We start from the raw sequence: 56,035 nt of genomic DNA, 5'->3' as shown, positions 1-56,035 counted from the left end.
CGCCTACTTCGAGACCATGTCGGGGGTCACCACCACGGGATCCACCGTGCTGTCGGGGCTCGACGGCATGGCCCACAGCATCCTGCTGTGGCGATCCATCCTGCAGTGGCTGGGCGGAGTCGGCTTCATCGTGATGGCGGTGGCGGTGCTGCCCTACCTCAACGTCGGAGGCATGAAGCTGTTCCAGACCGAGAGCTCGGATTGGTCCGACAAGAGCGCCCCCCGCGCCAAAACGGTGGCCAACAACATAGTGCTGGTCTATCTGGTGCTCTCCATGCTCTGCTTCCTCGCCTACTGGGTGAGTGGCATGAACCTGTTCGAGGCGGTCAACCACGCCATGACGACCCTCAGCACCGGCGGCTACTCCACCTCCGATCAATCCATGTCCCACTTCTCCCACGCGGCGCACTGGATAGGCACCCTCTTCATGTTCCTCGGTGGCCTGCCCTTCCTGCTCTATGTGCAGGCTCTCTCCCGCCGTGACAACAGCCTGTTCAAGGATGCCCAGGTGCAGGGCTTCTTCTGGCTGATCGTCTGGGTGACCCTGGTCGTCACCTTCTATCTCTGGGTGAGAGACATCTACGGCTTCATGGATGCCTTGCGCATCAGCAGCTTCAATATCGTCTCCGTGCTCACCACCACGGGTTTCGGACTCGGCGACTTCGGCACCTGGGGCCCGCTCACCACCATTATCTTCATCATCCTGCTGGCACTCGGCGCCTGCTCCGGCTCCACCTCGGGCGGGCTCAAGATCTTTCGGGTCCAGGTGGCCTTCGCCCTGTTCAAGAAACAGATGCGCCAGCTGATGCACCCCTCCGCCGTGTTTCCCCAGAAGTACAACGGCCGTCCGGTCAACGACGCCATCATCCGCTCCCTGATCTCCTTCGTGCTGGTCTACTTCGCCATCATCCTGCTGATCGCCGCCCTGCTCGCCGCCATCGGGCTGGACCCCCTGACCGCCATCTCGGGCTCCATCACCGCCGTGGCCAACGTGGGCCCGGGCATGGGGCCTGTCATCGGTCCCAGCACCAACTTCGCCAGTCTGCCGGATGCGGCCAAGTGGATACTGTCGTTCGGCATGCTGCTGGGACGCCTCGAGATCCTGACGGTGGCGGTGCTCTTCTTCCCCTCCTTCTGGAAGCAATAAGCAGCCGTCCAGGCTGTTGCATGAAACGAAAAGGGCAGCCAATGGCTGCCCTTTTCGTTGTCCCGGCGAATGACGACTCCCCTCAGTCCGCCGACTCCTCCCGCTCCAGCGCCCTGTCCACCAGCGCGTCCGGCAAGGGCTTGGTCACCTCGACCCCCAGCTCGCGAAAGCGCTCGGCCTGGGCGATCAGGTTGCCACGACCGTTGACCAGCCGGCCCATCGCCTTGTCGTAGCTCTCCTGCGCCTTGTGCAAGCTGCCCCCCATCTGCTGCATCTCCTCCACGAACAGCCGCAACTTCTCGTAGAGGCGACCGGCCCGCTCCGCTATCTGGCGCGAGTTCTGGTTCTGCCGCTCGTAGCGCCACAGGTTCTCTATGGTGCGCAGCGCCACCATCAGGTTGGTAGGGCTCACCAGCAGGATGTTGTGTTCCAGCCCGTAGCGCACCAGGGAAGGGTCCGCTTCAAGGGCAGCGAGGAAGGCAGGCTCCACCGCCACGAACATCAGCACATAGTCCAGGGTGCGCACCCCGGGCAACTGCTGGTAATCCTTGCGGCCCAGCTCGCGGATATGGTTGCGCACCGAGGCGACGTGCTCCTTGAGCGCCACCGCCTTCTCCAGATCGTCAGCGGCGTTGTACCAGCGCTCATAGGCGGTCAGCGACACCTTGGCGTCGATGATGATGTCCTTCTCCTGGGGCAGGTGGACGATGACGTCGGGCTGGTAGCGCTTGCCCTTGTCCACCTCGATGTTGACCTGGGTGTGGTACTCATGCCCCTCGCGCAGGCCGCACTCGGAGAGGATCCGCGCCAGCACCACCTCCCCCCAGTTGCCCTGCTGCTTGCTGTCGCCCTTGAGGGCCCGGGTCAGCGCCGCCGCCTCTTCGGTCATGCGGGCGTTGAGCTCGGCAAGGCGCTCCAGCTCGAACTTGAGGTTGTGGCGCTGGGCCGTCTCCTGGGCGTGGGTCTCTCCCACCTGGCGGCGAAAGCCCTCCAACTGCTCCTTGAGTGGAGTCAGCAGGAGATCCATGCTGTTCTGATTCAGTTCGCGGAAGTTGCCGGCATTTTGTTCAAAGATACGATTGGCGAGGTTCTCGAACTGCTGACTGAGGCGCTGCTCAGCCTCTTGCTGCAACTGCAGCTTCTCGGCGCTGGCGATGCGTTCGCTGCGCAGAGTCGCCTCGGCCTCCTTGAGGCGGGCGGTGAGCTTGAGCAGCAGGGTCTGCTGCTGATCCAGCTTCTGCTGAGCCAGCATCTTCTCGTCCTGCAGCGCGTCCCAGCGATCCTGCAACCCCTGATGACGCTCCTCCAGCAGCAGCGCCTCTTCACGGCCGCAGCGTCGCCCCCACCACCAGCCGAACAGCAGCGCCAGCCCGCCAGCCAGCATGGCAGGCCACCAGGTCAGCAGCGGGGTCATCGGCGCCCCCGCTGGCGCAAGAAGAGTTCGAGATAGCGGTTGAGCAGCAACCAGATCAGCACATAGAGCAGATAGGCCGCCAGCACCACCCACTTGTGGCTGTTGACCCCGGTATCCAGTTCACTGAACTCGATACCCTTGAGATGGCAGTAGGCCCACATCAGCAGAGGGAAGACATAGAGCAGAGAAGCACGCCACAGAAATAGCCACATGAGTTCATTCAATCCCGCAAAAAGACCTGCCTAGCTTACACAAGGGCAACCCGGCTTGCGATCCTGCCCGCCGCTATTCTCTGGCTTGCCGGCCTAAAACTGGATAAAATTAACCCCTAATAGGTATAGAGGTGGGCATGACGCATTTTTTCTGTCGCTGGCTGGCACACGCATGGGGGAGCCCCCGCAGACCCGAGGTGGTCTGCCATGAGGCACGCCCGCCCTGGGCCATCGACGAGTCCCAGTTCCTCACCCTCTGCACCCGTTGTGGCGACTGCTTCAAGGCGTGTCCCAACGGCCTCATCAAGCCCGCCGATCGCCCCGAATATGACGGCAGCCCCATCGCCGGTACCCCAGTGCTGGATCTCGCCTGTGGCCAGTGCAGCTATTGCGGCAGCTGCGCCAGAGCCTGCCCCACGGGCGCACTGGATCTCTGCCTCGGCCGCCAGGTGCAGACCCGGGTCAGGATAGAGGCGAGCTGCCAGGCCCGTCAGGGCTACTACTGCCTGCTGTGCGAAGATGCCTGCCCCCAGCAGGCGATCAAGGTCGGCAGCGAGGGAGTGACCGTCAACATGGCCGCCTGCGATGGCTGCGGCGCTTGCGGCCTCGCCTGCCTGCACGGAGCCATCACCCTTGTGCCCCAGCTCTGACCGCTGGCAATGACAGAGGGGCCCGCAGGCCCCTCTGTCATTCACCGTGGCATCATGCCATGGTCAGGATATTATCCTGCTCTATGCCGAGAAGGTGGCACAGACGAGTGGGATCCCGCACCGCATCCGCCAAAGTGTACTCCCCCAGCACCTCCAGGAAGGCGTGCATGGCGCGGCGTAGAATGCCCTGGATGCGGCAGCCCCCGGAGAGACGGCAGTTTTCGCGCTTGCAGTCCACCGGGCAGAGCACGTGCTCCATGTCCATCACCACATCGCGCAGGTTGATGGAGACGGCGGCACGGCCGAGGCGGATGCCCCCATGCTTGCCACGCACCGTCTCGATGTAACCCTTGATGCCGAGCTGATGCACTATCTTGACCACGTGATTGCGGGAGATGGCGAAGGTGTCGGCCACTTCCGTGATGGTCGACAGGCGATCACCGGGCTGGATGGCCAGGAAGGTCAGGGTACGCAGGGCGTAATCGGTAAATCGTGTCAGTTGCATGGTCGCACTTGCCTCTTACTACAAGCCAGAAATCAGGACGACAGCCGGTGGCCAAAGAGGGGGTCTGCACATGCGTGCGCACGGGATGGGCTTCTTCGACCGAGTCGTGAAGTCACAAGGGTAAGAGCAGCCCGGGCGGGTGTCGACGAAGATGTACATAAATCGACACTTTCTTTGATTGATCGCAAACTTGCCGCCTCGGCGAGGGGTTTTGGCGGTTTCCGTCGACAAATCCCCACCTCCTCTGTCATCGCCGGAGCCGTTGTCCGGCGAGTTCAGTGGGGCTGCTTCAGCCAGTTGCGCAGCGCCTGGGAGGGGATGGAGCTCTCGGAGGCCACCGCGAAGGCGCCCCAGTCCACGGCGCACTGCAGCGCATCGGCCATGGCCATGCCCCGCGCAAGACCGTGGATGAGACCGCCCGCGAAGGCATCCCCTGCCCCCGTGGTATCCACCACGGAGACCGGTCGCGCCGCCACCCTGACCTGCTCCTCCCCGTGAATGGCCACGGCGCCCGCCTTGCCCTCGGTCAGCACCAGCCATTCAAGCTGCTCCCCCGCGAGCTGGCGGGCATGCTGCCAGGGGTCGCTCACCTCGCCGAGATCGGAGCGGGAGGCCACCAGCACGTGGCAGGGGCGGCGGGCCTGCCCCCCCTTGGGATACTGGGCCACCACGAAACTCTTGGCGAGCATCTGGCGCATGTAGCCCACGATGGCGGTGCCCGGATAGTTCACATAGAGGCAGTCCACCCCTTCGGTCGGCAGATCCCCCGGCAGATCCGGACGACGTGGGCGCCTGAGGATGGTGCGCTCACCGGTGGCGTCCACCAGCACCAGCAGCTCGCCGGTCTCGCCGCCAAAGCGTTCCACATGGCTGCAATCCAGGCCATATGAGGCCGCCTGCTCCAGCAGCCAGTCACCGGTGTCGTCCAGCCCGACCCGGGAGGCGATGATCACCTCGTGTCCCGCCCACACCAATCCGATGCCGGTATTGGCGGCGCCGCCGCCGAGCCTGCGCCCCTGATCCACGTATTGCAGCCGCGCCCCCGCCACCAGGGGCTCGGCCAGGGAGAGCACATGATCACAGTTGAGATTGGCGAGCAGCAGGATGCGGGACATGGAAACCTCGGCGGGAGGAGGCCGACACCCCGGGGTGCCGGCACAGAAACGGAAGCGGGATCAGTAGACGGGCAGCTCCACCCCTGACAACAGCTCGTCGATGCGAGCCTGGGTCGGCTGCTGCATCACGTTCTGGATCATCTCCTTGGTGAGATGGGGGGAGAAGGAGCTGATGAAGTCATACATGTAGTTCTGCAAGAGGATGCTCTTGCTGAAGCAGATCTGGGCCGGGCAGGGCTCGAACAGGTGCTCCAGATTGATGGCCACGAGGCCAGGGGCATCGCTATCGTTGGCTACCAGGGAGGAGATGATGCCGATGCCAAAGCCCAGCTCCACGTAGCGCTTGATGACGCCTGCATCCATCACCGTCATGTAGTAGTTGGGAGTGAGGCCGGCCGCCTGGAACACCCTGTCCTGCACCTGACGCCCGGTGGCGCCGCTCTCGTAGCTCAGGATGGGATACTGGCAGAGCTGCTCCAGGGTCGGCTTCTTCACCTTGGCCAGGGGGTGCTCCTGGGGCACCACCAGGGAGAGGGTCCAGAGGTAGGCGGGCAGCGCGATCAGCTCCTTGTCGAAGCCTATCTCGTGGGCCACGATGGAAAAATCCGAGTATCCCTTGCTGATCTGCTCCTTGGTGGCGGACATCACAGGATGCAGGTGGAACGAGATCTTGGGGTACTTTTTGGTGAAGTAGGTGACGCTTTTCGGCAGCAGGTAGCGGGCGATGGTGTGGGTGGTGTGGATGTTGAGGGTGCCCACGGTCGGATCCAGGTACTCCCGGGAGATGGCCTTGATCTTGCTCTCGATATTGAGCATGGCCTCGGCACACTTGATGATCTCCTCCCCCACCGGGGTGATCCGGTGCAGGTGCTTGCCGCGGCGCTCGAAGATGCGCACCCCCAGCTCGCTCTCCAGCAAGCCGATCTGCTTGCTCACCCCAGGCTGGCTGGTATAGAGCGCATCGGAGGCAACGGAGACGTTGAGATTGTGGTCCCGCACCGCGATCAGATACTTCAACTGCTGTAGTTTCAAGGTTGCCCCCTCACAGACTGACGCGGCGCTCGTCGATGGACTAGGCCGCCAAAAATGGCGGCCAGTGTATCATCCGGACTGGGCATATCGCCGCTTGATCCTTCATTTTGCTACAAAATCTAGCATCAGCGCGGTGGATATGACAAACGGGGTTCAGCGCGCGTCGGCCCCGATCGGCAGGATGCCGAGGAACTGCAGCAACCACTGCATCATGGTGGCGGAATCCACCTCCCCTTCCAGGGAAGAGAGACTGCTCTGGTAATGTGCATCGGGCAGCCTGTCCCGTCGCCGCTCGATCAGGGCCCGGTTGTACGCCACCGAGAATTCCGGGTGCCCCTGGATGGCGACGATGTGATCCCCCTGCAGGAACATGAAGTTGGGGCAGAAGTCGTTGCCCGCGAGCAGGGTCGCCCCCGGCGGAAGCTGCTCCACCTGATCCTGGTGGCTTGCCAGGATGCGGATGGTGTCCAGACCCGGCGCCATCCAGGGTTTTGTCGTCTGCATGGCATGGACCGACACCCCCAGCCCCCACCCCTTGGTGGACTTCATTACCTCCCCTCCCAGCGCCTGGGCGATCACCTGATGGCCGAAGCAGACCCCGGCCAGCTTGACGTTGGCATCGTGGGCCCGGCGGATCCAGTCGCGCAGCGCCAGGATCCAGGGGATGTCACTGTAGGCATCGTGACGCGAGCCGGTGATGAGCCAGGCATCGCATTCGGTCAGATCCGGGGGCAGATCGCCGTCGAGGGCGGACCAGACCCGAAATTCCAGCTCGGGGGCCAACGCCCGGAAACCCTTGATAAACATCTCGGAGTAAACGGGACCAAAATCCCCCACCAAATCGGGGTCCAGCCGGTCACAATCGAGAATACCCAGTCGCATCTGTTACTCCTTGACAGAAGCGCCCCCGCAGACCGGCGGCCTGCGGGGGCAAGAGATTAAAGCCATGGCAGCGAGCCGGCGGCTCACTTCATGGTCGGCATGGAGAACTCGGCGCCGGCGCGCAGGCTCTGGGGCCAGCGGGCGGTCACCGTCTTCATCCGGGTGTAGAAGCGCACCCCATCCGGCCCGTGCATGTTGAGCGGCCCGAAGATGGACCGTTTCCAGCCACCGAAGCTGTGAAACGCCATGGGCACCGGAATGGGAACGTTCACCCCTACCATACCGACCTGAACCCGCGTGGTGAAGTCCCTTGCGGTATCTCCGTCACCGGTGAAGATGGCGGTGCCGTTGCCGTACTCGTGTTCGTTGATGAGGCGCAGGGCCGTCTCGTAGTCCGGGGCCCGCACGATGGCGAGCACGGGGCCGAAGATCTCCTCCCGGTAGATGCGCATCTCGGGGCCGACCCGATCGAACAGGCTGCCCCCGATGAAGTAGCCCTCGTCATGGCTCAGGCCCCGGCCATCCACCACCAGCTCGGCCCCCTCGGCCACCCCCTGATCCACGTAGCCGCGCACCTTGGCCAGGTGTTCCCGGCTGATGAGAGGCCCCATCTCGTTCTCCGGACTCTGGCCCAGTCCCGGGCCCACCCGCAGGGCCGCCACCAGGGGCGAGAGCTTCGCCACCAGGGCATCGGCGGTCTCGTCACCCACCACCACGGCCACCGAGATCGCCATGCAACGCTCGCCCGCCGCACCATAGGCGGCCCCCATCAGGGCGGAAACCGCCTGATCCAGATTGGCATCCGGCATGACCACCATGTGGTTCTTGGCGCCGCCCAGGGCCTGCACCCGCTTGCCGTGGGCCGAGGCGGTGGCATAGATGTACTGGGCGATGGGGGTGGAGCCGACAAACGACACGGCACCGACCCTCGGGTCGGTCAGCAGCACGTCCACCACCTCCTTGTCGCCGTTGACCACGTTGAGCACCCCGTCCGGCAGGCCCGCCTGCTTGAGCAGTTCGGCCATGCGCAGAGAGAGGGACGGATCCTTCTCCGAGGGCTTGAGGATAAAGGTGTTGCCGCAGGCCAGGGCCACCGGGAACATCCAGAGCGGCACCATGGCAGGGAAGTTGAACGGGGTGATGCCGGCGCAGACCCCCACCGGCTGCATCATGGAGTGACTGTCCACCCCGCGGCCCACGTTGAGGGAGTGCTCCCCCTTGAGCAAATGGGGAATGCCGCAGGCAAACTCCACCACCTCCAGCCCCCGGGTCAGCTCCCCCTGGGCGTCGGAGAAGACCTTGCCGTGCTCGCGGCTGATGAGCTGGGCCAGCTCGTCCCTGTGCTGCTCCATCAGCTCCTTGAAGCGAAACAGCACCCGGGCCCGCACCAGCGGCGGGGTCTGGGACCACTCCCCAAAGGCGCGCTCGGCGCAGGCAATCGCCTCGGCACACTCATCGGCCGTGCTGAGAACGACGGAGCCTTGCTGCTGGCCGGTGGCCGGATTGAAGATGGCACCGAAACGCTCGCTGCGACTCTCGGTCGTCTCGCCGTCAATGAAGTTGTCGATCCTGTAACTCATAAATCCTCCGTGATGGGTCATCCGTCCTCCCCTCGCCGCGCCGAGGCAGCACAGGGGGATGACGCCCGGGACGAGCGCCATCCTGTGTGATGTGGGGGTCAGTCCTGGGCCTGCAGGGCGTCCTGCAGCAGGGTGAAGAGATCGTCTATCTGGCTGCGCTCGATGATGAGGGGAGGCGACAGGGCGATGATGTCGCCGGTCACCCGGATAAGCGCCCCCTTCTCGAAACAGCGCACGAACACCTCGTAGGCCCGCTTGCCCGGTGCATCGGGCATGGATTCGAGTTCGATGCCCGCCACCAGGCCGTAGTTGCGCACGTCCTTCACGTGCTTGCAGCCCTTGAGGGAATGGGCCGCCTCCTCCCAGTAGCCTGCCAGATCGGCGGCGCGGCTGAGCAGGTTCTCGTTACGGTAGATCTCGAGGGTCGCCAGACCCGCCGCCGCCGCCACCGGGTGGCCGGAGTAGGTGTAGCCGTGGAACAGCTCGATGGCCCCCTTGCCCGCCGCCATCATGTCGTCATAGATATGGTTTTGCACCAGCACGGCCCCCATGGGGATGGCGCCGTTGGTGAGCCCCTTGGCGCAGGTGATCATGTCGGGGATGACGTCGAACTCCTGGGCGGCGAAGGGGGAGCCGAGGCGGCCGAAACCGGTGATCACCTCGTCAAAAATCAGCAGGATGCCGTGTTTGGTACAGATCTCCCGCAGCCGCTTGAGATAGCCCTTGGGGGGCATGATGACCCCGGTGCTGCCGGCGATGGGCTCGACGATGACCGCCGCGATGTTGCTGGCGTCGTGCAGGAAGACAATCTTCTCCAGTTCATCGGCCAGGGTGAGGTCTTCTGCTGGCAATCCCTTGGTGAACGCATTTTTCCCTATATTGAGGGTGTGGGGCAGATGATCCACCCCGGTCAGCAGGGAGCCGAACCACTTGCGGTTGCCGGGAATGCCCCCCACCGAGATGCCGCCAAAACCCACCCCGTGGTAGCCGCGCTCGCGGCCGATGAGCCGGGTACGGGTCCCCTGACCGCGAGCCCGCTGCCAGGCCAGCGCAATCTTGAGCGCGGTGTCCACGGACTCCGATCCGGAGTTGGTATAGAAGACGTGACCGAATCCCCTGGGGGCGATCTCCACCAGCCGGTTGGCCAGCTCGAACGGCAGGGGGTGGCCCATCTGGAAGGTGGGGGCAAAATCGAGGTGGGAGATCTGCTGGGAGACCGCCTCGGCGATCTCGCGCCGACCATGGCCTGCGTTGCAACACCAGAGTCCGGCAGTGCCATCCAGTATCTTGCGGCCATCCTCTGAGTGATAATACATCCCCTCTGCCGACTTCAGGATGCGCGGCGCCGCCTTGAATTGCTGGTTGGCGGTGAACGGCATCCAGAATGCGGACATGTCGGGGGTATTGATGTCGCTAACAGGTTTCATGGTCACCTCATCCTTAAGGCGTTTAGTAACACCCGGCTCATGCCTATTAAATTAAACACCTGAATCCATAAAAAAGGGCTTTTATCGCCCGGCTTGGTGTCACCCCTCAGGGGTGGTATAAGATATTTAACACAATTTTAATAATAGTAAACAGTCAAGGAGTGTCTATCGATGGATATCGGTCACCGCCTCAAGGCGGTTCGCACCAAGGCGGCCCTCTCCCAGCGCGAGCTGGCAAAACGCTCCGGTGTGACCAACGGCTTTATCTCCCAGATCGAGAAAAATCAGGTGAGCCCCTCGGTGGCCTCCCTGCGCAAGGTGCTGGAAGGCATCCCCATGTCATTGGCCAGCTTCTTCACCGACGAGACGGAGATGGATTCCGAGGTGATCTTCCGTGCGGACGACATGCCGGATCTCGGCACCCACCCCATCAGCTACCGTCTGGTGGGTCACAGCCGCGCCAACCGCGCCATCGGCATGATGCAGGAGATACTGCCCCCGGGCGCCGACACCGGTGACGACATGCTGAGTCACGAAGGGGAAGAGTGCGGCATCGTCATCCGGGGTCAGGTGGAAGTCACCGTGGGCGAGCAGGTTCACCTGCTGGCACCAGGAGATGGCTACTACTTCGACAGCCGCACTCCCCACCGTTTTCGCAACGTGGGGGATCAGGAGTGCGTGCTGATCTCGGCCAACACGCCCGCCAGCTTCTGACGGGCCTTCTCCCGGAACAGCCCGCCGGGATCCCCCCCTGCCCGGCCCGGGGATCAGGCCAGCGACACGGGCTCCCGCCCCGCCGCGCGACCCCAGACACCACAGGCCAGAGCGCCCGGTTTGCCTCGCCGTTGGCCCGGGTTGTTCGGGGTCAGTGTTTAATGAATTGTTACAAGATGGATTTACAAGCGGCAGGATGTTTAGCATATTGATACGCGGAGACTGACTTTCTGCCGGTTCAAGGAGTGAACATGAGTGACCTGACCCTGGCCCAGTGGCAACACAAGGCCGCCCATCTGACCCTGCCCTCGCAAGCCTTTATCGACGGCACCTACCGGGATGCCGTCAACGGCGCCACCTTCGATTGCATCAATCCGGCCAACGGCCAACTGCTGACCAGGGTCGCCTCCTGCGACGCCGCCGATGCCGAGCTGGCGGTCAAGGCGGCCCGTGCCGCCTTCGACGACAAGCGCTGGTCCGGCCTCTCTCCCAAGCAGCGCAAGCTCATCATGCAGCGCTTCGCCGAGCTGATGCGTCTGAACCTGGTGGAGCTGGCACTGCTGGAGTCGCTGGATATGGGCAAGCCCATCGGCGACGCCATGGGGTATGACGCCCCCGCCGCCGCGAACTGCATCGCCTGGAACGCCGAGGCGATAGACAAGATCTACGATCAGGTCGCCCCGGTGGAAGAGTCCGCCCTGGCCCTGGTGACCCGCGAGCCCCTCGGTGTCGTGGCTGCCATCGTGCCCTGGAACTTCCCCCTGGTGATGGCCTGCTGGAAGCTGGGCCCGGCGCTCGCCACCGGCAACTCGGTGATCCTCAAACCCTCCGAGAAATCCCCCCTCACCGCCCTGCGCATCGCGGGTCTGGCGAAGGAGGCGGGCATCCCCGACGGCGTCTTCAACGTGCTGCCAGGCTTCGGCCATACCGTGGGCGAGGCGCTGGCCATGCACATGGACGTCGACTGCATCACCTTCACCGGCTCCACCAAGATCGGCAAGCATCTGGTGCAGTGCTCCGGCAAGTCCAACCTCAAGCGCGCCTTCATGGAGTGCGGCGGCAAGAGCCCCAACATCGTGCTGGCGGATGCACCGGATCTGGACGCCGCCGCCAGAAGCGCCGTCGGCGCCATCTTCTACAACCAGGGGGAAGTGTGCACCGCCGCCTCCCGCCTGCTGGTGCAAAACAGCATCAAGCCCCAGTTCATGGAGCGGCTGCTGGCCCATGCCCGCGAGTGGATCTCGGCCAACCCGCTCGACCCCACCACCCGCATCGGCGCCATGGTGGACCACATCCAGATGGAGCAGGTGCTCAACTACATCGCCATCGGCCAGCAGGAGGGCGCCAAGCTGCTGCTGGGAGGCAAGCGTACCCAGCCCGAGGAGGGCGGCTACTACATCGAACCCACCATCTTTGACGACGTGACCCCGACGATGCGCATCTTCCGCGAGGAGATATTCGGCCCCGTGCTGGCGGTGACCGGCTTCGACACCCTGGAAGAGGCCATTGCGCTGGGCAACGACACCGACTACGGCCTGGCGGCCGCCATCTGGACGGCGGATCTCAACCAGGCGGTGAAAGGGTCGCGCGCCCTGCGCGCCGGCACCGTCTTCGTCAACAACTGGGATGGCGGCGACATGACCATGCCGTTTGGCGGTTTCAAGCAGTCCGGCAACGGGCGCGACAAGTCCCTGCACGCCCTGGAGAAGTACACCGAGCTGAAAAGCACCTGGATCCAGCTCGAATAACGTCATAAATGACGCTTATCAACAAAACAGGGGGAGAAATCCCCCTTTCTCATTTTTACTCTTTTATCCCCTCGCTCAATCGATATAATCGTCAAATAGCAAGCCATTAAATTTAAAGATAAAAATGCTGTTTTTTCTGGGAAGTGTACTGTTTCTGGTGGTGGGATTGCCGCTGTTGTTCTTCGTGCTGGGTCAGGGGGAAGCCTATGTCACCTGGGGCCCCTGGATCTCCGCCATCGCCCTCATGCTGTGGCTGCTGATGGACGTGGAGAAGATCCGCCGCGGGGGCGGTCGCTGAAGTCGCTCCTGCTGTTAAAATCCCGTCAGACCCATTTATTGTCTTCTTTCCCTGCAAAAGGATCGCTACACTGACTTTTTGCGATGTTTCCCGACATCCGCACTCCAGTGAAGGTTATCCGCATGCAACAACAGATCCAGCGCCAGGGCGTCCTCTATGCCCTCGGCGCCTACACCCTTTGGGGCCTGGCACCCATCTACTTCAAGTCCCTCTCCGCCGTGCCGGCCGCCGAGATCCTGACCCACCGCATGATCTGGTCCTGCGCCCTGCTGATGGTGCTGGTGCTGCTCGGACGCCAGTGGCACAAGGTGCAGGCGGTGCTGCGCCAGCCCAAGGTGCTGCTCACCCTGGCCTTCACCTCCGTCACCGTCGGCGGCAACTGGCTGCTGTTCATCTGGGCCATCAACAACGGCCACATGCTGGATGCGAGCCTGGGCTACTACATCAACCCCCTGTTCAACGTGCTGCTCGGCATGGTGTTTCTGAGCGAGAAGCTGCGCCGCCTGCAGTGGTGGGCGGTGGGGCTCGCCTTTGTCGGTGTCGCCGTCCAGCTCATCGCCTTCGGCTCCCTGCCCTGGATAGCCCTGGTGCTGGCCTCGAGCTTCGCCATCTACGGCCTCATTCGCAAGAAGCTGGCCCTGGACGCCCTCACCGGCCTGCTCATCGAGACCCTGATCATGCTGCCGCCGGCCGCCTTCTATCTGTGGGGCATCGCCGACAGCCCCACCAGCCACCTCACCCAGAATGACTGGCACCTGAACCTGCTGCTCATCGCCGCGGGCGCCGTCACCACGGCCCCCCTGCTCTGCTTCACCGCGGCGGCCACCCGGCTCAAGCTCTCCACCCTGGGCTTCTTCCAGTACATAGGCCCCAGCCTGATGTTCATCCTGGCGGTGACCCTGTATGGCGAGGCGCTGGCGCTGGACAAGATGATCACCTTTGGCTGCATCTGGAGCGCCCTGGTGCTGTTCAGCCTGGATGGCCTGCGCAGCGGCAAGCGGCGCCAGGAGGCCGGCTGAGGCGCCGGCGCAATAATCTACAAGCCAAGGGGCCGCTTTCGGGGTATCAATAGGGGATGAACGCACCCCAATCCCGCATCCACTACTGGCAATCCCGGCTGCTGCCGGGGGTTGAACTCTCCCACTCCCACCACAGGGAGTTCAGCTATGGCCGCCACGTGCATCTGGACTACCACATCGGTCTGGTGCAGCGGGGCGGCCAGAAGTTCATCCACAAGGGGAACAGCCACAACCTGGTGCGCGGCGAACTCTCCACCGTCAACCCGGACGAAATGCACGACGGCCTCAGCCTGCTGCCGGAAGGGTACGAGGTGCGGGTCTTCTCCATCGCCCCCGAGCAGCTGGCCCGCTGGCTGCCGGAACACCCCGAGCCCTTTTTCCACCAGGGATTGCAGAGCCGCCCCGACCTCTATCAGGGCTTTGCCCGCCTGCACATGCACCTGGACGGCCCTGCCCCCGATGGCCTGCTGGCGGAGAGCCAGTTGCTGGCCCTGCTGGGTGAACTGTTCCGGCTCGCCCCCGAGCGCCACGCCCTGGCGGATCCCCAGCTCAGGTTCCTGCGCGACCATCTGCTGGCCCGGCTGGACGAGCGCCACACCCTGGAGGATCTGGCCGCCCTGTTCGGGCTGGATCGCTTCGCCTTCCTGCGTCAGTTCAAGAAGAAGACCGGTATGACCCCCTATGCCTGGCTCAAGCGGCTGCGCCTCGAACAGGGCAAGCGCCTGCTCGGCAGCGGTCTGCCGGTGAGCGAAGTGGCACTGGCGGTGGGCTTCTTCGATCAGAGCCACTTCCACCACGGTTTTCGTCAGGCCTTCGGGCTCACCCCGGCGGAGTATCGCCAGCAGATGCTGCCCGCCTGAATCGTCGCTGCTGCAATCTTTTACAATCTCCCGTCCCCCGTCCTGCCCCATGCTGTCACCTCCATACCGCTGTCGGAGGTCTTTTATGTTCACCAGCCTGTTTCTGACCCTGGGTCTCGTCCACCTCGTCGCTCTGGCGAGCCCGGGCCCGGATTTCGCACTCATCCTGCGCACCAGCCTGCACAGGCCCACCGCCCTCGGGGCGGCCCTTGGCATCGCCCTCGCCATCCTGCTCCACGCCACCCTCAGTCTCACCGGCATCAGCCTGCTGATCGCAAGCCAGCCCTGGCTCTTTCTCGCCGTGAAACTGGTGGGTGCCCTCTATCTGGGCTGGCTGGGCTGGGGGGCGCTGAAGGCGGCCTGGCAGGGAAGCGGGGATCTGGCGCTGCGCGCCGGAGGCGAGCGGCCGGGCTGGCGCAAGGGGGTGAAGAGCGGGCTGGCCACCAATCTGCTCAACCCCAAGGCGATGCTGTTCTTCATGGGGCTGCTGGCCGCCATGGTGACGCCCCAGGTGGATGGCCTGACCCGGGGCTTGCTGATCCTGGAGCTGTTCCTGCTCTCCCTCGTCTGGTTCAGCGCCCTGGCCTGGAGCCTCTCCACCCCCCGCGCCCAGCACCTGCTCGGCCGCATCCAGCGCCCGCTCAACCTGATGACGGGCCTGCTGTTTGGCGCGGTCAGCCTCTCCATCCTGGTGGATCTGCAGGGGCACTGGCCAGCGACCTGACCGGCACGTCCTTTAAGGCGGCAAGCAGGGAGGGGCCTTGACGGACGGCGTGACTACTCCCCGCGCCGCATCCCCTTGCGCAGGTAGACGTAACCCTCCCCCGGGCTGCCCCAGCGCTGATGGGCGCCGTTGTCATAGGCCCTGTCCAGCAGCCGGACACTGTCCGGGCCGATCCAGAGGTACTGCACCAGGGTGGTGGCACCGCCAAAATCGGTGGCGCAATGCCCGACCCGGGTCTGCCCCTTGTACTCCCCGCCCGGCTGGCGGGTCAGCCAGATTTCGCACCCTTCGCGCAGGGAGAGTTGCTGCGGGGTGAGGGAGTCAAGCAGCTCGGGCCGACGCCAGGCGCCGGCAAAATCCGTGGCCCTCGGCATGGTCAGTTCGGCCATCAGGATGCGGCCATCGGGCAGGGAGGAGAAGCGGTAGATGCGCTGGCGAAACGGTCGCTGCGCCCGCTCGGTCAGAAACTGCTCCGCATAGACCCAGCGAAAGGGGCCTTCCCCGGGCCAGATCTCCACCAGCCGCAGCTCGGCGCTGGTGAAGCGGGCATCGAAGGTGGCCTGCTCCTGGCTGGAAAACTCCCCCGAGAACCAGGAGAGCAGGGGCTCCAGCCTCCCCTGCGTGGCATGGGGGCCGGGGGCCGTCACGAAGGGGACGGGCGCCGCCCAGATCAGGCTGGCGTAAAACAGCCCCAGCAGGGCCGCCATCAGCTGTGTCATCGAATCCTTCCGAGTCGCTTGCATGGCGGCGATTATATGAGCGAACGGTGACAATAACCTCTATCTTGATCAACTCCTTGAAGAGAAAACGAAAAATCCTCTCTGCAGGCGAAAGGAGGCGACGCCCCCCGCAGGCCACGGGGATGACGGCTATCCTTGCTGCGACCCGGCCCTGTTGCCGCCAAGAGGAGTCCCCCATGAACACAGTCACCCTGCACCGCGTACTCAAGGCCCCGCCGATGCGGGTATACAGAGCCTTTATCGAGCCGGACGCCCTGGCCAAATGGCTGCCGCCCCATGGCTTCACCTGCAAGGTGGCGGCGCTGGATGCCCGTGTCGGCGGCCAGTTCAGGATGTCGTTCACCCACTTTGCCAGCGGCCACACCCACGCCTTCGGCGGCGAGTATCTCGCGCTGGAGCCGGGCAAGCGCATCCGCTACACCGACCGCTTCGACGACCCCAACCTGCCGGGGGAGATGCAGGTCACCATCACCCTCACCCAGGTGCTGTGCGGCACCGATCTCGCCATCGAACAGGCGGGTATCCCGGCGCTCATTCCGGTGGAGATGTGCTACCTCGGCTGGCAGGAGTCCCTGAAGCAGCTCGCCACCCTGGTGGAGCCCGAGATCCCCGCCGAGTGACCTGACACGGGGGCTCCCCCGGTGGCCCCCGCATAGATACCCCTTGTGAGAGAGGGGCCTGATCAGGTATCTCTGTGGGCAGGGCGGGCTGCGTTCTTGCAGCGACCATCCACCGCCAGGAGCCCCCATGAAACGAGTCTTGATGATGACCATGGCCGCCGCCCTGCTGGGCGGGTGCGCCGTGAAGAACCAGGTCACCCACAGCCTGCAGGCGATCCCGCTCACGGCCTTCCAGCAAAGCGAGAGCAACCCCAATCAGCGCATCTACAAGGAACCCGGCGTGGATCTTCGCCAGTACCACGCAGTGCTGCTCGATCCCTTGCAATTCATCCGCCAGGAAAACGGCCAGTGGTATCTGCTGACCGCCAACGAGCAGAACGAGATAGGCCGCTACTACCACGCCACCTTCCAGCGGGAACTGATGAGCCACGGCGTCAAGATGGCTACCGAACCCGGCCCCGGCGTGATGCGGGTGCAGGCGGCCATCACCAACTTCGACCTGACCCGGCCCGACCCCAAGCTGCGGGATCTGCTGCCCGCCAAGATCGCCATCAACGTCACCCGCGAGGTAATAGGCAAGGAGCCCTATCTGCTCAAGGTGGGCAGCATGGCCCAGTTGCTCGACGCCCAGAGCGGCAAGCTGCTGGTGCGGGTGATGGACGCTCGCGAGAGCCCGGACACCACCCACAAGGATTCCCCCATCACCGCCCTGGAGATGGAGAAGATGATCGATCAGTGGGCCGCAAGCCGCGCCAAACAACTGGCCGACAACCTGGGGCGCTGAGCCGGGCCGAAAACGACAAAGCCTGCCAGGGGGCAGGCTTTGTCGTCGCTGAAACGCGGCTTATTGCAGGTTCAGACCGCCCAGGTAATCCCGCTTGCCCAGATCCACCCCGGCCTGGCGCAGCAGGGCATAGGTCATGGTGAGGTGGAAGTAGAAGTTCGGGATGCCGTACTCGTGGACGCAGCTGTGGCCGTCCATCCCCTTGCCACCGGCCCAGTAGGGATAGTAGTGGCCGCTCGCATACTGGCTGAAATCGGCGTCCAGCTTGCCTTGCAGGTAGGCGATGGTCTTGGCCACGTGGGCGCGCAGATCCGCCATGGTCTTGGGATCATCCCCCAGCACCGGCGGCTCGCTCAGGCTGGCGGTGGCCACCACGGCGCGGGCGCTGTCACAGCAGATCAGCACCTGCTTGCTCAGGGGCAGCATGTCGACGATGAGGCGCTCATTGAAGAAGTTCTCCACGTTGAACTTCTTCGCCTCGGCGTGGGCCTCGGCCTTGGCCAGGCACTGGTCCAGGTTGGTCAGCATCTTGATGAACTGGGCGGCAATTTCACGATTCATAATGCACTCTCGGTTGGTTGAAGGCAGTAAAACGAGCGGCTCCACTATAGCGCATCCCCCTTGCAGTTCGAGCCCGAGGGGATGAAAAGCGGGGGCGTCCTCCCTGCCCTGCGACAGGCGGTGGCGATCACCGGCGGGCAGCGAGACCAGAGCGCCGCGCCCCGTCGCCGCACCGAGTCCCTCTTTCCCCTTTTATTGATCTGTGACATGCATCACGCTTTGACAGGAGCGTAGGCTGATTCGCGCAGCCCGGGCATACCGCCGGGCCCCATAAAAGGAGAGTGCCATGAAAATCTATGACCGAAACCGCAATGCGCTCACAGCGGGTCAGCGCGTGATGATCGCCGCCACCGGCGCCGTCGACTTTCTGAAAGAGGCTCACACCGATAACCTGACCCCCTATCAGGCCGAGCATGAAAAGTGCGTGCTGCTGGCCAACTCCCGGGAGCAGTACGCCCCCATCGAGTTGATTAGACTAGGCTGATCCCGTTTCCCGTCACCCTACTCTTTACAATTCACCCGGCCGCACGCCCGTCGCTGGCCGGGTTTCTGGTCCCCCGTTTCTCCATCATCTCTCATTGCCCTAGTCCCATTGATGCTCGATGGCAGCTAGCCATGTCTCCATCTGCTTCGGCGTCAAAGGGCCGCTCGGGGTACCGGTCACGGCCCGTGACATGGGGATCAAGCACGCCATCGCCAATGGCTTCGGTTAGGGCGGCGTGAATGCCTGCATATGATTCCAGCGCGGGCAGTGGGCTTGTTCTTGCCATTGGCTGGAAGGGCGGCGAACGCCTTGTCCAGGTGTTCGCCAACACGTTTTGATAGCGACTGCCAACATCGCTGCGACTTGCTTGAAAAGATGATGCTCGCCTACGCGGTGGGCACTGTGCCTCCGTCGATCACATATTCGGTACCGCTGATGGAGGCGGCCAGGGGAGATGCCAGAAAGGCGATGAGATTCGCAACCTCCTGCGGTTTGGCAGGGCGACCGAGGGGGATCCCTCCCAGGGAATCCATGATGATCTGCTTACCTCCCTCGTAGTCCGTGCCAGCCTGGGTTGCCAGCCGCTCGGCCAGCGCAACGGATGCCTCCGTCTCTATCCAGCCGGGAGAGACCCGTACCACCCGCACCCCTTTTGGCGTCACCTCTTTCGACAGGCTCTTGCTGTAGGTTGACAATGCAGCCTTGGCGGCGGCATAGGCCGTGGTCGACTCAGGCAGGGGCAACTCACGCTGGATGGAGGTGACATGGATGATCACCCCCTCCCCCTGTACCAGCATGGCGGGCAGCAAGGCGCGATCCAGGCGCACCGCCGGCATCAGATTCAGGCAGAGCTCCCGCTGCCATTCCTCCTCCCCCAGCGCTGCGAAACCGCCACCCGGCGCCGATGAGCCCCCCAGCACGTGGACAATGATGTCCACACCGCCCAGCCTGGCGTTGACGGCATCCACCACCGTATTGCAGCCTTCCACACTGGTCAGATCGGCGGCGACGAATTGCGCTTCCGGCACCTCCGCCGGGCGGCTGCGCGCCGTGGTCAGCACCCGGGCGCCATTGTCACGAAACAGGGTGAATACGGCCTTGCCCACCCCCTTGGTCCCCGCGGTGATCAATACACGCCGGCCTTGCAGTGCCAAATCCATTGTCATCATCGTATCTCCAGAGAGTGAATGTCGTCGCCCGACATCAGGAACAGGTGATCAAGCATCACAGGACTGCCGGGGAAGTTGCCCGCCACCTTGGCAACCACGGTCACCCGCGCCCCGTCCTGCGTCACCTTCATGGGTGTCACGCAGTAGTCGAAGGCGGCCCGGGTACCCGCCATCCAGGACTGGATGGCGCTATGTCCCTGATGGGTATGGCGTTCGTCCCGCACAAACGCATCTTCGGTGAAACATCCGGCCAGGCGGGCAGGATCCCCCCCGTTGCTGACCTCGAAATAGGTGGCAATGGATGGAAAGAGTAAGGTCGTCATCGTCATCCTCGCTAAAAGACAATTGCTGTACCGCCACTTTCCACATAGGCTTACGTTTAATCAAGTACGCACAAAAAAGTAAGTGACTCACCCATGAACAAGATCTATACCCCGTCCACGGCGGCCACCGGTGTCGAAGAGGTGCTCAAATTGCTGGAAGGGCGCTGGAAGCTGGTCATCCTGTTCCACCTGTTTGATGGCAAGGTGCAGCGTTATTCGGACTTTGAGCGGCTGATCCCGGCCATTTCCCAGAAGATGCTTGCCCAGCAGTTGCGACAGCTGGAAGCAGACGGCATCGTCGTGCGCAAGGTCTACCCGCAGGTGCCGCCCAAGGTGGAGTATCGCCTGACCGACTGGGGACAGGCTCTGTGCCCGGCGCTGGACGCCCTGCTGAAATGGGCGGAGCAGAAAGAGGCGCTACAGCCCGAAAACGCAGCCGAGCAGGAAACGTCCGACTAGCCATCCGTCAACCAGGCAGCCGCAAACCGGCTCCGCCACCCTGGTCCTAACAATTCACCCGGCCGCACGCCATGTCGCTGGCCGGGTTTCTCTCTCCCCTCTCTACTCCTTCTCCGAGCCGCTGCACCTTATGAGGGCGAGGCGATGCAGCTGGCCGGGATCCAGCCTGATTGCCCCGCTTCGTTGTGAACCCAGAGCCAGCCTGCCAGCTCCCGATCCACCCGTACCCGCTCCCCCGCCGCCACGTCCAGCTCCCGGGCGGTATAGTCCTGGCGCGCCTGCGCCTCCTCCGTGCCGATCGGGGTCAGCAGGGACAGGGGCGCCCACCCCTCGTTGCCGTCTGCGGTAAAGGTGCGCACCCAGCCCGGGAACTCGTCGTCCTCGTGGCCGATGCGCACCCGCTCTCCGGCCCGAAAGGCGATGGGATTGGGGTAGCAGGTGTGGTGCGCCGTGGTGATCAACGCCAGCATTGTCTCGTCCTCCGACAGGTTCTGATGAGTAACGTCCAGAGTCATACCACAAGCAGGGCCCCGTTGCGTCAACCGGGCTCACACCCTCTGGCAGAGGGTGTGAGCCCGGGGCGGGCCGACGACCCTGACCCCCACGATTCATTACTGTCAGTGAATTTTCATATCATCCGAGTGTCATTTCAGTGAACACATCGCCGCCCTAGACTGCTTCTCGAACCTTAACGAGGAGTCTTGTATGAAACTCACCCCTATCCCGTTGCTGGCCGGCACCCTCGCCTCGGCCTTCTCTTTCAACACCTTCGCCGGTGACCTGGTCTCGGTGCAGTTCAGCGATGGCCGCCCCGCCGTGACCGGCATCGAAGCGGTCAACAACGCGCTCAACCCCATCGGCGTCAACGTGGTCACTGTCGACATCCCCGAGGCCGCCAGGCCGCTGCTCGCCGCCTCCCACCGCCGCGCCTTGACCAAAGCGGAGCACGGCGCCCTGATTGCGGCCTTCAATCTGAGTCAGGGGGAACTGCTGGAGCAGGCCAGGCTCGCAGGGCGCGAGCCCGCGGTGCAAGGAGGCGGCGTCGCCACCGAGGAGACCGGCGTCGGCCCCTACCCCAAGGTCTATGACCTGATGGCGCTGGACGAGCGCACCCGCAGCGCCGTGCTCGGCAAATATGGCCGCATGCACGTCAACTCCGCCGAGGACGGCACCGACATCGACGAGGTGATGACGGTGGTCAGCGGCGGGCCGTTCCGCTGGGGCTTTACCCTCAAAGACGGCAGCATCGCCCGCTTCCAGATAGACAAGGTGGGCCTTGAGGACAAGGCAGTGCGGATCAGCTATCACGGGCTCGGCATGCACGCCGGGTTGATGGATGCAAAACAGGGGCTGCTGGTGGCCTTCGCCCACGGGCCCAAAGCGTTCGCCATGCGCTACCAGGCCGACGTGCCCCACGCCCAGCTGCTCGGCACCAACCCCTGGGCCGATGTCGGCATCACCCTGCCCCCCGCCCCCGGCAAGGTGCAGTAAGCCGGTGCGTGCCATCTGGCGGCGGGGCCCGGGCCCTGCCGCCTGCTTTTATGCCTGCTATGCCTGCCGTCACGGGCCGGGGTGCCCTGGGCTCATCGCCTCTCTTTCGTCTGCGTCTCTGCCGGGCCCGCCCCGCCCCGGAGGGCCATGATCCGGGCCGGTCTGCCACGGGCAGCTCTCTGTCTGGCGGGGGATGGGGGGTGGACACCCCGGGGAACCGCACTATTGTGATAAAAGTGCGCAATGATGGCGCCATCATTTACCAGTAGTGAATTAACGGGGGCAGGATGAACAAGATCACGGCGCTGAATGTCTTTCGCCGGGTAGTGGAAATGGGCACCTTCAGGGCGGCGGCGGACGACCTGCGCCTCTCCCAAGCGGCGGTCAGCAAGAACATCAACGAGCTGGAAGCCTTTCTCGGCATCGCCCTCATCAACCGCACCACCCGGCGGCTGAGCGTCACCGAATCGGGCATGGCCTATTACGGCCAGATATGCGCCGTGCTGGACAGCCTGGAGGCCGCCGACCAGTCCATCATGGCCGCCTCCTTCACCCCCAGGGGCAGACTGAGGATCGGCATGCCCATGTCCTACGGGCTGATCCGCCTCAACCCCCTTGTCTGCGAATTCCAGCGCCGCTATCCGGAAATCGGCATCGAGGTGATCCTGAGCGACGCCTACATGGATCTGGTGGATCAGGGGCTGGACGTGGTGATCCGGGGGGCTGGCACCCTGGAGGACTCCACCCTGCGCGCCAAACCCCTGTGCGAGGTGCAGCGGGTGCTCTGCGCCGCCCCCGACTACCTGAAGGAGGTGGGCCAGCCTGCCCACCCGGCGGATCTCAAGGCCCACAACTGCCTGCGCTACAGCCTTTCCTCCTCTCCCAACAAGTGGTTCTTCACCCGGGACGCGGAAAGCGTGGCGGTGGAACTGCCCCCCGCCCGCTTCTGCGCCAACAACGGTATCGCCCTGAAACAGGCGGCGGTGCAGGGGCTCGGGGTGATCCTGGTGCCGGATGAATTCGTGTCGAACGAACTGGCAGACGGCACCCTGGTCAAACTGCTCCCCGACTGGCAACCCGACCCCCACGCCCTGTTCGCCGTCTACCCCTTCCACAAGGAGCAGTCCCGCAACGTGCGGCTCTTTATCGAATTTCTCGTCAAGGCGTTTCAGTTGCGGTGAGCCTGACAGGCGGGAGTCTGGGGTTTGTGCCTCTCGGCCACGATACCGATAACCCACCTCTATGCGGCGTGTAGGTTCGATTAGCGAAGCGTAATCGGACGATCGCGTAATCGATCGCTCCCTCTGGCTACCGTCCGTCGTCCAAGATGACGCCCCCTGCCTGTGTTGCGGATGTATCAGCAAATAGCCGCCTGCCAAGCTGGCGGATCAGCAGCAATGGCGCCAGCAGGGTGAGCAGCAGCCAATGGGAGTGAGGCAGAATAAAGGTTCGGATTATCTCGTGGGGCAGCCAGGTCGACGCGGTCGCCGTCATAAAGGCGATGTCATAGGTCTGCCACAACCAGAGCCCGGCAAAGAGCGACAGCAACAGCGGCCGGGGCGTCAGCAAAAACAGCGGCCAGAAGGCACAAGCAAGCACGGCGCTGAACTCCAGCATGGCCGGGATCAGCTCAGCCAAGGTATGACTGGGGGAGAAGCCGCCCCATTGAAGGAAAGTATCCTCGGCCAGTGCAGGCCACCAGGATGCGTATTGAAACAGGGTAAAAGAGATCATAAACAGGAGGCTGGTCAGCAGCGCCAGCACCGTTTTTCGTAACAACCATCGCCCTAGCCAGCGCAGTGTCGGCATCCATGTAGACATCAATGACTCCCATCTGATGACGGGGCAGTATGCCGCGGTTCGCTACACAGTCAAAGGGCCGCACCACGCCGGTTAATTGTCGGAATATTGAATCCCGTCACACCGGTGGCGGTTTGAGTGGTTGCCCGGCAACAAAGCCTCATGCGAACCTTTATTTGCCTTTCTTCCAACCAAAACAGAGTGCACCGGGCAGCCGCATCTCTTACACGTCGAAGAACGATGCCACTCTGACCCTCAGCACCGAGGCGGGTAAAAACTACTACGTCTGGCAAGAGGTCAAGATGGGCCTGTTGATGACCCTCTCCAAGCTGAGTCAGGTCAGTGAAGGGGAAGGCAGGAAAGGGGTGATGCGGAACACGTTGATACAATAAAACGGCTAAATTTTTAATTACATAAATGTTTATTTGAGGCCTATATCATATGGCAATAGTAGAAAGACAAGTTTCATCGATAAGTGAACTTGTAAGTAGTGTCCTTAATATTTATGAGAGCTTACCTGATAAATCGGCATTATGGTTTAGAGGGCATCAATGTGGTGATTATCAACTTCTACCCGGGCTTTTAAGAGACGGTAAGGATGCCGCATCAATATTTGAAAGAGAGCGCAGGTTATTAACTAGGTTCCGTCAGAGGAGCATGGCATATTGGCCTGATGGATATCCCCAAAATGACTGGGAACATCTCTTCGCAATGCAACACTTTGGTATTCCTACAAGGCTTTTGGATTGGAGTGAGAATATTTTTGTTGCAGCCCACTTTGCATTATTAAATGATCATGAACATGATGGCTGCAACCCGATAATCTGGTGTGTTGAGCCTGTCCTATGGAACAGGAAGACACCAGTTCTATCAGATTATGGCGATGCAATCCAAATACTAACCACAACAGATGATGAACTAAATAGCTGATCCTAATTTCGCTCCAGTTGCATAAGCCCATGTCCATTACCGGGGAACGGGGCGGCATGATCCAGGAAGTAGAACACGCGACGTAATAACTCACCCAATGTGCGGCATTGGTGGTTCCGGGTGATCGTTTCATGGAGGGCATGCCACAGCCGCTCAATCTGGTTCACCCATGGCGAATACACCGGCTGAAAAAGCACGATGAACTTCGGATTTCTTGCCAGCCATCGCTGTGCTTTTTTGCTCTTGTGGATGATGTAGTTATCCAGGATCAGCGTGATGCTCTTGGCGCGCCGATAAGTTCGCTTTAGTGTCTGGAGCAGTGACAAGAACAAGTCCGTGTCTTTGCTATCGCTCGCCACATAGGTCACGTTACCTGTTCCGGCATGCAGGGCGCCAGCGAGGTAATGTTTGCGATTCTGGCCCGGAGTTGCCACTTTCTTCTGCTTCCCTCGCATCATCCAGTCCGCCCCCAGCTTGGGATTGAGGTGGATATCCACCTCATCTTCATAGAACACGGGATGGTCCGCACTGCAGCGTCCCAAGGCCTCATTGATGGCGGCCATTTTCCGCTCTTTATGGGGATCGCGGATGTGCAAAGTGGGCGCGGCCCGGCGCCAGACAATCCCTAGCCTGGGCAGCCATCGCCGTATTGTTGAAGCATGCAATGTCAGGCGCCAACTCCGTTTGAGTTCAAGCGCCATCAGTTCGGTACTCCAACGAGAGCGCTGATATCCGAGCTCCTGTGGAGACAACTGGATCAACAGGTGTAATAGACCCGAGATGTGAGCAAATGGCAGCACCGGCTTGCGCCCCCGAGGCTCGCTTTCAAGCCCCTCCAGACCGTACAAGGTGTACCAGTTCACCCAGCGATTGATCGATGACCGGGCGGCGGCAGTGAGCCGAGAAACAGCCGAGACACTGTGCCCGTCAGCAAGGAGCAAGATGGCGTTGAGCCTCCGGCAGAGATCTTTATCTTTGGTCCGGTGCATCTTGTTGATGATCCGGCGTCGCTCATCATGGTCGGGGAGTGTTAGTATCATTTCGGGCTCGGCTCGTTTGTCGTTTGATTGGTTTGGCGATTAATCAGATCGCACAAACGACGCCGAGTTCCCTTCTTTCCCGGATAAGTGATCTACATTTCGGAACGGTTATTTAGAGGCGTATAGGCCTGATACCACAAAACGTAGAAACAAGTCTCCATTGGCAATGTATGGAGCTCATAACTCAGGGCGCATTGTAGCTCAAAGAGGAACGTTTATGGTTTGGGGCGATGGTACTAAACGGCTGGAAGATATTGCAGGGGAAATTCAGGATGATATCCTATGGAAAATAGAGTTAACAGGTGATCGTCAAGAGCATATTAACTCACTCATGCAACTTGGATTCAGTGAAACTATGATTTTCCCCGAGTTACAATACTTAGGTAAAGAATTATCAAGAACTGAGGGGTGGAGATAACATTATGAGCACCAATAATAAACTAGAGCAACAGATACAAGAGGGAAGAAGAACGATTGCTTCTGATGGATATCCCATGAGCATTGGCGAACTAACGAACTTATACAAAGAAAGTGAATTGATAATAAGACCTGAATTTCAACGATTTTATAGGTGGAGCCATATACAAAAATCAAGGTTAGTTGAAAGCTTGTTGTTAGGCATACCTCTTCCATCAATTTTTGTTGCACAAACTGAAAATGGAAAATGGGAGTTAATTGATGGTTTACAGAGGGTTTCGACAATTTTAGAGCTGCAGGGTGAGCTTCTAAATGAGCATGGTAAAAAATTACCTGCGCTTGTTCTATCTGGAACTAAGTATTTGAATGAGCTTGAAGGGAAATCATGGATTTCTAGTGACCCAAACAGTTCATTCTCAGATGCTATCAAGTTGGATGTAAAACGATCTAAAATTGATGTTAAAATAATAAAAAGAGAATCCACCTCACGAACTAAGTTTGACCTTTTCCAACGGCTCAATAGTTATGGCTCAACTCTAACCGCCCAAGAAATCAGGTCTGCCATGTTAGTAGCAGTATCACCAGATTTTTATGCATGGTTAGAGGCCTTATCAAAACACAAAGGGTTTGTTACGTGTGTATCATTAAGTGATACTTTAATAGAAGAGCGTTTTGATCTCGAGCTAGTAGTGAGATTCCTTCTTTTACATAATAGGCCATTAGATAAATTAACACAAAATTCATTACGAGGATTCACTCAGATTCTTGATGACGAGGCTGTTGATTTGGCATCAAACCATAGCAAGGCCACTCTCGATGAACTAGAAAGAACATTTAAAGAAACATTTGATTTCATTTCTTTAAATGGTGGTGAAAATGCATTTAGACGATGGGACTATACTCGTGGGAACTATCGTGGCTCTTTTCTAACAACCTCATTTGAAGTTTTTGCACTCGGATTAGGATTTAACATTAGAAATAACACACCCTTTAAAGATGACTTGGAGGGAGTTATAAAAGAATTCTGGAGTAGGCCAGAAATGCAAGAAGGATTTGCTACTGGACGCTCAACAGAAAAACGTCTATCAGTGTTTGTTCCTCTAGGGCGTGAAATACTGAAAAAATAACAATACATGACTTTATTAAAATTCATAGGGAAAGAATATAACCGTCATTCCGCACCTGATTTTGCTATTTTCAGTGCTTGACGGCGATCGGCCGTTCTGATCTATTACTCTCTTTTGCAGGTAGATCATCATGGCCGCACCCGCTATCTCGATCCGTAACCTCGATCACCTTGGTTTGGTCGCCGCACTCTGCCAGGAACTGGGCATTGCCCGCATGATCGATGCCTTGCTCCCCAAAACCCCGCCTTTCAAGGTCTCACATGGTGAAGCCTTGGTCGCCATGATAGTGAACGGCCTCGGCTTTCACAGCAGCACCCTGCACATGTTCCCGCAATTCTTCGCTAACAAGCCGGTTGAGCGCCTGATTGGCCCCGGGATCTGTGCTGATGACCTCAATGATGATGTGCTCGGTCGCTGTCTCGATGCCCTCTTTGAGGCCGATGTCAGCGCCTTGTATCAGGTGATGGCGGCGCAAGTTGTCGAGCGGCTGGGGCTCAAAAGCACCGCAGTGCACCTCGATATTACCAGCTTCCACGTCGATGGCGCCTATGACTGTGCCGATGGGGATCTGGTCGGTAAGCTGCAACTGGTGCGTGGTTATAGTCGTGATCACCGGCCAGAGCTGAATCAAGTGATCCTTGAGCTCATCTGTGAAAATCAGGCCGGCCTACCTGTCTATATGCAGGCCCTGAGCGGCAATAGTAATGACACCAAAGCCTTTGCCCAGACCGTTCGTCGCCATTTGAGCAGTCTCAAGGCCGCGCAGGAGTGCCGTTATCTGGTCGGCGATGCCGCACTGTACTGCGCCGATACCTTGCAATTACTGGCGCAACAGCAGCAACTATTTGTGACCCGGGTGCCCGTCACTCTCAATGAGGCAAAGCAGGCCGTGGCAACCATAGGTGCACAACCGCTGACCGCTCTGGGCAATGGCTATCATGGCCGTTGGCAACACGCGAATTATGCCGGGGTCGCGCAACGTTGGTTGCTGGTGCGCAGCGAACAAGCCAGCCACCGCGAGCAGCAGACATTGGCCAAAAACCTGCTCAAAGACAGTACCCGCGAGCTCAAAGCCTTCGCCAAATTGTGTGCCCGACGCTTTGCTTGTGAGGCGGATGCCCAAGCTGAGTTGAGCTGTTTTACCGCCAGCTTGATGCTGCTGCAACTGGATGCCGAAGTGGTAGGTGAACCCGTTTATACAGGACGTGGCAGACCCAAGCGTGGCGAAGAGCCAATTGGCCATCAGTTTCAAATCACTGGGTTGGCGGCAACTAGCCTGGCTTGCGTTGAAGAGGCCCGCAACCAGACCGGGGTGTTCATCCTGGCGACCAATGACCACAGCGATACGCTGACCATGGCCGAACTTTTGGCCACCTATAAAGCGCAGCAGAATGTCGAACGGGGCTTTCGTTTTCTCAAGAGCCCGGAGTTTTTAACCTCCTCACTGTACCTGAAAAAGCCGGAGCGGATTGAAGCGTTGCTCATGGTGATGACCTGTAGCCTGATGATTTACGCAGCGTTGGAGCACCGGATCCGGCAGGGATTAGTGGAGCAGAATCGCAGTGTGGCGGATATGAAAAAGAAACCGACCCAGCAGCCGACGGCCCGTTGGATCTTTTTGCGCTTTGGTGGCATCCATGAATATCGACTGGGAGAAGCTCCGCCACAAGTAACGGAGCTAACAGGAGACCAGCAGATCATTTTGGAGGTATTGGGTGAGCGCTATCGGCAAATTTATTCCTAAATCAGGTGCGGAATGTCGGATATAATGTTCTTTCCCTTTTTATTCTTCCAATATTGTCAATCATAATTTTACATCCCACTTTACCAGCTACTTGGCACTGTCAAACTGGGTCAGCTTCCAGCTCTGCTGGCCGACCCTTTGAGGTTAAGTTCCACTCCTTACCGGAATATCGAATGAGGCCCCCAAGCCACAGGTGGGCACGATTTTGATCCCCCTCCAATCCGCCGAGGGTCAGAGGCAACGTCAGGGACGCCATCAGGGATGATGGCGTAGCCGCAGTCGGCACAGGGATGTGCCGTCTGCGGCGTCCCGCCCGACGTTGGCTCTGGCCCGAGGGGACTGGCGAAGCCAGCGGATTGGCGGGGGTGGCCTTTCTTTTGGTGACTTTTCTTTGGCCACGCAAAGAAAAGTTACTCGCCCAAGCCCGAAGGGCGGGCGAAACCCTGTCGAGGGCCATGCCCTCGCGTCCTGCACGGCGCCAGCCGTGCCAGCAGCAAACACCCCCTCATCCCCAACCCTTCTCCCGCGAGGGGAGAAGGGAGCAAAGACGCTCTCGGGAACTGGCCCCTCTCCCGCCATGGGAGAAGGAAGCAAAGATGATCACGGGAACAGGCCTCTTCCCCACGATGGGAGAAGGAGGCAAAGACTATCTCGGGGATGATCCCCTCTCCCGTTGGGAGAGGGCTAGGGTGAGGGGATTACAGTGCCTCCAATCTCGCGTAGGCGGTGACGAGCCACTTGGCGCCGACGTCGTCGAACTGGATCTGCACCCGGCTCTGCTGGCCGACCCCTTCGAAGTTGAGCACGATTCCTTCCCCGAATTTCGGATGGAGCACCCGCTGGCCGAGCTTGATGCCGCTGGCGTCGAAGCTCTGCTGCACCTCGTTCTGGCTAAAGCGGCCGTACTGGGTGGGGCGGCTGACCTGAGTGCGCAGCCGGATCTCTTCCAGACACTCGGCGGGCATCTCGCGGATAAAGCGGCTCGGCTTGTGGAACATCTCGCGGCCGTAGATGCGGCGGCTCTCCGCATAACAGATGTAGAGCTTCTCCATGGCGCGGGTCATGCCGACGTAACAGAGGCGTCGCTCCTCTTCCAGCCGGCCCGACTCCTCGGTGGATTGCTGGCTGGGGAACATGCCCTCTTCGACGCCAACCAGCAGCACCAGCGGGAACTCCAGCCCCTTGGCGCTGTGCAGGGTCATCAGCTGCACCGCATCGGCATATTCGTCCGCCTGATTCTCGCCGGATTCCAGCGCCGCGTGGGCGAGGAAGGCGGAGAGATCGCTCATGTCTTCCAGCTCGTCCGGGCGCTGGTACTGGCGGCAGGCGGTGACCAGTTCGTCCAGGTTTTCTACCCGCGCCTGGGATTTCTCGCCTTTTTCCGCCAGATACATCGCCTTGAGGCCGGAGTTCTGGATGGCGATATCCGCTTGCTGGTGCAGCGGCAGCAGGGAGACCTGCTCCTCCAGCGCGTCGATCAGCTCGACAAAGCCGCGCACCGCGTTGCCGGCGCGACCGGTCAGCACCTTGTCGTTGAGCAGCGCCTTGGCCGATTGCCACAGGTTGAGCCCCTGATCGCGGGCGTTGCCGCGCAGGATCTCCAGGGTGCGATCGCCGATGCCGCGGGTCGGGGTGTTGACCACACGCTCGAAGCTGGCGTCGTCGCCACGGTTGTTGATAAGCCGCAGGTAGGCCATGGCGTCCTTGATCTCTTGCCGCTCGAAGAAGCGCAGGCCGCCGTAGATGCGGTAGGGCATGGCGTCCTGCATCAGCGCCTCTTCCAGCACCCGCGACTGGGCGTTGGAGCGATAGAGGATGGCGCAGTCGGCGAGCAAGCCCCCCTTCTCCTTCCAATCCTTGAGGCGGCCGACCACGAAGCGTGCCTCGTCCACCTCGTTGAAGGCGGCGTAGAGGGAAATCGGCTCCCCCTCGGCCCCTTCGGTCCACAGCTCCTTGCCAAGGCGCTCGGCGTTGTTGGCGATGACGCAGTTGGCGGCTTTGAGGATGTTGGCGGTGGAGCGGTAGTTCTGCTCGAGACGGATGGTCTCAGCGCCCTGATAGTCGGTCAGGAAGCGCTGGATGTTCTCGATCTTGGCACCGCGCCAGCCGTAGATGGACTGGTCATCGTCGCCGACGATCATCACCTTGCCGGTGTCGCCGGCCAGCATCCGCAGCCAGGCGTACTGGATGCCGTTGGTATCCTGGAACTCGTCCACCAGGATGTTCTGGAAGCGATCGCGGTAGTGCTCGAGGATGTGCGGCTTGTTGAGCCACAGCTCGTGGGCGCGCAGCAGGAGTTCGGCAAAATCCACCAGCCCGGAACGATCGCAGGTCTCCTGATAGGTCTTGTAGATCTGCTGATAGGTGCGGGTGACGGGGTCGCCGTAGAGGTCGATGTCGCCGGGGCGCAGCCCCTCGTCCTTCTTGCCGTTGATGTAGCCCATCACGGCGCGCGGGGCCCAGTGCTTCTCGTCGAGGTTGAGGGCCTTGAGCACCCGGCGAATGAGGCGGTACTGGTCGTCGGAGTCGAGGATCTGGAAGTCCTGCGGCAGCCCCGCATCCAGATGGTGGGCCCGCAGCAATCGGTGGGCGATGCCGTGGAAGGTGCCGATCCACATGCCGCGCACGCCGTCGCCGATCACCTTCTCGACCCGGCCGCGCATCTCGGCCGCCGCCTTGTTGGTAAAGGTCACCGCGATGATGGAGAAGGGCGAACAGCGTTCCACCTGCATCAGCCAGGCGATACGGTGCACCAGCACCCGGGTCTTGCCCGAACCGGCACCGGCCAGTACCAGCAGGTTGCAACGGGGGGCCGCCACCGCGTCTCTTTGCTTGTCATTGAGCCCGTCGAGCAGGGTTGAAACGTCCATCACCACTCCTGTTTATTTATACAGGCGGGGATTATACGACCTGCGGCGCCACAGACCAAATCGGCGTAGGGGTGATCACCACGACCCGGTTTCTTGTCACCCCGCCCGAGGCGTTCCAACCGAGAAAAATCCATCAGTTGGCACCATTGGAAGCCACTTTTTGGCCGATTTCAGGAAAACGCTTGCTTATAACCTCATGAATACAAACAGAAATGTCATTTGGAGCCAATTACTCACAGAATTTAAATCTAAAAACAGGCATCAAAACAACAACTTATAAAGTCATTTGCTTATATTTCAAACCGTTAACGCAAACGTTTTTCCTTTATGATCTCCTTGACCCGTACCACGGCTCACTTACAGTTAGCCGGCGTGCTTTATGGCCTGCCCCGGCAGGTTGTGGACCCTCACATAACAATCAAGGATACGATCGTGACTAAAGTGCTCAAGCTGGCCACCGTTGCCGCCCTCACTCTCGCTGCCCTTTCTGCCCAGGCAGCCTCCCAGCCCGCCGTCATCTACGACACCGCAGGCAAATTCGACAAATCGTTCAACGAAGCCGTGTTCCGCAATGGCGTCGAAGTCTACAACAAGGACAAAGGCGTCAAGGTCAAGGAGTTCGAACCCCAGAACGAAGCCCAGCGCGAGCAGGGTCTGCGTCGTCTGGCCAGCCGTGGCAACGGCCCCATCGTTGCCGTCGGCTTCAACATGGGTTCCGCGGTAGAGAAGGTTGCCACCGAGTTCCCGAACACCCAGTTCACCATCATCGACATGGTGGTCGACAAGCCGAACGTCCAGTCCCTCATCTTCAAGGAGCATGAAGGTTCCTTCCTGGTGGGTGCCCTGGCAGCCATCGCCTCCAAGACCGGCAAGGTCGGCTTCGTGGGCGGCATGGACATCCCGCTGATCCGCAAGTTCCAGTGCGGCTATGAGCAGGGCGCCAAGTACATCAATCCGAAGATCGACGTCTATCAGAACATGACCGGCTCCACCCCGGCAGCCTTCGCCGACCCGGCCAAGGGTGCAGAACTGGCCAAGTCCCAGTTCGCCAAGGGCGCCGATGTGGTCTATGCCGCTGCCGGTGGCACCGGTATCGGTGTCTATCAGGCTGCCAAGGACGAAGGCAAGCTGGCCATCGGTGTGGATTCCAACCAGAACCACCTGCAACCGGGCACCATGCTGACCTCCATGGTCAAGTCCGTGGGTCTGGCCGCGTACAAGAGCTGGGATGACGCCGCCAAGGGCAGCTGGAAGCCGGGCATCCAGTCCCTGGGTCTGGCCGAAGGCGGGGTTGACTGGGCGCTGGACGAGAACAACGCCAAGCTGATCACCCCGGAAATGAAAGCCAAGGTCGAGAGCATCAAGGCCGACATCATCGCCGGCAAGATCAAGGTGCACGACTACATGAGCGACAACTCCTGTAAGTACTGATCCTGCAAATACCGAGTCACTGCTACGACTCTCAACCAGTGATGACCGGCCCGCACGGGCCGGTTTTTAGTCTCTACTTCATGACCCGCAAGGACTGCATCATGGACCAGACAGATCGCTATGCCATCGAATTAAGGGGTATCGATAAGCGGTTCGGCGACGTGTACGCCAACAAGCAGATCGACCTTCAGGTTCGTAAAGGCAGCATTCACGGCATCGTCGGCGAAAATGGCGCCGGCAAGTCGACCCTGATGAGCATCATTTACGGTTTCTACCACGCCGACAAAGGCGAGATGCTGATCGACGGGAATCCGTTCAAACCCCATGGCTCCCAAGATGCGATTGCCGCCGGGGTGGGCATGGTGCACCAGCACTTCATGCTGGTGAACAACTTTACCGTATTGGAAAACGTCATCCTGGGGGCCGAGAACGGCTGGCGCCTGGGCAAGAGCCTGGCGGCCGCCGAGAAGCTGCTGGGCGAGCTGGCACGGGACTATGGTCTCGAGGTGCCGCTGCACGAGAAGGTCGAGGATCTGCCGGTGGGCCTGCAACAGCGGGTCGAGATCCTCAAGGCGCTCTATCGCGGTGCCCGCATCCTGATCCTCGACGAGCCCACCGGGGTGCTGACCCCGCAAGAGGCGGATCACCTGTTCGAGGTGCTGAAAAAGCTGCGGGATCAGGGGGCGACCGTCATCCTCATCACCCACAAGCTGCGGGAGATCCTGGCCATCACGGATCAGGTCTCCATCATGCGCCGGGGGGAGATGGTGGCCCATGTCGCCACCAAAGACACCGACAAGGAGCAGCTCGCCGAGCTGATGGTGGGCCGCAAGGTGCGCCTCAAGGTCGACAAGGGCACCGCCCAGCCGGGCGAGGCCAAGCTCAAGGTCGAGGGCCTCTCTTACGTCGATGATGCCGGGGTGGAACGGGTCAAATCCGTCAGCTTCGAAGTGCGGGCGGGGGAAGTGGTCGGCATCGCCGGGGTCTCCGGCAACGGCCAGTCCGAGTTGCTCAGCATGCTCGGCGGCATCCTCAAGCCCAGCAAGGGCGGCTTCACCATCGCCGGGGCGCAGCGCCACGAGGTGAGCCAGAGCCACCCGGCCGATCCGGAGCAGGTGCGCAACTTCGGCCTGGGCCACATCCCGGAAGACAGGCACAAGATGGGGCTCATCAACCGCTTCGAGGCGAAAGAGGCCTTCATCCTCGGTTATCACCGCCGTGCCCAGTACAACAAGGGCTGGCTGCAGGACAAGGAGGCGATCCGCCAGGATTGCCAGGCCAAGATGGACAAGTGGGACGTGCGCCCGCCGAGCCCGGAGCACAAGACCGCCAACTTCTCCGGCGGCAACCAGCAGAAGCTGGTGATCGCCCGGGAAGTGGAGCAGGACCCGGATGTGCTGCTGGTCGGCCAGCCGACCCGGGGCGTCGACATCGGCGCCATCGAGTACATCCACCAGCAGATCATCGCCATGCGTGACAAGGGCAAGGCAGTGCTGCTGGTGTCGGTGGAGCTGGACGAGATCATGAGCCTCTCCGACCGCATTCTGGTCATCGCCGATGGCCGCATCGTCGGCGAGCTGGACGGCGCCAGGGCGGATGAACGCACCATCGGCCTGATGATGGCGAACATAGTTCCTGACGACGTGGCGGCAAGCCAATCACAAGGAGCCACATCATGAAGGTCACAACCACTTGTAACGGATTCGGCCTGATGATGGTCAACACACCAGTCCCCGACGATATCAAGGAGGCCCATTCATGAGCCAAGCACGTGTTCCTGCCTGGATATCCGTGGGCGTGCTGCCCGCAGTCAATATCCTGCTGGCCTTCCTGGTGTCGGCCATCCTGTTCTATTACCTCGACATCAGCCCCATCGAGGCAGCCGAAATCATGTGGTACGGCGCCTTCGGCACCGGCGAGGGGATAGGATTCACCCTCTACTACGCCACCGGTTTCATCTTCACCGGTCTGGCGGTGGCGGTGGCCTTCCACGCCGGCCTGTTCAACATCGGCGGTGAAGGGCAGGCCTATATCGGCGGCCTCGGGGTCGGTCTGGTCTGTCTGCTGCTCGGGGACGTGCTGCCGTTCGCCCTCTTGCTGCCGCTCGCCATCATCGCCGGCGGCCTGTTCGGCGCGGCCTGGGCCTTCATCCCGGCCTGGCTGCAAGCCAAGCGGGGCAGCCATATCGTCATCACCACCATCATGTTCAACTTCATCGCCGCCTCCCTGATGGCCTACCTGCTGGTAGACGTCTTCAAGCCGCCAGGATCCATGGCCACCGAGAGCAAGGTGTTCGCCGTGGCGAGCTGGCTGCCGAAGATGAGCGAGCTGGCGGCCGGTTTCGGCATCGCCATGCCCAACAGCCCCCTCAACATCAGCTTCTTCTGGGCGCTGATCTGTGCGGCCCTGGTATGGGTCTTCATCTGGCATACCCGCTGGGGCTACGAGATCCGCTCCGTGGGCGCAAGCCAGAGTGCCTCCGCCTATGCGGGCATCTCCTACCCCAAGGTGGTGATCCTGGCCATGGTGATCTCCGGCATGCTGGCGGGCTTCTTCGCCCTCAACGTGTTGCAGGGTGAGCTGCACCAGATCAAGCTCAACTTCGTGGAAGGCTTCGGCTTCACCGGCATCGCGGTGGCCCTGATGGGCCGCAACCACCCGGTCGGCGTCATCATCGCCAGCCTGCTGTTCGGCTTCCTCTACCAGGGCGGCGCCGAGCTCAGCTTCGAGTTCGGGGTGGACCGCAACATCGTCGTGGTGCTGCAGGGTCTGGTGATCCTGTTCTGTGGCGCCCTGGAGCACATGCTGCGCCCGCGCATCGAGCAGGCCTATCTGGCCTTTGCCAACCGCCCGGCCGCCCAAGTGAAAGGAGCCTGATCATGTTCGAAATGCTGATCCTGATGCTGGACGCGACCATTCGTACCGCGCCTCCGCTCATCCTGGCGGCCATGGCCGGGATGTTTTGTGAACGCTCCGGGGTGGTCAACATCGCCCTGGAGGGCAAGCTGCTGGCCTCCGCCTTCGCCAGTGCGGCGGCCGCCGCCGTCACCGGTTCCGCCTGGATTGGGCTGGGGGTCGGGGTGGGGATCTCCATCCTGTTCGCCCTGCTGCACGGCTTCGCCACCATCACCCACCGGGGTGATCAGGTGGTGAGCGGCATGGCCATCAACATCCTGGCGGCCGGTCTCACCGTGACCCTGGGGCGCTACTGGTTCGATCAGGGGGGCCAGACCCCGGCGCTCTCCGGCGCGGCGCGCTTCGCCCCCATCGACCTGCCCTATGCCAAGGAGCTCTATGACGTGCCCGTCATCGGCCAGCTCTACAGCGAGCTCTTGAGCGGTCACTCCCTGCTGGAGTACGTGGCCTTCGCCGCCGTGCCCCTGGCCTGGTGGGTGCTGTTCCGCACCCGCTTCGGCCTGCGGCTGCGGGCGGTGGGCGAGGCACCGGCGGCGGTCGACACCGCAGGCATCTCCGTGGTGCGCATGCGTTACACCGCCCTCATCATCGGCGGCCTGCTGGCGGGGATCGGGGGCACCTATCTGGCGGTGGCCCAAACCGCCCAGTTCATCCCCAACATGAGCGCGGGCAAGGGCTTCATGGCGCTGGCGGCCCTGGTGTTCGGCAAGTGGCGCCCCTGGAACGCCATGGCGGCCTGTCTGCTGTTCGGCTTCCTCGACGCGGTCGCCATCCGGCTGCAAGGGGTCAGCATCGGCGATTTCCCGATCCCGGTGCAGGCCATCGAGGCGCTGCCCTATATCCTGACGGTCTTCCTGCTGGCCGGTTTCATCGGCAAGGCGGTGGCTCCCAAGGCCCTCGGCACCCCCTACGTCAAGGAGCGGGAATAGCCCCGCCCTTCATGCCATGCAAAAGGCCCGCACATGCGGGCCTTTTCTTTGAGATATCCAGGATGTTCTTGGCTGAATAGAAAAATAACCCGGCCTTGTCAAAGAACGGGTTATTCCTTCATCAGCACAACATATCAATAAACCTGTAATTAGCCGGGTAATTTATCGGCTAGAACCATACTTTCTTATTGATAATATAGGTCTGCTCAAATTCTTCATCTGACTTGGAGATATAAACAACAAATTCGATGAAGGCAATGATCCCGATAACAACCGACGGCAAACCAAGCAGAATGAAACCAAGCAGAAATATCAGCAGCATGATCACACCTTGTTTGGTGTAACCCAGGTAGAACTTGTGAGCACCGAAAGCGCCCAGGAAAAATGCAAACAGCGCAGCTGCGACCTTCTTGGAAGAACCAGCATTAGAGGCTATGGCATAGATGGCTTTTGCATGCTCGCCTTCAATAGAAAAATCAACTTTCAAGCCACTCCTCGGGAGCTGATTCCCTTTCCATTCAATAATGTCAAACTGATATCTATTACTATCATCCCCAGAAATCAAACCAGTACGAGCTGATTCATTAAAATCAATAACCGTGCCTTTCATTATTATCTGTCCTTTAGCAATAAGAGGATAAAGACCCGGTATGAGCAGGTCTATTGCGTTTGACAGGCTACAACAACAAAGGCTCATTTGAAACAAAAATTCATTTATGAATACTTGTATTCTACCAACCCATTCAAGCCTCTTTCTTATACCTGTATCGCCCCCATCAACCGATGGGCCGAACCAGAGCGGGTTGGTGGGGATCGCTGAGGCGCTCGGCCAGATAGTCCACCAGCAGCCGCACCTTGGGGGAGAGGTGGCGGTTGTGGGGATAGAGGGCCCAGATCCCCTCCTCGGGGGCCCGCAACTCCGGCAGCAGCTCGATGAGCTCCCCCCGGGCGAGGTGGTCGCTCACGTAGTAGTCCGGCAGCTGGATGATGCCGATCCCCTTGATGGCCGCATCCAGCAGGGCGTGGCCGCTGTTGCACTGAAGCAGACCGCGTACCCGCACGCTGTGGGGTTTACCGTTCAGGGTGAAGTGCCACTCGTCCCCGTTGCCCACCAGGCAGGTGTGACGGGCCAGCTCCGAGAGACTGTTGGGCATGCCGTGGCGGGCGGTGTAGGCGGGGGAGGCGCACACATAGGGTACCCGCTGCGCCAGCTTGCGGGCCACTAGGGTCGAATCCTTGAGGTGGCCGAGGCGGATCGCCAGATCGAACCCCTCGTGCACCAGATCCAGCAACTGGTTGGTGAGGTTGAGGGTCACCTCCAGCTGGGGGAAGCGCACCATGAAGTCGTTCACCAGGGGGGCGATGCGGCTCTCGCCGTAGGAGACCGGGGCCGTGATGCGCAAGGAGCCCTGGGGCACCGCCTGATGGCGTCCCACCGCCAGCTCCGCCTCGTAGAGGTTGTCCAGCAACTGGCGGCAGTGGCGAAAATAGATCTCCCCGAGTTCGGTGAGTCGCACCTGGCGGGTGGTGCGCAGCAGCAGCTTGGCCTGCAGCCTGTCTTCGAGCTGCGCCACCTGGCGGCTCACCTGGGCCACCGACACCCCGAGCTTGCGCGCGGCCGGGGTAAAGCCCCCCTGCTCCGCCACGCTGACAAATTCACAGACCCCTTCCCAGCCGAACATTATTACCTGTGTGTAAAAGTGATTTGATACTTAGCGTTATTATCACCAAATCGGCGGGAAACTACACTGGATCTCCGAACTCATTTCCGTTCATCCAACCACTACGAGGACGTCATTCATGGCACAGGTTCAGAGCATCAAGTGTAAAGCCGCCATCGCCTGGGGACCGGGTCAGCCCCTCTCCATCGAAGAGGTCGAGGTCATGCCGCCCCAGGCCGGCGAGGTGCGGGTGCGGATCGTCGCGACCGGCGTCTGCCACACCGATGCCTTCACCCTCTCCGGTGAAGATCCGGAAGGGGTCTTCCCCTGCATCCTGGGCCATGAAGGGGGCGGTATCGTCGAGTCCGTCGGCGAGGGCGTCACCAGCGTCAAGGTCGGCGATCACGTGATCCCGCTCTACACCCCCGAGTGCGGCGAGTGCAAGTTCTGCAAATCCGGCAAGACCAACCTGTGCCAGAAGATCCGCGCCACCCAGGGCAAGGGGCTGATGCCGGACGGCACCACCCGCTTCTCCAAGGACGGCCAGCCCATCTACCACTACATGGGCACCTCCACCTTCAGCGAATACACGGTGCTGCCCGAGATCTCCATCGCCAAGGTGGATCCGGCCGCCCCCCTGGAAGAGGTCTGCCTGCTGGGCTGCGGCGTCACCACCGGCATCGGCGCCGTGATGAACACCGCCAAGGTGAAAGAGGGTGAGAGCGTCGCCATCTTCGGGCTGGGGGGCATCGGCCTCTCCGCCATCATAGGCGCGCGCCTGGCCAAGGCCGGCCGCATCATCGCCATCGACATCAACGAGAGCAAATTCGAGCTGGCCCGCAAGCTGGGCGCCACCGACTGCATCAACCCGAACGACTTCGACAAGCCCATTCAGGAGGTGATCGTCGAGATGACCGACGGCGGCGTCGACTTCTCCTTCGAGTGCATCGGCAACGTCAAGGTGATGCGCGCGGCGCTGGAGTGCTGCCACAAGGGCTGGGGCGAATCCGTCATCATCGGCGTGGCCGGTGCGGGCCAGGAGATCAGCACCCGTCCGTTCCAGCTGGTCACCGGCCGGGTGTGGCGCGGCAGCGCCTTCGGCGGCGTGCGCGGTCGCAGCGAGCTGCCGAGCTACGTACAGCGCTACATGCAGGGTGAGTTCAAGCTGGACGACTTCATCACCCACACCATGCCCCTCGAGCAGATCAACGAGGCGTTCGATCTGATGCACGAAGGCAAGAGCATCCGCACCGTCATCCACTACTGATCCCATGAGCGCCCCGCCCATCGCATGGGCGGGGCAAGGAGTCCTTACATGAATCTGGACATCATCAGCAGCAACAAGAGCTTTGGCGGCTGGCACAAACAGTATCGCCACCGCTCCAATGTGCTGGGGTGCGAGATGCGCTTCGCCATCTACCTGCCGCCCCAGGCCCTCACCGGCCAGAAAGTCCCGGTGCTCTACTGGCTCTCCGGTCTCACCTGCACCGACGAGAACTTCATGCAAAAAGCCGGGGCCCAGCGCATCGCCGCCGAGCTCGGCATCGCTCTGGTAGCGCCGGACACCAGCCCCCGCGGTGAAGGGGTGGCGGACGATCCCGGCTATGACCTCGGCATGGGGGCAGGTTTCTACGTCAACGCCACCCAGACCCCCTGGCGGGATCACTACCAGATGTACGATTACGTCACCCGCGAGCTGCCCGAGCTCATCGAGACCCACTTCCCGGTCTCGACGAAGCGCGCCATCAGCGGCCACTCCATGGGGGGCCACGGCGCCCTCATCGCCGCCCTGCGCGAGCCGGGTCGCTACCGCTCGGTGTCGGCCTTCAGCCCCATCAGCCACCCGAGCCGCTGCCCCTGGGGCCAGAAGGCCCTCGGCGCCTACCTCGGCAACAATCCCCTGCTGTGGCAGGAGTGGGATGCCTGCCAACTGCTGCGCCACCACGACAGCCCGCCCCTGCCGACCCTGGTGGACGTAGGGCTGGACGACCCCTTCCTGGCGGAGCAGCTCGGCATCGACACCCTGGCCGAAGTGGCCGCCACCCGGGCGTGGCCCCTGACGCTCAACCGCCATGCCGGCTACGACCACAGCTATTACTTCGTGGCGAGCTTCATCGAGGCGCACCTGCGCTTTCACGCCAACCACCTGGGCGAACCGGCCTGAGGCTGACCCGCTCGTGGCCGCCCCGTCAGCGGGCGGCCATTCACCCGGAAACAGGAGACAAGGATGCCTCTCTTCACCACATTGCTGGCCATGCCGGACCAGTTCGAGCGGCTGCTGGCACAGGTCCCCACCGACCACCTGGACTGGGAACCCGCCAACTGGGCCGGGATCCCCTCCGAGCGTTTCAGTGCCAGGGGGCACCTCTGCCACCTGCTGGACATCGAAGTGCTGGGCTATCAGGTGCGGTTTCGTCGCACCCTGGCGGAGAGCCTGCCGGAGCTCGCCTCCCTCGATGGCTATCAGCTGGCGCTGGACCATGATTACCCCCGGCAGGATACTGCCACGCAGCTCGACCGCTTTCGCACCGCCCGCCTGCAGACCGTCGAATGGCTGAAGACGGTGCCGTCCGACGCCTGGCAGCGCCGCGCCCGCTATGGCGGCTATGGGGAGGTGACCCTGGACGGTCTGGTGCGCCTGCTCGTCAGCCATGACCACCAGCACCTCGCCGGCATGCAGTGGCTGCTGATGCGCCTGAACGCCGATCTGGGCCTCGCACTCCCCCTCGAGTGAGGCGTCGCCCCACAGTGTCGCATCCTGCAAAAAAGGCCCCGAGGGGCCTTTTTCATTGTTGCGATGATGGGATCAGCTCCCCAACCGGCTCACCTGACCCGAGCCCGCGATCTCGCTGGTCAGCGCTGGGCTGCCCCAGTAGTTGACCGCACCGGCACCAGCGATCTCTATCTTGAGCCGCGACCGGGCCCGCACCTCGACCTCGCCACTGCCAGCGATGCTCACCTCGACCTCCTCGCTGGCGAGCCCGGCCCCCTTGACGCCACCGGCGCCGGCGATGTTCAGCGCCATCACCCGGGCGGAGCCCTGCCCCAGATCCAGGTTGCCCAGCCCGGCGATGTTGCCTTCCAGCCGATCCAGCGTCAGCCCGCTGGCGACGATGTCCCCCGTGCCCGCCAGGGAGAGCACCAGATCATCCCCCTTGAAGTCGCGCAAGGCGCCGTTGCCAACCCCCGTCAGTGCCAACTCGTGCAGCGTCGGCAGGGTGATGGTGATCTCCAGCGGCTGGGTGGGGTCGAGCCGGTAGCCATCCTTGACCTCGATCTCCAGCTTCTCCCCCTTCTCGGTGAGTACCAGATAGGGCAGCAGGTTGGCCTCCCCCTTGACCCTGAGGGTGTGGCTCTCTCCCGCCACCAGGTACAGGTTGGCGGGCACGCCCGCCAGCACCCGGGTCACCTCCCGCCCCAGGGGATGCTGCTGCTCCACCACGGCCCCCTCCCCGCGCACCTTGACGTCATCCTGCCAGCTGCATCCGGTCAGTCCCAGGGCCAGCACCACTCCCAGCATCCATTTCATCCCGCTACTCCTCGTTTCCTCTTTGCCGCACGGCGCGGCAGGTGAGTGGCAATCAGCAAACCCTGTGCCATATGGCTAACATCATGATTTATCTATCCATTTCAATATTTCGAGGCTCGAAGGGTCCATAACAAAGAGTCATTCAGACCACAACCTGGTCAATCTGACCACACCCGAAGGGGGGTGTTGACCCATTTTTTTGGTTGCCGCCCCGGTTCGTTGAGCCAATAGTGATACCTGGTGCGTATAGAGCACTCCATCGCTGCTTCACCCGCCAGAATCAACAAGGAGTCAGAGCGTGACCCAAGCCAGCCACCCATTCGTCCATCCGGGCCTGCCTGCCCCCACCCGCACCCCGCTGCTGACCGGCGACGATCCCGACCACAAGCGCCGCGAGCTGCTCGCTTACTTCTGCCAGACCTTCGATCTCTACGACTCGCTGTTCGACTGTCTGGCCGACGAGCGGGCCTGGTTCAACAAGGCGATCCCCCTGCGCCACCCCCTCATCTTCTACTACGGCCATACCGCCGCCTTCTTCGTCAACAAGCTGCTGGCGGCGCGCCTCATCGAGGGCCGCATCGACCCCCGCATCGAGGCCCTGGTCGCCATCGGGGTGGACGAGATGAGCTGGGACGATCTGGACGAAACCCACTACGACTGGCCCTCCGCCAGCGAGCTGCGCGCCTACCGCGGCCGGGTGCGCGCCCTGGTGTGTGATTTCATCGAGCGGATGCCAATCGAGCTGCCCATCCATTGGCAGAGCCCGGCCTGGGTCATCCTGATGGGGATAGAGCACGAGCGCATCCACCTCGAGACCTCCAGCGTGCTGATCCGCCAGCTGCCCCTGGCCTGGGTGCGCAGCCAGCCCCAGTGGCCGGTCTGCCCCGAGGCGCGCCACGATCTCGCCGCCGTCCCCGTCAACACCCTGCTGCCGGTGGCCGGCGGCCTGGTGCGGCTCGGCAAGCAGGACGCCACCTACGGCTGGGACAACGAATATGGCGAGCGCCACATCGAGCTGGCCCCCTTCCAGGCCAGCCGCATGCTGGTGAGCAACGCCGAATACCTGGCCTTCGTGCAGGCGGGCGGATATGAAGCGCCCGCCTGGTGGGACGACGAGGGCCGGGGCTGGCGCCAGTATGCCAACGCCCGCATGCCCACCTTCTGGGTCGGCGATCCCAATGAACCCGAGCAGTTGCAACTGCGGCTGATGACCGCGCAGGTCCCCATGCCCTGGGACTGGCCGGTGGAGGTGAACCAGCTGGAGGCCGCCGCCTTCTGCCGCTGGAAGGCGGATCAGACCGGCCTGCCCGTCCAGTTGCCAAGCGAGGGGGAGTGGATGCTGCTGCGGGAGCAACTGGCCGGCGATCAGCCGGACTGGATGGAGGCCCCCGGCAACATCAACCTGGCCCGCTTCGCCTCCTCCTGCCCGGTGGATGCCTGCCCCCAGGGCAGCTTCTTCGATCTGGTGGGCAACGTCTGGCAGTGGACCAGCACCGCCATCGACGGCTTCGAGGGGTTCAAGGTGCACCCCCTCTACGACGACTTCTCCACCCCCACCTTCGACGGCAAGCACACCCTCATCAAGGGCGGAAGCTGGATCAGCACCGGCAACGAGGCACTCAAATCCTCCCGCTACGCCTTCCGTCGCCACTTCTTCCAGCACGCGGGCTTCCGCTACCTGGTCTCACGCCATCAGGAGCCCGTCATCGTGAACCCTTATGAAACCGACACCCTCGTCGCCCAGTATCTCGACTTCCAGTACGGTCCGAGCCACTTCGGGGTCGCCAACTACGCCGAGGCTCTGGCCGGTCTTGCCAGCGAGCTCTGCGGCCGCCATGAGCGGGCGCTCGACATCGGCTGCGCCACCGGCCGGGCCAGCTTCGAACTGGCTCGCCGCTTCGCCCACGTGGACGGGGTGGACTACTCGGCCCGCTTCATCGACGTGGCCCTGACCCTGGCAAGACAGGACAGCTTCCGCTATGCGGTGCCGGTGGAAGGGGATCTGGTGGAATATTGCGAGGCGCGCCTCTCCCGCCACGAGCTCGGTCGCGAGCAGAGCGAGCGGGTCCACTTCAGCCAGGGGGATGCCTGCAACCTCAAGCCCAAGTACGGCGACTACGACCTGGTGCTCGCCTCCAACCTCATCGACCGGCTGCGGGAGCCCGCCCGCTTCCTGCGGGACATTGCTCCGCGCCTTCGCAGCGGCGGCCTGCTGGTGCTCACCAGCCCCTACACCTGGCTGACCGACTACACCCCCAAGGCCAACTGGCTCGGCGGCATCCGGGAAAACGGCGAGGCCCTCGGCACCTATCAGGCGCTGCAACGGCTGCTGGCGGAGGAGTTCGAGGAGCACATGCCCCCGAGGGACGTCCCCTTCGTCATCCGCGAGACCGCCCGCAAGTACCAGCATACGGTGGCCCAGCTCACCGTCTGGCACAAACGCTGACGACGCGGCAAACGAAAGAGGGAGGCCCATGGCCTCCCTCTTCTTTATCCGGACCGCTTACCCCTCCTGTACCTGGGGCAGGGCCTCCTGCTCGCGGTAGCGGCGGGCCAGCACGGCGCACACCATCAGCTGGATCTGGTGGAAGATCATCAGCGGCAGCACCATGACCCCGACGCTGGCGGCGGGGAACATGACGTTCGCCATCGGCACCCCGTTGGCCAGACTCTTCTTGGAGCCGCAGAAGACGATGGTGATCTCGTCCGCCTTGTTGAAACCGAGGCGACGGCTGATCCAGACGTTCCACCCCAGCACCAGGGCCAGCAGCACGCAACTCAGCAGCACGATGCTGGCCAGATCGTACCAGCCGACCTGGTGCCAGATCCCCTGCACCACCGCCTCGCTGAAGGCGACGTAGACCACCAGCAGGATAGAGCTTTGATCCAGCTTGCCAATGAGCGGCCGGTGGCTGTCGACCCAGCCACCGATGAGCGGACGCGACAGGTGGCCCACCACGAACGGCAGCATCAGCTGCACCATGATGGCCTGAATGGAGTGCCAGGTATCGACCCCCTCCCCCTGCACATTGATCATCAGCCCTACCAACACCGGCGAGAGGAAGATGCCGAGGATGCTGGAGGCCGAGGCGCTGCACACCGCCGCCGACACATTGCCCCCCGCCATGGAGGTGAAGGCGATGGCCGACTGCACGGTGGCGGGCAGGGCGCAAAGGTAGAGGAAGCCGAGATAGATGGCCGGGCTCAGCCACTGGGGCACCAGGGGCGTGAGCAGCAGCCCCAGCAGCGGGAAGAGCAGGAAGGTGCTCGCCATCACCACCAGGTGCAGCCGCCAGTGGCCGAGGCCCGCCAGCAGGTTCTGGCGCGACAGCTTGGCACCATGCATGAAGAAGAGCAGCGCCACCGCCAGCTTGGTCAACAGACCGAACCAGACGGCCACCTGCCCCTCGCAGGGAAAGAAGGAGGCCAGGGCCACCACGGCAATCAGCACAGAGGTAAAAGGATCCAGACGCACGGGGAGTCTCCAGAGAAAGCGCGTCCCGCACGGGAGGGGACGACAGGGCACGGGGAAGGCGTCATCAGGCGGCGACCCCGGATACGAAGGGACAAGCTTACCCCGAACACCCTGTGGTGCAAAGTTGAGCGGCAGCTTCATTTGTTTCATTTTGTTAAACGATAACGCACATTCTCACAGCAAAACTAAACGATTTTGACCCTCCGGCCCCGGATCCGGCCAATAAAAAACGGGCGACCCTGGTCGCCCGTCTCCTGTTTGCCACATGCCGGTCAGCGCTGGCTGGCCAGGGTGTCGCAGCCCGCTTTCTTCTCGTTGCCACCTGACTTGCGGGCCTGCCGCTTCTCGAAGCGGGAGATCCACCAGTAGGCCAGTGCCGAGAAGACCGCGGTCATAAAGACGTTGATGAAGAAGGCGCGCACCAGATCCACCCCGGCCGGGAAGGCGGAGGCGCTCATGCTCACCACGAAGATGGCGATCAGCACCGACACCACGCCCATCCCGAACTTGCGTGACCCCATGCGGAACTCGCGGGGGGTGTCGTCATGTTTCCAGCGGAACACGAAGTAGGCCACCATGATGAAGATCGGCGGCAACATGGCGGTGCCGGCGGTGAGGTTGATGGCGGTGTTCATCATTTGCTGCACCGACTCGGAGCCGAAACCGTTGACCACCAGCATCGCGAACACGAAGACAAACTGCCACCAGGCGGCGCGCACCGGCACCCCGTGCTCGTTGAGCTGGGTGGTCTTCTCGCCGTAAACCCCCTGCGGGATCTCGGAGAAGTGGATCTTCACCGGCGCCGAGGTCCACATCATCATGGAGCCGAACATGGCGATGAACAGCACCACGCCGACGAAGCGGCCCACCAGCGCCTCGGAGAGCCCGAAATACTGCGCCATGCCGGTGAAGATCTCCACCATGCCGCCGGCATAGGTGAGGCTCTCGCGCGGCACGAACACGTTCACCAGCAGGGAACCGACCGCATACATGGCGCCGATGACGATGCCGGCACTGATGATCACCTTGATGAAGGACTTCTGGCCCCCCTTCACGTCATTGAGGTAGGCCGCCGCCGTCTCGGCACCGCCCGCCGCCTGGAAGATCCAGCACATGATGCCGAGGGTCGCCCAGTTGACGGTGGGAGTCATCGCCTCCAGCGTGATGGGCTGGGCCGGCACATGATCGCCACCGAGGGCCATCAGGGCCCCCAGCACATAGATGGCGAACAGGGCAAATACCCCGTAGGCCACGATCTCGGCAATCTTGCCGAGCCAGCTCGCCCCCTTGGTGGAGATGTGGGTCGCCGCCGCAAACAGCACGATGGAGATGACCGAGGTGACCATGGGCGAGAAGCTGTACTCATAGCCCAGCATGGCGTAGGAGGCGTAGGCGATGACGTTGGGCAGCAATGAGACGAACCAGAACAGGTTCACGAACCAGTAAAGAAAAGAGCCCAGATAGGCCATCCGGGTGCCGAGCGGCTTTTTCAGCCAGTCGTACATCCCCGACTCGGAGTTTTTATTGGCCGAGACGAACTCGGCGATGATGAAGACGAACGGGATGAAGTAGACGAGGGTCGCCAGCAGGAAGATGGGGGCGGAGCTGAGCCCCAGCTCGATGTTGTTGTTGACGATGTTGCGCACGTTGAACACGGCGGCAAAGGTCATCGACAACAGGGCAAACTTGCCTATGGTGCCGCGTACGGATTCAGACATGGTGTCCTCCAGTGGACTCGCGCTCCCTGCGGGTAACGCTGTGACTCTGTGATGTGTTCGGCAAGGGTCTGTCGGCCCCGCGCTTTACTCTCTTGTTATGATCGGGCCGCGTGGACGGCCTCGTTGCTGAACCGGTACCGTCTCCCGCACCGGCTCGCAATACCATTCAGACGATCGGAGTGCCCGGCGCCATCGGCACCCGCGGTTGCAACAGCACGCTCTGGCTCTCGTCCGGGGTCTCGGCGCAGAGCAACATGCACTCGGATCGCTCGCCGCGCATTCGGGTGGGCTTGAGGTTGGTCAGTACCACCACCTCGCTGCCCATCAGCTCCTCTTCGCTGTAGTAAGGCACCAGACTGGTGACGGTCTGCAGCGGCCGCTCGCCCCCTACGTCGATCTGGACGATGTAGAGTTTGTCGGCCCCGGGGTGGCGCACCACCTCCAGCACCTTGCCCACCTTCAACTCGACCCGCTTGAATTCGGCAAACTCGATCGTCTCGCTCATGCTCTTTTCCTTTTCTGGTTCAATGGTTTGCAGGTGGCCAGAGGCCACCCAGCTTGATTGGAATTCAATGCAGTGCCTATGGCGTCTGCATGGCAACCTGCGCTGTCGGCTGGGCCTCTTTGGCACGCGCTTCGGCACTGAGGGAGGCTTCGTATCTGTTGTATTTCCACCAGGCGAAGCCGAGGAAAATCACGATCCCGCCGACGTTGTAGAAGATGATGGTCATGATGTCGGCGCCGGTCGGGAAGGTGGAGGCGAGGAAGCCCACCGAGAAGAGGACGATCAGCACCGAGACCACGGCGATGCCGGTGGTGCGCGAACCCATCTTGAACTCCCGCGGCAGGTGATCGAGCTTCAGCCGCAGATTGAGGTAGGCCAGCATGATAAACAGCGGCGGCAGCATGGAAGCGGCGGCGGTCATGTTGATGACGGTGTTCATCAGATCCTGCGCGGTGTTGGAGCCCAGGGTCGGGATCACCATCAGCGGCAGCACGATGAGGTACTGGATCCAGGCTGCACGGGCGGGCACGCCGTTCTCGTTCAGCTCGACCGTCTTCTTGCCGAAGATGCCGGCCGGGATCTCGGAGAAGAAGATCTTCACCGGGGTCGCCGTCCACATCAGCAGGGAGCCGAACATGGCGGTGAAGGAGACCAGCCCGACGAAGCGGTTCATCAGGATCTCAGGCAGGCCGAAGTAGGCTGCCAGCCCTTCAAACACCTGCACCGAGCCGCCGGTGTATTTCAGGGTGTCGCTGTGGACGAACACGTTGATCAACAGGGATGCGATGGAGTAGAGCACGCCGATAAAGATCCCGGCGACGATGATCACCTTCACGAAGGACTTGGAGCCGCCTTTCACGTCATTGACGTAGACCGCGACCGACTCGGCGCCACCGGCTGCCATAAAGATCCAGGTGGTGATGCCGAGGAAGGCCCAGCTGAAATCGGGGATCATGGCCTCTACCGTGATGGGGTCAGCCGGTTGCACGCCGCCCACCAGTGCCGCACCCGCCAACAGGATGTAGGAGAGGGTCAGCAGCAGCATCAGGGACGAGGTCACCGAGGTGATGGGGCCGAGCATCCTGGCGCCGTTGGTGGAAACGTAGGTGGCAAAGGCAAACAGCACCATGCTCAAGGCCGTGGTCGCCACCGGGGTGAGAATGTACTCGTAGCCGAGGAAGGCATAGGAGGCGTAGGCGATAACCCGCGGCAGCAGCGAGGTGAAGAAGAAGAGGTTCACGAACCAGTAGGTGTAGGCGGAGATAAATGCCCAGCGACCGCCGAGGGAGCTCTTCACCCAGGCGTAAACCCCCGCTTCGGAGTTCTTATTCAGTGACACAAATTCCGCAATGATCAGGCAAAACGGAATGAAGTAAAAAATGGTGGCCAGAAAGAACATCGGGGCCGAGGCCAGACCGATCTCGATGTTGTTGTTGATGACGTTGTTGAAGCTGAATACCGCCGCGAAGGTGAGCGACAGCAGACCAAACTTGCCTATCGTATTGCGTTTGGAATCAGACATGGTGCATCTCCAGACCTGTAGTTATCTCACGAAAGGGCGGGGTATGGGTTGTAGGGTGAACCCCGCCCTTCCGGCTTTGTCAGTGCAGACCAGCGGCTTGTTATTTGTTCTTGAAGTAGCCGCCTTCGACGGTGACCTTGATGATCACCTTGCGCACCGGGCTGTCGCCTGTGAACCGGTAAGCCTCGTCGTTCTCGAAGATCACCACCTGACCGTTGCCGACTTTCTGGCGCTCGCGCACCTCGCCGGCCAGCCACTCGCGGTCGGTGGTGTCGTCGTAAGCCTGCTCGACCGCCAGCTCGCTCTTGGCAGCCCACTCCACCGTCTCTGCCCCTTCCAGGTAGTAGTGAACGTCGAAGTAACGGCGCTGCCCCTCGAACAGGGAGGTGGCCGGGCTGGCCCCCTCCTGCAAGCGGTAGGTGAGGGAGTCACCGATGGAGTGGCAGATGCCGGGCTTGAGGTTGGCCAGATTGTTGATGGCCTCCACGCAGCGGCCCCACTTCTTGCCCTCCCGGTAGATATTTTTGAACAGGGTCAGGTTGTCCAGGGTGATCATGCGAGGTTCCTCCCGCCGTTGATGGTGAGGTCGAGCCCGGCCAGCGCAGCCGGATTGAGGTTGCCACGGGCGATGGGCAGCAGGGTCAGGCCGAAGCTGAACGGCTCGAAGCGCACCCGCCAGGAGTCCAGCACCTCGGAGCCCCAGGAGTTGGAACCGAGCCCCAGCACCTTGTGATCCAGATTGAGGGTGAGATAACCGCTAGGCTCCAGCTCGTTGATGTGCTGCGCCGCATGGATATGCTCCCAGCTGTAGGGCCAGACGCTCAGGTTGATGGGGGCATCGGGCCGCACGTAGAGACCGGCGCCGTGACGGTTGGTCAGGGTCGCCCAGCGCACCTGCTGGCGGTTGCCGTTGTCCTGCGGGAAGGGGTAGTGCTCCCACATCTCGCCGACTGTGCTCTGGAAGCTGTCGATCCAGTTGCTCTGGCGGCTGTCCTGATAGTTCTCGCCCGGGCCCATGCCGTAGTAGTGCACCCGATCGAGATCCTGACGAATGCCCAGCTCGAAGCCGATCTTGGGAATGATGTCGTCATAACCGCCGTAGGGCTGACCGGACAGTGCCACGTGCAGCTGGCCGTTCGGGCTCAGGGTGTAGACGTATCGGCAGCGCATGCCGAAGTCGAACACCGGCGGCGCGATCAGACTCTCCACCGTCACCTCGACCGCCTCGCCCAGCTGACGCCAGCTCAGCGTGCGGAAGTGCTCCTGCATGATCTGCAGGTGGTTCGGGTGCCACAGGCTCTCGTACTCCTGCTTGTGGTTGTCGATCATCGGCTTGAAGAAGGTGAGGCGCGGCGAGCGCTCAATCAGCTCGATACCGTCCTGCTGCCAGCTCACCAGCTTGCCGTCGAGGCGCGAGAAGCACAGGGCAAAGCCGCTACCGCTCAAGGTCAGCGCGAGGCGCTCGTCGGCAATCTGCAGCGCAGTAGCGTTGGGATTGGCAAAGGGTCGCAGCTGGCGAGTCGATACCTTCAGCTGGAACTGGTACTGGCCCAGCTCGTGCTCCGCCGCGCTATAACGGGTGGCAGTGGCCTTGATGACCCGCAGCTGGACGAAGGTTTCCCGCCCATCAAGGGATGGCAGTTCGAGCTGCAACTCGGTGGTGGCACCGGGGGCAACCCCTTCCAGCCGGATTTGCTGGCTGGCCAGCAGCTCGCCCTCGGCCTTCACTTCGACCAACAGACGGATGTCGTCGAGAGTGGAGAACCAGTAGCGGTTTTCCACTGCCAGCTTGCCGCTCGCCAGATCCAGTGCCCGCACCTTGACCGGGCAGATCACCTGCTTGTATTCGCGCAGGCCCGGCCCCGGGGTCTGATCCGGATAGATGAGGCCATCCATGCAGAAGTTGTAGTTGTTGGGGTAGTCACCATAGTCGCCGCCGTACTTGTAGACCGGGCGGCCCTGCTCGTCCTGATCCAGAATGCCGTGATCGCACCACTCCCAGATGTAGTGGCCCTGAATGTGGGGATGGCGGTCGAACACCTGCTGGTATTCGCTGAGGCCACCCGGGCCGTTGCCCATGGCGTGGGCGTATTCGCAGAGGATGCGCGGCTTCGCCATCGGGAACTCGCCGAAGCAGTTCATCTGGGAGACGCGGGAATACATGGTACTGACCACGTCCACCACCTCGGCATCGCGATCCTCTTCGTAGTGCACCAGCCGGGTCGGGTCGATCGCCTTACAGCGCTGGTACATGGCTCTGATGTTGCAGCCGTAGCCGGACTCGTTGCCCAGCGACCAGATGATGATGGAGGGGTGGTTCTTCTGGGCGTGAACGTGGCGCTCGATGCGATCCACGAACACCGGCTCCCAGAAGGGGTCGTCGGTGATGCGGCTGAGATCGCCCACGTTGGCAAAGCCGTGGGTCTCCACATCGGTCTCCGCCATCACGAACAGGCCGTACTGATCGCACAGCTCGTAGAAGCGCGGGTCGTTCGGGTAGTGGGCGGTGCGCACCGAGTTGAGGTTGTGCTGTTTCATCAGCACGATATCGCGTTCAACACGGTCCATGCCGACCGCGCGGCTCTTGAGGTGGTCGTTGTCGTGACGGTTCACCCCGTGCAGCTTGAGATAGTGACCGTTGACGTAGAAGAGGCCATCCTTGACCTTGATTTCACGCACCCCAACCCGCTGCGGGATCACCTCCAGCAGCTCGCCCTGACCGTTGTAGAGGGAGAGTTGCAGCTGGTAGAGGTAAGGATCTTCGGCACTCCACAGATGGGGGTGGGCCAGATCCAGCGTGAAGCGGCAATCACACTTGCCATCGATGGCGAGATGGTCGAGCGAGCCGCTGGCGATCTCGCTGCCCTGATCCAGCAGCGCCCAGACCAGACGGTGATCACGGGCGGGCGCCCCCAGATTCTCCAGCTGGATATCGCAGCTCAGGGTGGCGCTCTGGCCGGCAATCTGATTGTCATCGGCCAGCGCGGTGCGGATGAAGAAGTCCTGCACATGGGCGGCCGGTTTGCCCACCAGATAGACGTCGCGGAAGATCCCCGCCATCCACCACATGTCCTGATCTTCGATATAGGTGGAGTCAGCCCACTGCATCACCCGCACCGACAGCAGGTTCTCGCCAACCTTGGCGTAGGCGCTGATATCGAACTCGGCGGTGAGACGGCTGCCCTTGCTGAAGCCGACGTAGTGGCCGTTCACATAGACCTCGAAGTAGGTCTCCACCCCGTCAAACTTGATGATCACCTGCTCGCCGCCCCAGGCCGGGCTCAGCGTGAAGCTGCGCTGATAGGCGCCGGTGGGGTTGTTGGTCGGCACGAAGGGCACGTCGATGGGGAAGGGAAAACCTTCGTCGGTGTACTGGAGCTGACCATGTCCTTCCATCTGCCACATGTTGGGCACGGTGATCTGGCCCCACTCGCTCATGGGGCTGTGATAGAAGGCCTCCGGCACCTGCAGGGGGTGGTCGAAGTAGTGGAACTGCCATTGGCCGCTCAGCCCCAGAAAACGGCGGCTCAGCTCGCGCTGCATGGTGGCCGCCAGCCCGTGATCGGCATAAGAGAAGAAGTAGGCATGCGGAGCCAGCCTGTTTTCACCAACGAATTGGACGTTTTCCCAGTTATTCACATGTCCTCCCGGAACAAGGCAACGTTAACTGGGTAAACTCTAGATAAACATTTACTAAATATCAGTTCTGAATAGGTAAAGTTTTAACCTGATCACAGTGAGCGGATGGTTTTGTGAGCGAGATCAGAAGCGGGAGATAAAGGAGAGCAAGATATGAATGAGTGGCATGGATGTTGATAGCAGTAGACTGAACTGTAATGAAATTAATTATAAAACAATATGATATGAGTTTGCTGGAAGAGATGGGAAAGAGATTTGCTTGGGAGATGTGTTGCGCCACCGCAAGATGGCGCGACTAAAAACATAGGTGCTTTACTAAAATTATCGTGTGGTACCGCGCAGAGTCAATTTGCTCGGAACCAGCACCCGCAGCGGGATATCCCGCTCGTCACGTAGCCGTTCAACCAGCAGATTGACTCCCTGGGAGCCCATCAACTCGGAGTGGATCCGCACCGTTGAGAGCGGCGGGAAGGTGAACTTGGCGGTCGGAATATCGTTGACGCTGATAAGCTCGATCTGCTGGGGAATCGCCAGTCCCTTCTCGTGGATGGCACGCAGCACACCGATGGCGATGGAGTCGGAGGCGACAAACAGCGCCCTGGGCCAGTCACCGGCCAGCATCTCCTTCGCCAGCTTGTAGCCGGAAGCGCTGGAGAAGTCTCCGCGATAGAGGTCGCTCTCCTGTACCACGCCAAGCCGCTGGCCATAATCCCGGAAAGCCAGTTCCCGCAGATCCGGGCCATCATCCTGGCCACCGATATAGCCGATGCGCTGATGGCCCTCGGCGATGAAGAAGTCCACTACCTGCTGGCTGATCAGCGCCAGATCCACGTCAATCGAGTCAAAATCGCCCTGAGAGCGGCAATCCACGAACACCAGCTGGGCAGACAGGCTGCGCAGCACGGCCAGCCGTTCTTCCGGCAGATGGCCGATGACCAGGATGCCATCGACGGCAGAGAGCTCACGCCCCTCGGCACCGTTGTAGCAGTGGGCCAACTCGATGTTGAGGCGGGTGCACTGGGTCTCGATGCCGTAGCGGATGGCGAGGTAATAGGGATCGTTGACCTCGGTGCTCTGGGGATAGGCGTAGACAGCCAGGAGCTGCAGCTTGCTCTTGTGCACCCCTTTGCGGGCGCTGCTGGTCTTGTACTCCAGCCGCTCGGCAATCTCGAAGATCTTCTGCCTGGTCTCGTCCTTGACGCTCAGACTGGGATCCTCGTTCAGCACACGGGATACGGTAGCAAGCGATACCCCCGCCTCCTGTGCAATTTCCTTCAACGTAGCCATCAATACCTCGCAGGCAGCATCACGTGTTCATCGGGCAACGGCTAAAGAGTAACGAGCAATCCCTTGATAGCCCAGCATTTTTACTGAAATAGAAGCAGGGAATTGAGGTGGGAGGACAGAAATGCAAAAAGGCCTCCCGCATGGGAGGCCTCTTCTGAATAGGTGCCTGACAGTGTCCTACTCTCGCATGGCGAATGCCACACTACCATCGGCGCTACCGCGTTTCACTTCTGAGTTCGGCATGGGATCAGGTGGTTCCACGGCGCTATTGCCGTCAGGCAAAAGCTGTACTGCTTGAAAATGGTGCTGATACCCAGAATCGAACTGGGGACCTCATCCTTACCAAGGATGCGCTCTACCGACTGAGCCATATCAGCACACTAACCGGTAAAGACCACGCTCAATGCGTAATCTAAAATTGGGTGCCTGGCAGTGTCCTACTCTCGCATGGCGAATGCCACACTACCATCGGCGCTACAGCGTTTCACTTCTGAGTTCGGCATGGGGTCAGGTGGTTCCACTGCGCTATTGCCGCCAGGCAAAATCTTCAATCTGAAAAAGCTGATTTAGTTATTCGTTCTCGGTATCTGCTACAAGTCTCTGAACACTTCTTGGGTGTTGTATGGTTAAGCCTCACGGGTAATTAGTATGGGTTAGCTCAACGTATCGCTACGCTTACACACCCCACCTATCAACGTTGTGGTCTCCAACGGCCCTTTAGGACCCTCAAGGGGTCAGGGATGACTCATCTCAGGGCTCGCTTCCCGCTTAGATGCTTTCAGCGGTTATCGATTCCGAACTTAGCTACCGGGCAGTGCCACTGGCGTGACAACCCGAACACCAGAGGTTCGTTCACTCCGGTCCTCTCGTACTAGGAGCAACTCCCTTCAATCATCCAACGCCCACGGCAGATAGGGACCGAACTGTCTCACGACGTTCTGAACCCAGCTCGCGTACCACTTTAAATGGCGAACAGCCATACCCTTGGGACCGACTTCAGCCCCAGGATGTGATGAGCCGACATCGAGGTGCCAAACACCGCCGTCGATATGAACTCTTGGGCGGTATCAGCCTGTTATCCCCGGAGTACCTTTTATCCGTTGAGCGATGGCCCTTCCATTCAGAACCACCGGATCACTATGACCTACTTTCGTACCTGCTCGACCTGTCCGTCTCGCAGTTAAGCTGGCTTATGCCATTGCACTAACCTCCTGATGTCCGACCAGGATTAGCCAACCTTCGTGCTCCTCCGTTACTCTTTGGGAGGAGACCGCCCCAGTCAAACTACCCACCAGGCACTGTCCGCGAGCCCGATTCAGGGCCCTGCGTTAGAACATCAAACATACAAGGGTGGTATTTCAAGGACGGCTCCAGCGCAACTGGCGTCACGCCTTCAAAGCCTCCCACCTATCCTACACATGTAGGTTCAATGTTCAGTGCCAAGCTGTAGTAAAGGTTCACGGGGTCTTTCCGTCTAGCCGCGGGTACACCGCATCTTCACGGCGAATTCGATTTCACTGAGTCTCGGGTGGAGACA

53 protein-coding genes, 1 tRNA gene and 3 rRNA genes (2 of these 57 only partly in view) are annotated in these 56,035 nt (G+C 61.4%); 27 read left to right on the top strand and 30 right to left on the bottom strand.

The genetic code is table 11. The features are described from left to right. A protein-coding gene (locus C2U30_RS15540; protein ID WP_010672503.1) for a TrkH family potassium uptake protein crosses the window boundary here: on the top strand, nucleotides 1-1,147 show its 3' portion. 296 nt of this gene lie to the left of the window's left edge; only the last 1,147 of its 1,443 coding nucleotides appear in the window; its start codon lies beyond the left edge, outside the window; the stop codon is at nucleotides 1,145-1,147. Between the two features lie 82 nt (nucleotides 1,148-1,229). Here C2U30_RS15540 and rmuC read toward each other — a convergent pair whose 3' ends face one another. After that, on the bottom strand, nucleotides 1,230-2,561 hold the full coding sequence (rmuC, locus tag C2U30_RS15535; RefSeq protein WP_103244066.1) for a DNA recombination protein RmuC: 1,332 nt from the start codon (nucleotides 2,559-2,561) through the stop codon (nucleotides 1,230-1,232). After that, nucleotides 2,558-2,773 (bottom strand): hypothetical protein, encoded by a 216-nt coding sequence (locus tag C2U30_RS15530; RefSeq protein ID WP_010672501.1) that lies wholly within the window; start codon nucleotides 2,771-2,773, stop codon nucleotides 2,558-2,560. Before C2U30_RS15530 ends, rmuC begins: the two co-directional genes overlap by 4 nt. 137 nt (nucleotides 2,774-2,910) lie before the next feature. On the opposite strand from C2U30_RS15530, the gene C2U30_RS15525 reads away from it, so the two are divergent. Further along, nucleotides 2,911-3,423 (top strand): ferredoxin-type protein NapF, encoded by a 513-nt coding sequence (locus C2U30_RS15525; RefSeq protein ID WP_010672500.1) that lies wholly within the window; start codon nucleotides 2,911-2,913, stop codon nucleotides 3,421-3,423. Between the two features lie 52 nt (nucleotides 3,424-3,475). On the opposite strand, the gene C2U30_RS15520 is transcribed toward C2U30_RS15525, so the two are convergent. The 6 genes from C2U30_RS15520 to C2U30_RS15495 form a co-directional block, all read right to left on the bottom strand. Further along, nucleotides 3,476-3,928 carry an Rrf2 family transcriptional regulator gene (locus tag C2U30_RS15520; RefSeq protein WP_010672499.1) on the bottom strand — a complete coding sequence of 151 codons (453 nt, stop codon included), beginning with the start codon at nucleotides 3,926-3,928 and terminating at the stop codon, nucleotides 3,476-3,478. Nucleotides 3,929-4,203: 275 nt separating this feature from the next. Then, nucleotides 4,204-5,043 carry a PfkB family carbohydrate kinase gene (locus tag C2U30_RS15515; RefSeq protein WP_041212154.1) on the bottom strand — a complete coding sequence of 280 codons (840 nt, stop codon included), beginning with the start codon at nucleotides 5,041-5,043 and terminating at the stop codon, nucleotides 4,204-4,206. A gap of 60 nt (nucleotides 5,044-5,103) precedes the next feature. After that, nucleotides 5,104-6,075, bottom strand: a complete 972-nt coding sequence (locus C2U30_RS15510) for a LysR substrate-binding domain-containing protein (RefSeq protein WP_041212153.1) — start codon at nucleotides 6,073-6,075, stop codon at nucleotides 5,104-5,106. A gap of 153 nt (nucleotides 6,076-6,228) precedes the next feature. Beyond that, complete coding sequence (locus tag C2U30_RS15505; RefSeq protein ID WP_010672496.1) at nucleotides 6,229-6,957, bottom strand: glutamine amidotransferase-related protein; 729 nt, start codon at nucleotides 6,955-6,957, stop codon at nucleotides 6,229-6,231. Nucleotides 6,958-7,040: 83 nt separating this feature from the next. Then, nucleotides 7,041-8,537 (bottom strand): CoA-acylating methylmalonate-semialdehyde dehydrogenase, encoded by a 1,497-nt coding sequence (locus tag C2U30_RS15500; protein ID WP_103244065.1) that lies wholly within the window; start codon nucleotides 8,535-8,537, stop codon nucleotides 7,041-7,043. 98 nt (nucleotides 8,538-8,635) lie between these two features. Next, on the bottom strand, nucleotides 8,636-9,964 hold the full coding sequence (locus tag C2U30_RS15495) for an aspartate aminotransferase family protein (RefSeq protein WP_103244064.1): 1,329 nt from the start codon (nucleotides 9,962-9,964) through the stop codon (nucleotides 8,636-8,638). A 171-nt stretch (nucleotides 9,965-10,135) separates the two neighbouring features. Between C2U30_RS15495 and C2U30_RS15490 the strand changes: the two genes are divergently transcribed. The 6 genes from C2U30_RS15490 to C2U30_RS15470 all read left to right on the top strand — a co-directional run bounded on the left by C2U30_RS15490 (nucleotide 10,136) and on the right by C2U30_RS15470 (nucleotide 15,327). Further along, a complete protein-coding gene (locus C2U30_RS15490) occupies nucleotides 10,136-10,678 on the top strand; it encodes a cupin domain-containing protein (RefSeq protein WP_010672493.1) in 543 nt (180 codons plus the stop codon). A 251-nt stretch (nucleotides 10,679-10,929) separates the two neighbouring features. Beyond that, nucleotides 10,930-12,426, top strand: a complete 1,497-nt coding sequence (locus C2U30_RS15485) for an aldehyde dehydrogenase (protein WP_103244063.1) — start codon at nucleotides 10,930-10,932, stop codon at nucleotides 12,424-12,426. A 124-nt stretch (nucleotides 12,427-12,550) separates the two neighbouring features. Beyond that, on the top strand, nucleotides 12,551-12,724 hold the full coding sequence (locus C2U30_RS22800; protein WP_010672491.1) for a hypothetical protein: 174 nt from the start codon (nucleotides 12,551-12,553) through the stop codon (nucleotides 12,722-12,724). 122 nt (nucleotides 12,725-12,846) lie between these two features. Next, nucleotides 12,847-13,743, top strand: coding sequence for an EamA family transporter RarD (gene rarD, locus C2U30_RS15480; protein ID WP_010672490.1), 897 nt, complete (start codon nucleotides 12,847-12,849; stop codon nucleotides 13,741-13,743). 56 nt (nucleotides 13,744-13,799) lie between these two features. Next, complete coding sequence (locus tag C2U30_RS15475) at nucleotides 13,800-14,603, top strand: AraC family transcriptional regulator (RefSeq protein ID WP_010672489.1); 804 nt, start codon at nucleotides 13,800-13,802, stop codon at nucleotides 14,601-14,603. An 85-nt stretch (nucleotides 14,604-14,688) separates the two neighbouring features. After that, on the top strand, nucleotides 14,689-15,327 hold the full coding sequence (locus C2U30_RS15470; protein WP_103244062.1) for a LysE family translocator: 639 nt from the start codon (nucleotides 14,689-14,691) through the stop codon (nucleotides 15,325-15,327). A gap of 53 nt (nucleotides 15,328-15,380) precedes the next feature. On the opposite strand, the gene C2U30_RS15465 is transcribed toward C2U30_RS15470, so the two are convergent. Continuing rightward, nucleotides 15,381-16,046 (bottom strand): chromophore lyase CpcT/CpeT, encoded by a 666-nt coding sequence (locus C2U30_RS15465; RefSeq protein WP_041212148.1) that lies wholly within the window; start codon nucleotides 16,044-16,046, stop codon nucleotides 15,381-15,383. A 197-nt stretch (nucleotides 16,047-16,243) separates the two neighbouring features. Between C2U30_RS15465 and C2U30_RS15460 the strand changes: the two genes are divergently transcribed. Beyond that, nucleotides 16,244-16,687: an SRPBCC family protein gene (locus tag C2U30_RS15460; protein ID WP_103244061.1), complete on the top strand. Its 444-nt coding sequence runs from the start codon at nucleotides 16,244-16,246 to the stop codon at nucleotides 16,685-16,687. Nucleotides 16,688-16,814: 127 nt separating this feature from the next. Then, nucleotides 16,815-17,471, top strand: a complete 657-nt coding sequence (locus tag C2U30_RS15455; RefSeq protein WP_103244060.1) for a DUF3313 domain-containing protein — start codon at nucleotides 16,815-16,817, stop codon at nucleotides 17,469-17,471. 60 nt (nucleotides 17,472-17,531) lie between these two features. On the opposite strand, the gene C2U30_RS15450 is transcribed toward C2U30_RS15455, so the two are convergent. After that, the gene (locus tag C2U30_RS15450) at nucleotides 17,532-18,032 is read right to left on the bottom strand and encodes a DUF1993 domain-containing protein (protein ID WP_103244059.1); all 501 of its coding nucleotides are present in this window, start codon (nucleotides 18,030-18,032) and stop codon (nucleotides 17,532-17,534) included. Nucleotides 18,033-18,318: 286 nt separating this feature from the next. Here C2U30_RS15450 and ydfZ point away from each other — a divergent pair, with 286 nt between their 5' ends. Further along, on the top strand, nucleotides 18,319-18,516 hold the full coding sequence (gene ydfZ / locus C2U30_RS15445) for a putative selenium delivery protein YdfZ (protein WP_041217242.1): 198 nt from the start codon (nucleotides 18,319-18,321) through the stop codon (nucleotides 18,514-18,516). Between the two features lie 386 nt (nucleotides 18,517-18,902). Here the strand turns inward: ydfZ and C2U30_RS15440 are convergent, their stop codons facing one another. Together C2U30_RS15440 and C2U30_RS15435 are read right to left on the bottom strand one after the other, a co-directional pair. Continuing rightward, complete coding sequence (locus C2U30_RS15440; protein ID WP_199767283.1) at nucleotides 18,903-19,685, bottom strand: SDR family oxidoreductase; 783 nt, start codon at nucleotides 19,683-19,685, stop codon at nucleotides 18,903-18,905. After that, nucleotides 19,682-20,008, bottom strand: a complete 327-nt coding sequence (locus tag C2U30_RS15435; RefSeq protein ID WP_052814920.1) for a nuclear transport factor 2 family protein — start codon at nucleotides 20,006-20,008, stop codon at nucleotides 19,682-19,684. Before C2U30_RS15435 ends, C2U30_RS15440 begins: the two co-directional genes overlap by 4 nt. Nucleotides 20,009-20,101: 93 nt before the next feature. Between C2U30_RS15435 and C2U30_RS15430 the strand changes: the two genes are divergently transcribed. Next, entirely contained in the window at nucleotides 20,102-20,467 is a 366-nt protein-coding gene (locus C2U30_RS15430) for a winged helix-turn-helix transcriptional regulator (RefSeq protein WP_103244058.1), read from the top strand. A gap of 128 nt (nucleotides 20,468-20,595) precedes the next feature. Here the strand turns inward: C2U30_RS15430 and C2U30_RS15425 are convergent, their stop codons facing one another. Further along, a complete protein-coding gene (locus tag C2U30_RS15425) occupies nucleotides 20,596-20,937 on the bottom strand; it encodes an SH3 domain-containing protein (RefSeq protein ID WP_103244057.1) in 342 nt (113 codons plus the stop codon). A gap of 235 nt (nucleotides 20,938-21,172) precedes the next feature. Here C2U30_RS15425 and C2U30_RS15420 point away from each other — a divergent pair, with 235 nt between their 5' ends. Next, a complete protein-coding gene (locus tag C2U30_RS15420) occupies nucleotides 21,173-21,958 on the top strand; it encodes a hypothetical protein (RefSeq protein ID WP_103244056.1) in 786 nt (261 codons plus the stop codon). Between the two features lie 287 nt (nucleotides 21,959-22,245). After that, entirely contained in the window at nucleotides 22,246-23,139 is an 894-nt protein-coding gene (locus C2U30_RS15415) for a LysR family transcriptional regulator (protein ID WP_103244055.1), read from the top strand. 127 nt (nucleotides 23,140-23,266) lie between these two features. Here C2U30_RS15415 and C2U30_RS15410 read toward each other — a convergent pair whose 3' ends face one another. Next, the gene (locus tag C2U30_RS15410; RefSeq protein WP_103244054.1) at nucleotides 23,267-23,779 is read right to left on the bottom strand and encodes a hypothetical protein; all 513 of its coding nucleotides are present in this window, start codon (nucleotides 23,777-23,779) and stop codon (nucleotides 23,267-23,269) included. 29 nt (nucleotides 23,780-23,808) lie between these two features. On the opposite strand from C2U30_RS15410, the gene C2U30_RS22955 reads away from it, so the two are divergent. Both C2U30_RS22955 and C2U30_RS15400 read left to right on the top strand, forming a co-directional pair. Next, complete coding sequence (locus tag C2U30_RS22955) at nucleotides 23,809-24,150, top strand: DUF2846 domain-containing protein (protein WP_233720941.1); 342 nt, start codon at nucleotides 23,809-23,811, stop codon at nucleotides 24,148-24,150. A 49-nt stretch (nucleotides 24,151-24,199) separates the two neighbouring features. After that, nucleotides 24,200-24,688: an FRG domain-containing protein gene (locus C2U30_RS15400; RefSeq protein ID WP_103244053.1), complete on the top strand. Its 489-nt coding sequence runs from the start codon at nucleotides 24,200-24,202 to the stop codon at nucleotides 24,686-24,688. 2 nt (nucleotides 24,689-24,690) lie between these two features. On the opposite strand, the gene C2U30_RS15395 is transcribed toward C2U30_RS15400, so the two are convergent. Further along, nucleotides 24,691-25,728, bottom strand: coding sequence for an IS630-like element ISAeme16 family transposase (locus C2U30_RS15395; protein WP_103244016.1), 1,038 nt, complete (start codon nucleotides 25,726-25,728; stop codon nucleotides 24,691-24,693). Nucleotides 25,729-25,945: 217 nt separating this feature from the next. Between C2U30_RS15395 and C2U30_RS22660 the strand changes: the two genes are divergently transcribed. The 3 genes from C2U30_RS22660 (at nucleotide 25,946) to C2U30_RS15385 (ending at nucleotide 29,016) form a co-directional block, all read left to right on the top strand. Beyond that, a complete protein-coding gene (locus tag C2U30_RS22660; protein WP_158654918.1) occupies nucleotides 25,946-26,146 on the top strand; it encodes a hypothetical protein in 201 nt (66 codons plus the stop codon). Between the two features lie 4 nt (nucleotides 26,147-26,150). Next, the gene (locus tag C2U30_RS15390; protein ID WP_103244052.1) at nucleotides 26,151-27,272 is read left to right on the top strand and encodes a GmrSD restriction endonuclease domain-containing protein; all 1,122 of its coding nucleotides are present in this window, start codon (nucleotides 26,151-26,153) and stop codon (nucleotides 27,270-27,272) included. 130 nt (nucleotides 27,273-27,402) lie between these two features. Continuing rightward, on the top strand, nucleotides 27,403-29,016 hold the full coding sequence (locus C2U30_RS15385; RefSeq protein ID WP_010674210.1) for an IS1634-like element ISAs25 family transposase: 1,614 nt from the start codon (nucleotides 27,403-27,405) through the stop codon (nucleotides 29,014-29,016). A gap of 698 nt (nucleotides 29,017-29,714) precedes the next feature. Here the strand turns inward: C2U30_RS15385 and uvrD are convergent. Continuing rightward, entirely contained in the window at nucleotides 29,715-31,886 is a 2,172-nt protein-coding gene (gene uvrD / locus C2U30_RS15380; protein WP_103244051.1) for a DNA helicase II, read from the bottom strand. Between the two features lie 432 nt (nucleotides 31,887-32,318). Between uvrD and C2U30_RS15375 the strand changes: the two genes are divergently transcribed. From C2U30_RS15375 to C2U30_RS15360, 4 genes are all read left to right on the top strand, one after another. Continuing rightward, nucleotides 32,319-33,317, top strand: coding sequence for a BMP family lipoprotein (locus tag C2U30_RS15375; protein WP_158654917.1), 999 nt, complete (start codon nucleotides 32,319-32,321; stop codon nucleotides 33,315-33,317). Between the two features lie 101 nt (nucleotides 33,318-33,418). Further along, nucleotides 33,419-34,996: an ABC transporter ATP-binding protein gene (locus C2U30_RS15370; RefSeq protein WP_041212351.1), complete on the top strand. Its 1,578-nt coding sequence runs from the start codon at nucleotides 33,419-33,421 to the stop codon at nucleotides 34,994-34,996. A gap of 79 nt (nucleotides 34,997-35,075) precedes the next feature. Continuing rightward, complete coding sequence (locus C2U30_RS15365) at nucleotides 35,076-36,194, top strand: ABC transporter permease (RefSeq protein WP_010672473.1); 1,119 nt, start codon at nucleotides 35,076-35,078, stop codon at nucleotides 36,192-36,194. Between the two features lie 2 nt (nucleotides 36,195-36,196). Next, nucleotides 36,197-37,162, top strand: coding sequence for an ABC transporter permease (locus C2U30_RS15360; protein WP_010672471.1), 966 nt, complete (start codon nucleotides 36,197-36,199; stop codon nucleotides 37,160-37,162). A 169-nt stretch (nucleotides 37,163-37,331) separates the two neighbouring features. On the opposite strand, the gene C2U30_RS15355 is transcribed toward C2U30_RS15360, so the two are convergent. Both C2U30_RS15355 and C2U30_RS15350 read right to left on the bottom strand, forming a co-directional pair. Then, nucleotides 37,332-37,772: a TM2 domain-containing protein gene (locus C2U30_RS15355; protein WP_103244049.1), complete on the bottom strand. Its 441-nt coding sequence runs from the start codon at nucleotides 37,770-37,772 to the stop codon at nucleotides 37,332-37,334. A 166-nt stretch (nucleotides 37,773-37,938) separates the two neighbouring features. Next, on the bottom strand, nucleotides 37,939-38,844 hold the full coding sequence (locus C2U30_RS15350) for a LysR substrate-binding domain-containing protein (protein ID WP_039039541.1): 906 nt from the start codon (nucleotides 38,842-38,844) through the stop codon (nucleotides 37,939-37,941). Between the two features lie 118 nt (nucleotides 38,845-38,962). On the opposite strand from C2U30_RS15350, the gene C2U30_RS15345 reads away from it, so the two are divergent. The 3 genes from C2U30_RS15345 (at nucleotide 38,963) to C2U30_RS15335 (ending at nucleotide 41,557) form a co-directional block, all read left to right on the top strand. Continuing rightward, nucleotides 38,963-40,090 (top strand): S-(hydroxymethyl)glutathione dehydrogenase/class III alcohol dehydrogenase, encoded by a 1,128-nt coding sequence (locus tag C2U30_RS15345; protein WP_041212135.1) that lies wholly within the window; start codon nucleotides 38,963-38,965, stop codon nucleotides 40,088-40,090. A 48-nt stretch (nucleotides 40,091-40,138) separates the two neighbouring features. Then, complete coding sequence (fghA, locus tag C2U30_RS15340) at nucleotides 40,139-40,987, top strand: S-formylglutathione hydrolase (RefSeq protein WP_039039543.1); 849 nt, start codon at nucleotides 40,139-40,141, stop codon at nucleotides 40,985-40,987. A 63-nt stretch (nucleotides 40,988-41,050) separates the two neighbouring features. Continuing rightward, on the top strand, nucleotides 41,051-41,557 hold the full coding sequence (locus tag C2U30_RS15335) for a DinB family protein (protein ID WP_042650299.1): 507 nt from the start codon (nucleotides 41,051-41,053) through the stop codon (nucleotides 41,555-41,557). A 72-nt stretch (nucleotides 41,558-41,629) separates the two neighbouring features. Here C2U30_RS15335 and C2U30_RS15330 read toward each other — a convergent pair whose 3' ends face one another. Continuing rightward, on the bottom strand, nucleotides 41,630-42,352 hold the full coding sequence (locus tag C2U30_RS15330) for a GIN domain-containing protein (RefSeq protein WP_103244048.1): 723 nt from the start codon (nucleotides 42,350-42,352) through the stop codon (nucleotides 41,630-41,632). Nucleotides 42,353-42,650: 298 nt separating this feature from the next. Between C2U30_RS15330 and ovoA the strand changes: the two genes are divergently transcribed. Next, on the top strand, nucleotides 42,651-44,798 hold the full coding sequence (gene ovoA / locus C2U30_RS15325; RefSeq protein WP_103244047.1) for a 5-histidylcysteine sulfoxide synthase: 2,148 nt from the start codon (nucleotides 42,651-42,653) through the stop codon (nucleotides 44,796-44,798). 57 nt (nucleotides 44,799-44,855) lie between these two features. Here the strand turns inward: ovoA and C2U30_RS15320 are convergent, their stop codons facing one another. From C2U30_RS15320 to C2U30_RS15270, 11 genes are all read right to left on the bottom strand, one after another. Then, nucleotides 44,856-45,827 (bottom strand): bile acid:sodium symporter family protein, encoded by a 972-nt coding sequence (locus tag C2U30_RS15320; RefSeq protein WP_103244046.1) that lies wholly within the window; start codon nucleotides 45,825-45,827, stop codon nucleotides 44,856-44,858. 272 nt (nucleotides 45,828-46,099) lie between these two features. Then, complete coding sequence (locus tag C2U30_RS15315) at nucleotides 46,100-47,545, bottom strand: amino acid permease (protein ID WP_103244045.1); 1,446 nt, start codon at nucleotides 47,543-47,545, stop codon at nucleotides 46,100-46,102. 166 nt (nucleotides 47,546-47,711) lie between these two features. Further along, on the bottom strand, nucleotides 47,712-48,050 hold the full coding sequence (locus C2U30_RS15310) for a tRNA-binding protein (RefSeq protein WP_191967246.1): 339 nt from the start codon (nucleotides 48,048-48,050) through the stop codon (nucleotides 47,712-47,714). Nucleotides 48,051-48,126: 76 nt separating this feature from the next. Beyond that, on the bottom strand, nucleotides 48,127-49,572 hold the full coding sequence (locus tag C2U30_RS15305) for an amino acid permease (protein WP_103244043.1): 1,446 nt from the start codon (nucleotides 49,570-49,572) through the stop codon (nucleotides 48,127-48,129). Between the two features lie 100 nt (nucleotides 49,573-49,672). Beyond that, nucleotides 49,673-50,128 (bottom strand): beta-galactosidase subunit beta, encoded by a 456-nt coding sequence (locus C2U30_RS15300; RefSeq protein WP_103244042.1) that lies wholly within the window; start codon nucleotides 50,126-50,128, stop codon nucleotides 49,673-49,675. After that, the gene (ebgA, locus tag C2U30_RS15295) at nucleotides 50,125-53,211 is read right to left on the bottom strand and encodes a beta-galactosidase subunit alpha (RefSeq protein WP_103244041.1); all 3,087 of its coding nucleotides are present in this window, start codon (nucleotides 53,209-53,211) and stop codon (nucleotides 50,125-50,127) included. Before ebgA ends, C2U30_RS15300 begins: the two co-directional genes overlap by 4 nt. Nucleotides 53,212-53,532: 321 nt before the next feature. Next, nucleotides 53,533-54,498 (bottom strand): transcriptional regulator EbgR, encoded by a 966-nt coding sequence (gene ebgR, locus C2U30_RS15290; protein WP_103244040.1) that lies wholly within the window; start codon nucleotides 54,496-54,498, stop codon nucleotides 53,533-53,535. A gap of 164 nt (nucleotides 54,499-54,662) precedes the next feature. Then, nucleotides 54,663-54,777: ribosomal RNA gene (gene rrf / locus C2U30_RS15285) — 5S ribosomal RNA — on the bottom strand. Between the two features lie 22 nt (nucleotides 54,778-54,799). Continuing rightward, nucleotides 54,800-54,875, bottom strand: a tRNA-Thr gene (locus C2U30_RS15280). A gap of 47 nt (nucleotides 54,876-54,922) precedes the next feature. Then, a 5S ribosomal RNA gene (gene rrf / locus C2U30_RS15275) occupies nucleotides 54,923-55,037 on the bottom strand. Nucleotides 55,038-55,120: 83 nt separating this feature from the next. Further along, nucleotides 55,121-56,035 (bottom strand): 23S ribosomal RNA (locus C2U30_RS15270) (it continues 1,974 nt past the right edge of the window).

The organism is Aeromonas sp. ASNIH5 (assembly GCF_002902865.1).
GTDB classification, from domain to species: domain Bacteria; phylum Pseudomonadota; class Gammaproteobacteria; order Enterobacterales; family Aeromonadaceae; genus Aeromonas; species Aeromonas caviae.
The sequence above is the reverse complement of the archived record's forward strand: the minus strand, read 5'-3'. Positions and strand labels throughout refer to the sequence as shown.

Coding starts and splice junctions, on each gene's coding strand:
- rmuC (WP_103244066.1), bottom strand. CDS start 2,561: ATGACCCCGCTGCTGACCTGGTGGCCTGCCATGCTGGCTGGCGGGCTG.
- C2U30_RS15530 (WP_010672501.1), bottom strand. CDS start 2,773: ATGTGGCTATTTCTGTGGCGTGCTTCTCTGCTCTATGTCTTCCCTCTG.
- C2U30_RS15525 (WP_010672500.1), top strand. CDS start 2,911: ATGACGCATTTTTTCTGTCGCTGGCTGGCACACGCATGGGGGAGCCCC.
- C2U30_RS15520 (WP_010672499.1), bottom strand. CDS start 3,928: ATGCAACTGACACGATTTACCGATTACGCCCTGCGTACCCTGACCTTC.
- C2U30_RS15515 (WP_041212154.1), bottom strand. CDS start 5,043: ATGTCCCGCATCCTGCTGCTCGCCAATCTCAACTGTGATCATGTGCTC.
- C2U30_RS15505 (WP_010672496.1), bottom strand. CDS start 6,957: ATGCGACTGGGTATTCTCGATTGTGACCGGCTGGACCCCGATTTGGTG.
- C2U30_RS15500 (WP_103244065.1), bottom strand. CDS start 8,537: ATGAGTTACAGGATCGACAACTTCATTGACGGCGAGACGACCGAGAGT.
- C2U30_RS15495 (WP_103244064.1), bottom strand. CDS start 9,964: ATGAAACCTGTTAGCGACATCAATACCCCCGACATGTCCGCATTCTGG.
- C2U30_RS15490 (WP_010672493.1), top strand. CDS start 10,136: ATGGATATCGGTCACCGCCTCAAGGCGGTTCGCACCAAGGCGGCCCTC.
- C2U30_RS15485 (WP_103244063.1), top strand. CDS start 10,930: ATGAGTGACCTGACCCTGGCCCAGTGGCAACACAAGGCCGCCCATCTG.
- C2U30_RS22800 (WP_010672491.1), top strand. CDS start 12,551: ATGCTGTTTTTTCTGGGAAGTGTACTGTTTCTGGTGGTGGGATTGCCG.
- rarD (WP_010672490.1), top strand. CDS start 12,847: ATGCAACAACAGATCCAGCGCCAGGGCGTCCTCTATGCCCTCGGCGCC.
- C2U30_RS15475 (WP_010672489.1), top strand. CDS start 13,800: ATGAACGCACCCCAATCCCGCATCCACTACTGGCAATCCCGGCTGCTG.
- C2U30_RS15470 (WP_103244062.1), top strand. CDS start 14,689: ATGTTCACCAGCCTGTTTCTGACCCTGGGTCTCGTCCACCTCGTCGCT.
- C2U30_RS15465 (WP_041212148.1), bottom strand. CDS start 16,046: ATGACACAGCTGATGGCGGCCCTGCTGGGGCTGTTTTACGCCAGCCTG.
- C2U30_RS15460 (WP_103244061.1), top strand. CDS start 16,244: ATGAACACAGTCACCCTGCACCGCGTACTCAAGGCCCCGCCGATGCGG.
- C2U30_RS15455 (WP_103244060.1), top strand. CDS start 16,815: ATGAAACGAGTCTTGATGATGACCATGGCCGCCGCCCTGCTGGGCGGG.
- C2U30_RS15450 (WP_103244059.1), bottom strand. CDS start 18,032: ATGAATCGTGAAATTGCCGCCCAGTTCATCAAGATGCTGACCAACCTG.
- ydfZ (WP_041217242.1), top strand. CDS start 18,319: ATGAAAATCTATGACCGAAACCGCAATGCGCTCACAGCGGGTCAGCGC.
- C2U30_RS15440 (WP_199767283.1), bottom strand. CDS start 19,685: ATGATGACAATGGATTTGGCACTGCAAGGCCGGCGTGTATTGATCACC.
- C2U30_RS15435 (WP_052814920.1), bottom strand. CDS start 20,008: ATGACGACCTTACTCTTTCCATCCATTGCCACCTATTTCGAGGTCAGC.
- C2U30_RS15430 (WP_103244058.1), top strand. CDS start 20,102: ATGAACAAGATCTATACCCCGTCCACGGCGGCCACCGGTGTCGAAGAG.
- C2U30_RS15425 (WP_103244057.1), bottom strand. CDS start 20,937: ATGCTGGCGTTGATCACCACGGCGCACCACACCTGCTACCCCAATCCC.
- C2U30_RS15420 (WP_103244056.1), top strand. CDS start 21,173: ATGAAACTCACCCCTATCCCGTTGCTGGCCGGCACCCTCGCCTCGGCC.
- C2U30_RS15415 (WP_103244055.1), top strand. CDS start 22,246: ATGAACAAGATCACGGCGCTGAATGTCTTTCGCCGGGTAGTGGAAATG.
- C2U30_RS15410 (WP_103244054.1), bottom strand. CDS start 23,779: ATGTCTACATGGATGCCGACACTGCGCTGGCTAGGGCGATGGTTGTTA.
- C2U30_RS22955 (WP_233720941.1), top strand. CDS start 23,809: ATGCCGCGGTTCGCTACACAGTCAAAGGGCCGCACCACGCCGGTTAAT.
- C2U30_RS15400 (WP_103244053.1), top strand. CDS start 24,200: ATGGCAATAGTAGAAAGACAAGTTTCATCGATAAGTGAACTTGTAAGT.
- C2U30_RS15395 (WP_103244016.1), bottom strand. CDS start 25,728: ATGATACTAACACTCCCCGACCATGATGAGCGACGCCGGATCATCAAC.
- C2U30_RS22660 (WP_158654918.1), top strand. CDS start 25,946: ATGGTTTGGGGCGATGGTACTAAACGGCTGGAAGATATTGCAGGGGAA.
- C2U30_RS15390 (WP_103244052.1), top strand. CDS start 26,151: ATGAGCACCAATAATAAACTAGAGCAACAGATACAAGAGGGAAGAAGA.
- C2U30_RS15385 (WP_010674210.1), top strand. CDS start 27,403: ATGGCCGCACCCGCTATCTCGATCCGTAACCTCGATCACCTTGGTTTG.
- uvrD (WP_103244051.1), bottom strand. CDS start 31,886: ATGGACGTTTCAACCCTGCTCGACGGGCTCAATGACAAGCAAAGAGAC.
- C2U30_RS15370 (WP_041212351.1), top strand. CDS start 33,419: ATGGACCAGACAGATCGCTATGCCATCGAATTAAGGGGTATCGATAAG.
- C2U30_RS15365 (WP_010672473.1), top strand. CDS start 35,076: ATGAGCCAAGCACGTGTTCCTGCCTGGATATCCGTGGGCGTGCTGCCC.
- C2U30_RS15360 (WP_010672471.1), top strand. CDS start 36,197: ATGTTCGAAATGCTGATCCTGATGCTGGACGCGACCATTCGTACCGCG.
- C2U30_RS15355 (WP_103244049.1), bottom strand. CDS start 37,772: ATGAAAGGCACGGTTATTGATTTTAATGAATCAGCTCGTACTGGTTTG.
- C2U30_RS15350 (WP_039039541.1), bottom strand. CDS start 38,844: ATGTTCGGCTGGGAAGGGGTCTGTGAATTTGTCAGCGTGGCGGAGCAG.
- C2U30_RS15345 (WP_041212135.1), top strand. CDS start 38,963: ATGGCACAGGTTCAGAGCATCAAGTGTAAAGCCGCCATCGCCTGGGGA.
- fghA (WP_039039543.1), top strand. CDS start 40,139: ATGAATCTGGACATCATCAGCAGCAACAAGAGCTTTGGCGGCTGGCAC.
- C2U30_RS15335 (WP_042650299.1), top strand. CDS start 41,051: ATGCCTCTCTTCACCACATTGCTGGCCATGCCGGACCAGTTCGAGCGG.
- C2U30_RS15330 (WP_103244048.1), bottom strand. CDS start 42,352: ATGAAATGGATGCTGGGAGTGGTGCTGGCCCTGGGACTGACCGGATGC.
- C2U30_RS15315 (WP_103244045.1), bottom strand. CDS start 47,545: ATGTCTGAATCCGTACGCGGCACCATAGGCAAGTTTGCCCTGTTGTCG.
- C2U30_RS15310 (WP_191967246.1), bottom strand. CDS start 48,050: ATGAGCGAGACGATCGAGTTTGCCGAATTCAAGCGGGTCGAGTTGAAG.
- C2U30_RS15305 (WP_103244043.1), bottom strand. CDS start 49,572: ATGTCTGATTCCAAACGCAATACGATAGGCAAGTTTGGTCTGCTGTCG.
- C2U30_RS15300 (WP_103244042.1), bottom strand. CDS start 50,128: ATGATCACCCTGGACAACCTGACCCTGTTCAAAAATATCTACCGGGAG.
- ebgR (WP_103244040.1), bottom strand. CDS start 54,498: ATGGCTACGTTGAAGGAAATTGCACAGGAGGCGGGGGTATCGCTTGCT.